51 protein-coding genes (2 of these 51 only partly in view) are annotated in these 56,292 nt (G+C 72.1%); 17 read left to right on the top strand and 34 right to left on the bottom strand.

What is annotated here, in order from left to right; all coding sequences use genetic code 11:
- The 5 genes from LUM46_RS10735 to LUM46_RS10715 all read right to left on the bottom strand — a co-directional run.
- Positions 1–941, bottom strand: partial view of a Gfo/Idh/MocA family protein gene (locus LUM46_RS10735; RefSeq protein WP_274993867.1) — the 5' portion only. 133 nt of this gene lie to the left of the window's left edge; only the first 941 of its 1,074 coding nucleotides appear in the window; its start codon is at positions 939–941; the stop codon falls past the left edge of the window.
- An 82-nt stretch (positions 942–1,023) separates the two neighbouring features.
- Entirely contained in the window at positions 1,024–2,190 is a 1,167-nt protein-coding gene (locus LUM46_RS10730; protein WP_274993866.1) for a Gfo/Idh/MocA family protein, read from the bottom strand.
- Positions 2,191–2,201: 11 nt separating this feature from the next.
- On the bottom strand, positions 2,202–3,518 hold the full coding sequence (locus tag LUM46_RS10725) for an ABC transporter substrate-binding protein (protein ID WP_274993865.1): 1,317 nt from the start codon (positions 3,516–3,518) through the stop codon (positions 2,202–2,204).
- Positions 3,519–3,544: 26 nt separating this feature from the next.
- Positions 3,545–4,294, bottom strand: a complete 750-nt coding sequence (locus LUM46_RS10720) for a carbohydrate ABC transporter permease (RefSeq protein WP_274993947.1) — start codon at positions 4,292–4,294, stop codon at positions 3,545–3,547.
- A gap of 208 nt (positions 4,295–4,502) precedes the next feature.
- On the bottom strand, positions 4,503–5,438 hold the full coding sequence (locus LUM46_RS10715; protein ID WP_274993864.1) for a carbohydrate ABC transporter permease: 936 nt from the start codon (positions 5,436–5,438) through the stop codon (positions 4,503–4,505).
- Between the two features lie 132 nt (positions 5,439–5,570).
- On the opposite strand from LUM46_RS10715, the gene LUM46_RS10710 reads away from it, so the two are divergent.
- Positions 5,571–6,578, top strand: coding sequence for a LacI family DNA-binding transcriptional regulator (locus LUM46_RS10710; RefSeq protein ID WP_274993863.1), 1,008 nt, complete (start codon positions 5,571–5,573; stop codon positions 6,576–6,578).
- Between the two features lie 224 nt (positions 6,579–6,802).
- The gene (locus LUM46_RS10705; protein ID WP_274993862.1) at positions 6,803–8,002 is read left to right on the top strand and encodes an MFS transporter; all 1,200 of its coding nucleotides are present in this window, start codon (positions 6,803–6,805) and stop codon (positions 8,000–8,002) included.
- A gap of 51 nt (positions 8,003–8,053) precedes the next feature.
- On the opposite strand, the gene LUM46_RS10700 is transcribed toward LUM46_RS10705, so the two are convergent.
- Positions 8,054–8,716: a GntR family transcriptional regulator gene (locus LUM46_RS10700; protein WP_274993861.1), complete on the bottom strand. Its 663-nt coding sequence runs from the start codon at positions 8,714–8,716 to the stop codon at positions 8,054–8,056.
- 55 nt (positions 8,717–8,771) lie between these two features.
- Between LUM46_RS10700 and LUM46_RS10695 the strand changes: the two genes are divergently transcribed.
- The 3 genes from LUM46_RS10695 (at position 8,772) to LUM46_RS10685 (ending at position 12,356) form a co-directional block, all read left to right on the top strand.
- Positions 8,772–10,019 (top strand): amidohydrolase, encoded by a 1,248-nt coding sequence (locus tag LUM46_RS10695; protein ID WP_274993860.1) that lies wholly within the window; start codon positions 8,772–8,774, stop codon positions 10,017–10,019.
- Between the two features lie 299 nt (positions 10,020–10,318).
- Positions 10,319–11,674, top strand: a complete 1,356-nt coding sequence (locus LUM46_RS10690) for an enolase C-terminal domain-like protein (protein ID WP_274993859.1) — start codon at positions 10,319–10,321, stop codon at positions 11,672–11,674.
- Complete coding sequence (locus LUM46_RS10685; protein ID WP_274993858.1) at positions 11,661–12,356, top strand: FadR/GntR family transcriptional regulator; 696 nt, start codon at positions 11,661–11,663, stop codon at positions 12,354–12,356. Before LUM46_RS10690 ends, LUM46_RS10685 begins: the two co-directional genes overlap by 14 nt.
- A 25-nt stretch (positions 12,357–12,381) precedes the next feature.
- Here the strand turns inward: LUM46_RS10685 and LUM46_RS10680 are convergent, their stop codons facing one another.
- The 4 genes from LUM46_RS10680 to LUM46_RS10665 form a co-directional block, all read right to left on the bottom strand.
- Entirely contained in the window at positions 12,382–13,371 is a 990-nt protein-coding gene (locus LUM46_RS10680; protein ID WP_274993857.1) for an aldo/keto reductase, read from the bottom strand.
- Positions 13,372–13,428: 57 nt separating this feature from the next.
- Entirely contained in the window at positions 13,429–14,253 is an 825-nt protein-coding gene (locus LUM46_RS10675; protein WP_274993856.1) for an SDR family NAD(P)-dependent oxidoreductase, read from the bottom strand.
- Positions 14,250–15,158, bottom strand: a complete 909-nt coding sequence (locus LUM46_RS10670) for an amidohydrolase family protein (RefSeq protein ID WP_274993855.1) — start codon at positions 15,156–15,158, stop codon at positions 14,250–14,252. The genes LUM46_RS10675 and LUM46_RS10670 overlap by 4 nt, the downstream gene beginning before the upstream one ends.
- 76 nt (positions 15,159–15,234) lie before the next feature.
- On the bottom strand, positions 15,235–16,245 hold the full coding sequence (locus LUM46_RS10665) for a TerC family protein (RefSeq protein ID WP_274993853.1): 1,011 nt from the start codon (positions 16,243–16,245) through the stop codon (positions 15,235–15,237).
- 91 nt (positions 16,246–16,336) lie between these two features.
- Between LUM46_RS10665 and ilvD the strand changes: the two genes are divergently transcribed.
- Positions 16,337–18,043, top strand: a complete 1,707-nt coding sequence (ilvD, locus tag LUM46_RS10660; RefSeq protein ID WP_274993852.1) for a dihydroxy-acid dehydratase — start codon at positions 16,337–16,339, stop codon at positions 18,041–18,043.
- A gap of 35 nt (positions 18,044–18,078) precedes the next feature.
- On the opposite strand, the gene LUM46_RS10655 is transcribed toward ilvD, so the two are convergent.
- A complete protein-coding gene (locus LUM46_RS10655) occupies positions 18,079–18,750 on the bottom strand; it encodes a GAP family protein (protein ID WP_274993851.1) in 672 nt (223 codons plus the stop codon).
- 248 nt (positions 18,751–18,998) lie between these two features.
- On the opposite strand from LUM46_RS10655, the gene LUM46_RS10650 reads away from it, so the two are divergent.
- Both LUM46_RS10650 and LUM46_RS10645 read left to right on the top strand, forming a co-directional pair.
- Entirely contained in the window at positions 18,999–20,879 is a 1,881-nt protein-coding gene (locus tag LUM46_RS10650; RefSeq protein WP_274993850.1) for a SulP family inorganic anion transporter, read from the top strand.
- Positions 20,879–21,427 (top strand): ABC-2 transporter permease, encoded by a 549-nt coding sequence (locus tag LUM46_RS10645; protein WP_274993849.1) that lies wholly within the window; start codon positions 20,879–20,881, stop codon positions 21,425–21,427. Before LUM46_RS10650 ends, LUM46_RS10645 begins: the two co-directional genes overlap by 1 nt.
- Before the next feature lie 29 nt (positions 21,428–21,456).
- On the opposite strand, the gene LUM46_RS10640 is transcribed toward LUM46_RS10645, so the two are convergent.
- Positions 21,457–22,146: a GAP family protein gene (locus LUM46_RS10640; protein ID WP_274993848.1), complete on the bottom strand. Its 690-nt coding sequence runs from the start codon at positions 22,144–22,146 to the stop codon at positions 21,457–21,459.
- A gap of 133 nt (positions 22,147–22,279) precedes the next feature.
- Here LUM46_RS10640 and LUM46_RS10635 point away from each other — a divergent pair, with 133 nt between their 5' ends.
- The 4 genes from LUM46_RS10635 to LUM46_RS10620 all read left to right on the top strand — a co-directional run bounded on the left by LUM46_RS10635 (position 22,280) and on the right by LUM46_RS10620 (position 29,096).
- On the top strand, positions 22,280–23,977 hold the full coding sequence (locus tag LUM46_RS10635; RefSeq protein WP_274993847.1) for a SulP family inorganic anion transporter: 1,698 nt from the start codon (positions 22,280–22,282) through the stop codon (positions 23,975–23,977).
- Positions 23,978–24,072: 95 nt separating this feature from the next.
- Positions 24,073–24,570: a DUF1269 domain-containing protein gene (locus LUM46_RS10630; RefSeq protein ID WP_274993845.1), complete on the top strand. Its 498-nt coding sequence runs from the start codon at positions 24,073–24,075 to the stop codon at positions 24,568–24,570.
- Between the two features lie 346 nt (positions 24,571–24,916).
- The gene (locus LUM46_RS10625; RefSeq protein ID WP_274993844.1) at positions 24,917–27,784 is read left to right on the top strand and encodes a LuxR C-terminal-related transcriptional regulator; all 2,868 of its coding nucleotides are present in this window, start codon (positions 24,917–24,919) and stop codon (positions 27,782–27,784) included.
- 154 nt (positions 27,785–27,938) lie between these two features.
- A complete protein-coding gene (locus tag LUM46_RS10620; protein ID WP_274993843.1) occupies positions 27,939–29,096 on the top strand; it encodes an AI-2E family transporter in 1,158 nt (385 codons plus the stop codon).
- A gap of 12 nt (positions 29,097–29,108) precedes the next feature.
- Here the strand turns inward: LUM46_RS10620 and LUM46_RS10615 are convergent, their stop codons facing one another.
- The 10 genes from LUM46_RS10615 to LUM46_RS10570 form a co-directional block, all read right to left on the bottom strand.
- Complete coding sequence (locus LUM46_RS10615; protein ID WP_274993842.1) at positions 29,109–29,795, bottom strand: hypothetical protein; 687 nt, start codon at positions 29,793–29,795, stop codon at positions 29,109–29,111.
- 25 nt (positions 29,796–29,820) lie between these two features.
- The gene (locus LUM46_RS10610; protein ID WP_274993838.1) at positions 29,821–30,225 is read right to left on the bottom strand and encodes a hypothetical protein; all 405 of its coding nucleotides are present in this window, start codon (positions 30,223–30,225) and stop codon (positions 29,821–29,823) included.
- A gap of 132 nt (positions 30,226–30,357) precedes the next feature.
- On the bottom strand, positions 30,358–30,705 hold the full coding sequence (locus LUM46_RS10605; RefSeq protein WP_274993837.1) for an SHOCT domain-containing protein: 348 nt from the start codon (positions 30,703–30,705) through the stop codon (positions 30,358–30,360).
- 75 nt (positions 30,706–30,780) lie between these two features.
- Positions 30,781–31,242: a DUF6325 family protein gene (locus LUM46_RS10600; RefSeq protein ID WP_274993836.1), complete on the bottom strand. Its 462-nt coding sequence runs from the start codon at positions 31,240–31,242 to the stop codon at positions 30,781–30,783.
- 37 nt (positions 31,243–31,279) lie between these two features.
- Positions 31,280–38,596, bottom strand: a complete 7,317-nt coding sequence (locus tag LUM46_RS10595) for a DUF5979 domain-containing protein (protein ID WP_274993835.1) — start codon at positions 38,594–38,596, stop codon at positions 31,280–31,282.
- A gap of 12 nt (positions 38,597–38,608) precedes the next feature.
- Positions 38,609–39,082, bottom strand: coding sequence for a DUF6069 family protein (locus LUM46_RS10590; protein ID WP_274993834.1), 474 nt, complete (start codon positions 39,080–39,082; stop codon positions 38,609–38,611).
- A gap of 109 nt (positions 39,083–39,191) precedes the next feature.
- Complete coding sequence (locus LUM46_RS10585) at positions 39,192–40,142, bottom strand: HAD family hydrolase (RefSeq protein ID WP_274993832.1); 951 nt, start codon at positions 40,140–40,142, stop codon at positions 39,192–39,194.
- Entirely contained in the window at positions 40,139–41,176 is a 1,038-nt protein-coding gene (locus LUM46_RS10580) for a formylglycine-generating enzyme family protein (RefSeq protein WP_274993831.1), read from the bottom strand. The genes LUM46_RS10585 and LUM46_RS10580 overlap by 4 nt, the downstream gene beginning before the upstream one ends.
- A complete protein-coding gene (locus LUM46_RS10575) occupies positions 41,173–42,672 on the bottom strand; it encodes an arylsulfatase (protein ID WP_274993828.1) in 1,500 nt (499 codons plus the stop codon). Before LUM46_RS10575 ends, LUM46_RS10580 begins: the two co-directional genes overlap by 4 nt.
- A gap of 38 nt (positions 42,673–42,710) precedes the next feature.
- Complete coding sequence (locus LUM46_RS10570) at positions 42,711–44,123, bottom strand: hypothetical protein (RefSeq protein ID WP_274993827.1); 1,413 nt, start codon at positions 44,121–44,123, stop codon at positions 42,711–42,713.
- Positions 44,124–44,378: 255 nt separating this feature from the next.
- Between LUM46_RS10570 and putP the strand changes: the two genes are divergently transcribed.
- Complete coding sequence (gene putP, locus LUM46_RS10565) at positions 44,379–45,881, top strand: sodium/proline symporter PutP (RefSeq protein ID WP_274993826.1); 1,503 nt, start codon at positions 44,379–44,381, stop codon at positions 45,879–45,881.
- 40 nt (positions 45,882–45,921) lie between these two features.
- On the opposite strand, the gene LUM46_RS10560 is transcribed toward putP, so the two are convergent.
- The 10 genes from LUM46_RS10560 to LUM46_RS10515 form a co-directional block, all read right to left on the bottom strand.
- Positions 45,922–46,302 carry a hypothetical protein gene (locus tag LUM46_RS10560; RefSeq protein ID WP_274993824.1) on the bottom strand — a complete coding sequence of 127 codons (381 nt, stop codon included), beginning with the start codon at positions 46,300–46,302 and terminating at the stop codon, positions 45,922–45,924.
- A 17-nt stretch (positions 46,303–46,319) separates the two neighbouring features.
- Positions 46,320–46,925 carry an Asp23/Gls24 family envelope stress response protein gene (locus LUM46_RS10555; RefSeq protein ID WP_274993823.1) on the bottom strand — a complete coding sequence of 202 codons (606 nt, stop codon included), beginning with the start codon at positions 46,923–46,925 and terminating at the stop codon, positions 46,320–46,322.
- The gene (locus LUM46_RS10550; protein ID WP_274993822.1) at positions 46,922–47,518 is read right to left on the bottom strand and encodes an RNA polymerase sigma factor; all 597 of its coding nucleotides are present in this window, start codon (positions 47,516–47,518) and stop codon (positions 46,922–46,924) included. The genes LUM46_RS10555 and LUM46_RS10550 overlap by 4 nt, the downstream gene beginning before the upstream one ends.
- 96 nt (positions 47,519–47,614) lie before the next feature.
- Positions 47,615–47,788 carry a CsbD family protein gene (locus LUM46_RS10545; RefSeq protein ID WP_274993821.1) on the bottom strand — a complete coding sequence of 58 codons (174 nt, stop codon included), beginning with the start codon at positions 47,786–47,788 and terminating at the stop codon, positions 47,615–47,617.
- Positions 47,789–47,981: 193 nt separating this feature from the next.
- Positions 47,982–48,605, bottom strand: coding sequence for a hypothetical protein (locus LUM46_RS10540; protein WP_274993819.1), 624 nt, complete (start codon positions 48,603–48,605; stop codon positions 47,982–47,984).
- A complete protein-coding gene (locus LUM46_RS10535; protein WP_274993818.1) occupies positions 48,602–49,168 on the bottom strand; it encodes a hypothetical protein in 567 nt (188 codons plus the stop codon). Before LUM46_RS10535 ends, LUM46_RS10540 begins: the two co-directional genes overlap by 4 nt.
- Positions 49,165–49,527 carry a hypothetical protein gene (locus tag LUM46_RS10530; protein ID WP_274993816.1) on the bottom strand — a complete coding sequence of 121 codons (363 nt, stop codon included), beginning with the start codon at positions 49,525–49,527 and terminating at the stop codon, positions 49,165–49,167. Before LUM46_RS10530 ends, LUM46_RS10535 begins: the two co-directional genes overlap by 4 nt.
- The gene (locus tag LUM46_RS10525) at positions 49,524–49,715 is read right to left on the bottom strand and encodes a DUF2273 domain-containing protein (RefSeq protein WP_274993814.1); all 192 of its coding nucleotides are present in this window, start codon (positions 49,713–49,715) and stop codon (positions 49,524–49,526) included. Before LUM46_RS10525 ends, LUM46_RS10530 begins: the two co-directional genes overlap by 4 nt.
- Entirely contained in the window at positions 49,712–50,158 is a 447-nt protein-coding gene (locus LUM46_RS10520) for an Asp23/Gls24 family envelope stress response protein (RefSeq protein WP_274993813.1), read from the bottom strand. The genes LUM46_RS10525 and LUM46_RS10520 overlap by 4 nt, the downstream gene beginning before the upstream one ends.
- A 156-nt stretch (positions 50,159–50,314) precedes the next feature.
- The gene (locus LUM46_RS10515) at positions 50,315–51,199 is read right to left on the bottom strand and encodes an aminoglycoside phosphotransferase family protein (protein WP_274993810.1); all 885 of its coding nucleotides are present in this window, start codon (positions 51,197–51,199) and stop codon (positions 50,315–50,317) included.
- Between the two features lie 118 nt (positions 51,200–51,317).
- Between LUM46_RS10515 and LUM46_RS10510 the strand changes: the two genes are divergently transcribed.
- A complete protein-coding gene (locus LUM46_RS10510; RefSeq protein ID WP_274993809.1) occupies positions 51,318–52,163 on the top strand; it encodes a DUF1684 domain-containing protein in 846 nt (281 codons plus the stop codon).
- On the top strand, positions 52,160–52,528 hold the full coding sequence (locus LUM46_RS10505) for a nuclear transport factor 2 family protein (RefSeq protein ID WP_274993808.1): 369 nt from the start codon (positions 52,160–52,162) through the stop codon (positions 52,526–52,528). The genes LUM46_RS10510 and LUM46_RS10505 overlap by 4 nt, the downstream gene beginning before the upstream one ends.
- Here LUM46_RS10505 and LUM46_RS10500 read toward each other — a convergent pair.
- A complete protein-coding gene (locus LUM46_RS10500) occupies positions 52,479–52,673 on the bottom strand; it encodes a P-loop NTPase family protein (protein ID WP_274993806.1) in 195 nt (64 codons plus the stop codon). The two genes, LUM46_RS10505 and LUM46_RS10500, sit on opposite strands and share 50 nt — an antisense overlap.
- Positions 52,674–52,859: 186 nt before the next feature.
- On the opposite strand from LUM46_RS10500, the gene LUM46_RS10495 reads away from it, so the two are divergent.
- A complete protein-coding gene (locus LUM46_RS10495; RefSeq protein WP_274993805.1) occupies positions 52,860–54,164 on the top strand; it encodes a glycoside hydrolase family 6 protein in 1,305 nt (434 codons plus the stop codon).
- 66 nt (positions 54,165–54,230) lie between these two features.
- Here LUM46_RS10495 and LUM46_RS10490 read toward each other — a convergent pair whose 3' ends face one another.
- Positions 54,231–55,322 carry a LacI family DNA-binding transcriptional regulator gene (locus LUM46_RS10490; RefSeq protein WP_274993804.1) on the bottom strand — a complete coding sequence of 364 codons (1,092 nt, stop codon included), beginning with the start codon at positions 55,320–55,322 and terminating at the stop codon, positions 54,231–54,233.
- A 237-nt stretch (positions 55,323–55,559) separates the two neighbouring features.
- Between LUM46_RS10490 and LUM46_RS10485 the strand changes: the two genes are divergently transcribed.
- On the top strand, positions 55,560–56,292 hold the 5' portion of the coding sequence (locus LUM46_RS10485) for an ABC transporter ATP-binding protein (RefSeq protein WP_274993803.1). 212 nt of this gene lie beyond the right edge of the window; 733 of the gene's 945 nt are visible here — the first part of the coding sequence; the start codon lies at positions 55,560–55,562; its stop codon lies beyond the right edge, outside the window.

Genomic DNA, 56,292 nt, shown 5'->3' with positions numbered 1-56,292 from the left:
CCCACGTTCCCGTCCGCGACGAGGTGGTGCTCGCCCTTGCCGTCGACGAGGAACACGTGGCCGGGGCCCTCGTCCGTGCCGACGTTGGCGTACTTGCGCAGCTCGATGTAGCCGTCGGTGCCGAGCACGAACGTGCGCCCGTCGCCCCACGTGCTCAGGCCGTCGGGGGTGAACCAGTCGACCCGGCAGTAGCCGCTGGCGCCGTTGTCCATGACGATCGTCGCCTCGCCGAAGTCGTCGAGCCCCGGGTGCTCGGGGTGGTGGTAGTTCGCGATCGCCGAGTAGCCGACCTCGGCGTCCTTGGCGCCGGCGAAGTACAGCATCTGCTCGAAGTTGTGGCTGCCGATGTCACAGAGGATCCCGCCGTACTTCTCCTTCTCGAAGAACCAGTCCGGGCGCCCGGTGCCCAGACGGTGCGGCCCGAGGCCCATGACCTGCAGCACCCGGCCGATCGCGCCCTGGTCGATGAGCTGGCCGGCCAGGACCGCCGCCTCGACGTGGATCCGCTCGGAGTAGTAGACGGCGTACTTGCGCCCCGTCCGGGCGGTAGCCTCCCGCGCCGCCGTGAGCTGGTCGAGGGTGGTCAGCGGAGCCTTGTCCGTGAAGTAGTCCTTGCCCGCCTCGAGGGCCCGCAGACCGAGCGCACAGCGCTCCGAGGTGACCGCCGCTCCGGCGACGAGGCGGACCTCGTCGTCGTCCAGGACCTCGTCCTCGCTCCGCGCGACCCGCACGTCCGGGAACCTGTCGCGGAACGCCGCGACCTTCGCCGGGTCCGGGTCGTACACCCACTTGAGCGTCGCTCCGGCGCTGATCAGTCCTTCACACATGCCGTAGATGTGCCCGTGGTCCAGGCGCACCGCCGCGATGGGGAAGTCGCCGGCGCTCACCACGGCATCGGGGATCGGTTCAGGCGCGTAGGCGGCGCCGCTGGTCGTCGTCATGACGTCTCTGGTCCTGTTCTCTGGTGGCGTATCTCTGGTGGCAGTCTGTCGGGACGTCCGCTCGAGACGTACCCAGGTCGAGTCAGCGGCCGGCGGCCGCGCTGCTGCCCACGGTGATCTCGCCGGGCAGGTCGGTCCTCGACTCCGCCTTCTCGAAGAAGTGCGGGGCGCGCTCCAGGAGCGTGCCCGCGCGATAGTACGGGTCGTCCGGCGCCAGCGGCAGGTCGACGGTACGTCGTTCGATCCCCGCCGCGTAGATCGCGGTGACGAGCTCGATCGCCCGGCGTCCGTCCGCGCCGTCCACGGCCGGGCGACGCCGGTCGCGCACCGCCCCGAGCATGTCGCCGATCTGCCCGGGGTGGCCCTCGTGCTCCAACGGGGTGTGCGACGCCGCGAGCGCCTCGATCTCGGCGACGCGACCGGGGTCGCCACCGGGAGCCGGGAACCCGTTCTCCTGAGCCGCGTCGGAGACGACCTTCCACGGCTGGGACACGCGGGCGTGGCGGCCCTGCACGACGATCGCCTGCTCCTCCCCGTGGTGCACCACCGAGCTGGTCACCTCGACCAGCGCCCGGTCGTACTGCAGCACTGCCACCGAGAGGTCCTCGACCTCCGAGTTCTCGTGCGCGGCGTTGCTCAGCACCGCGGTGACGGCGCTCGGCGCACCGAACATCCACGAGGTGAGGTCGAGGTGATGGATGGCGTGGTTGAGGGTGCACCCGCCGCCCTCCTTCTCCCAGGTGCCGCGCCACCACAGGTCGTAGTAGGCGGTGCCGCGCCACCAGGCAGAGGAGACCTGCGCGTGGGAGACCGGCCCGGTCAGGCCGGAGTCGAGCACCTCCTTGAGCGTGGCCATGTCGTCGCGGAAGCGGTTCTGCGCCACGACGGACAGGAGCTGGCCGTTCTCGGCGGCGGCCGCGAGCATCGCGTCGCACTCCTCGAGCGACGGCGCCATGGGCTTCTCGACGAGCACGTCGACGCCGGCCCGCAGCGCGGCGATGGTGAGCTCGGCGTGGCTGGACGGCGGTGTCGCGATGCTGACAAGGTCCAGCCTCTCGGCCGCGAGCAGGTCCTCGGCGCTGTCGTACGCCCGCGCGCCGGCGAGGCCGAGCTCCGCGCCGACGGCCGCGGCCTTGCCCGGCGTGATGTCGCAGAGCGCGACGATCTCGCACTCGGCGGGGAAGCGTTGGTACCCGTCGATGTGTGCACGGGCGATCCCGCCGGTCCCGATGATCCCGATCTTGAGCACTGTTCCTCCGGTCAGTTGGCGGCGTTGGTGGAGCTGCGGACCTCGGCGATCAATGCGTTCGCCGCGTCCTCGGGTGTCTGTCGTTCGAACATGACGTCCTGGAGGTAGCGGGACAGGATCGTCTCGATGTCGGAGGCGCCGTTCGGCACGATCGCCGGTGCCTCGCCCAGATGGGAAGCGCGCTGCTCGGCGAAGTCGGCGGCCTTGCGCTCCTCGGGCGTGAGGTCGTCACCGAGCGCCTCAAGGGTCGCGGCGTTGGCCGGGATGCCGCGCTCGGTCCCGATGATCTTGGCCGCCTCGGCGTCGTTGACCATGAAGTCCACGAGCAGCGCCGCCTCTGCGGGGTGCTCCGATTTGGCCGACACGGACCAGTACATCCCAGGCTTGTAGTAGTCGTACTTCGTGGTGTCCTCGTCGGGGGTCGGCAGCGGCACGAGCTCCAGCTCGGCACCGCCCATGGCCGCCGAGTACGCGGTGATCATGGTCGAGGGCGTGAAGATCGCCGCGGTCTTGCCGGTTGCGAAGAAACCCTGGTCGAGCGGCAGCGTGAGCGTCTCGGCGGTGATGGAGGCCGACGGTGCGGCGCCGTCCTTGGTCCAGTCGAGGGCGAGCTGGAAGTAGTCGGCCAGCGTCTCGGGCTCGATCACTATGTCGTCCTCGGAGAACAGCTGGTCGCCCTGCTGGCGGGCGAACAGCTGCAGAGAGAACTCGTTGTAGATGACGCTCGTACCGTACGTGCCGTCCGGCGACTTCTCGGAGAACTGCTGGGCCCACGCCTCGAACTGGTCCCAGCTCCAGGTCGAGGTGTCGGGCAGGGAGACACCGATCTCCTCGACGAGGTCCGTGTTCACCAGCAGGCCGGTCGAGGTGGTCGAGACCGGCATCGCGTAGAGGGCGTCCTTCCACTTGCCCATCTCCAGCACGGACGGCTCGAGGCCGGACGTGTCGAGCTGCGGCATGGTGCTGAGGTCGACGAGGCTGCCGCGCGAGGCGTAGGAAGCGAGGTAGACCTGGTCCATCTGGATGACGTCGGGCGCGTTGCCGCCCGCCGTGGCGGTGGCGAGCTTCTCCCAGTAGCCGCTCCAGTCGGAGAACTCCGGCTCGATGGTGATGTTGGGGTGCTCCTCCTCGAACAGGTCGAACACCTCCTGGGTGCGGGCATGACGGGTGTCTCCGCCCCACCACGTGACACGCAGGGTGACGGGCTCGTCGGCGAGCTCGGTCGAGGCCTGGGGCTGGGCGACGCCGCAGGCGGCGAGCGTCAGGGTCACGGCCACCGCGACAGTGCTGGCGACGGTGCCGGCGGCGGTACGACGGATGCGCTTCATGGCTGGTTTCCTTCTTGTCCGAGGGATCACTTGAGCCCGGTGGTGGCGATGCCCTGCACCAGGTACTTCTGGCCGAGGGCAAAGGCGAGGACGAGGGGCACGATGGCGACGACGCTCATCGCGAACATCCCGCCGAACGAGGAGCTCGACTGCGCGTCGATGAACGAGCGCAACGCGATCGGGACGGTGTACTGCTCCGGGTCCGTGAGATAGATCAGCTGGGAGAAGAAGTCGTTCCACGTCCAGATGAACGTGAAGATCGCTGTGGTGGCCAGCGCCGGCTTCATCAGCGGCAGGATGATCTGGAAGAAGATCCGGGCGTGCCCGGCCCCGTCGATGCGGGCCGCCTCGTCCAGCTCCTTGGGCAACCCGCGGATGAACTGGATCATGAGGAAGATGAAGAACGCGTCGGTGGCCAGCAGCTTGGGCACGATGAGCGGCCAGAAGGAGTTCACCAGCCCCGCCTGCGCCCACAGGATGTACTGCGGCACGATCACGACGTGCACGGGAAGCATGATCGAGACGAGCATGTAGGCGAACGCCGGGCGCTGGAACCGGAAGCGGAGCCGGGCGAACGCATAGGCCGCCATCGAGCAGCTCACGAGGTTGCCGATGATCGAGCCGATCACGACGAGGGCCGAGTTGAACAGGTAGACGCTGAACGGCCTGCCCAGCGCGGTCCAGCCGTAGGCGTAGTTCTCGGTGTGGAAGGTCGTCAGCAGCAGCGACGGGTTGCCGAAGATCTGGCCGTCCGGCCGCAGCGAGCTCACCAGCATCCACAGCACCGGGTACAGCGTGGTGACGACGCCGAGGATCAGCAGCGCGTGCTTGCCTGCTCGGCGCAGCGTGAGCCTGACCTGTCGGCCGTCCGCACGCCCCGGGGTGGCACTTGGCGACGAGGTGCCGGCGGTCGCTGCCGAGCGGTACCGCACGGGGCGGCTCGTGGACTCGGTTCCCGAGTCAGTTCTCGAGTCAGTTCTCGAATCAGTTCTCATAGTGCACCCAGTACTTCGAGAGCCAGAAGTTGATGGCGGTGAAGACGCCGATGATGAGGACCAGGAGCCAGGCGAGCGCCGACGCGTAGCCCATGCGGAAGGACGAGAAGCCCTCCTGGTACAGATAGAGCGTGTAGAAGAGCAGCGAGTCGGACGGCCCGCCCGTCCCACCCGAGACGATGAACGCCTGGGTGAAGGACGAGAACGAGTTGATCGTCGCGAGCACGAGGTTGAAGAAGATGATCGGGGTCAGCAGCGGCAGCGTGATGGCCAGGAACCGGCGCCACGGTCCCGCGCCGTCGGTCGCGGCGGCCTCGTAGAGCTCGACCGGGATCTGCCGGAGCCCGGCGAGGAAGATCACCATCGGCGACCCGAACGTCCAGATGTGCAGCAGGATGATCGTTCCCAGTGCGGTGTCGGGACTGCCGATCCAGCTGGTGGTTGTGTGGATGCCCACCAGGCCGAGCATCGCGTTGACGAGCCCGGTTCCCCCGAACACCAGGCGCCAGAGCACCGCAATCGCCACCGACGCGCCCAGCAGGCTGGGCAGGTAGAAGGCCGACCGGTAGAGCGCCCGGCCGCGCAGCCCGCGGTCGAGCAGCAGGGCGAGCCCGAGAGCCACGGCGAGCTGGCCCGGCACACCGACCAGCACGTAGGTGAACGTGACGACGAGCGACTGGTGCAGCCGCGTGTCGGTGAGCATCCGCTCGAAGTTGGCCAGGCCCACCCAGTTCGCGTTCTGCAGCAGGTTGTAGTCGGTGAACGCCAGGTAGAGCGACGCGAGGATCGGGCCGAGCGTCAGCACCAGCGCGCCGAGGACCCAGGGGCCGAGGAACGCGAGAGCGGCTTTGTTGTCCGGCGTGGCCTGTGGCGTACGGACCCGACCGGAACGTCTCGTCAGCCGTTGCAGCTCGGCGACAGACATGGACACCTCCTCCTTGAGGGTCACGGCCCGTGTGCGGGGCCAGCATGTGAAACGACCAGTTATACGTGTCACTACTGATACGTGTCACTATGGTTGTGGTGAGATGAGCCTCTGTCAAGGGACTGGAGAGACGTGAACGCTGCACCGCCCCCCACCAGCCGCGACGTCGCGCGCCTTGCGGGCGTGTCACAGGCCACGGTGTCGTACGTGCTCACCGGGAAGGGGTCGATCTCCCCCGCCACACGCGAGCGCGTCCTCGAGGCCGCCGGCTCGATCGGCTACCGCCCGAACCTCGCCGCCCGGTCGATGCGCACCCGCCGGTCGGGTCGCCTCGCCGTGATCACGGGGGTCAGCGCGGCCGACCACCAGATGCGAATGATCGTCGGGGCGAGCCAGGTGGCCAACGACTCCGGATACGTCATGGAGACCAGCAGCGTCGACGGCACGGTCAAGGACCGCACCGAGCGGGTGATCGACCTGGCCGCGGGCGGCCAGTACGAGGGCATCCTGACTCTCGTCCCGGTGCTCCCCGAGGCCTTGTCGGACGTCGACGGCCGGTCTCCGGTCATGGCCGCGACCGCGTTCGACGAGCAGATGCACAGCGCAGGCGAGCTGGCCGACGCCAGCTTGCTGGAGGTCTTCGTGCGGGCCCTCGTCGAGGCGGGCCACCGCCGGTTCATGCACATCGGAGGGCCGGAGGAATACTCCTCGGCCCGTGCCCGCCGCGCCACCTACCTCGCCTGCGTCGAGCAGCTCGGGGTCGAGTCCCTCGGCGTGCTCGGCGGAGAATGGGCCGCGGAGCCAGCCCGTCAGGCTGTGCTCGCGCTGCCCGACCACGCTCGCCCGGTCGCTGTCATCGCGGCCAACGATCTGCTGGCGGTCGGTGCCCTGCGGGGGGCCGCCGAACGCGGCTGGTCGGTACCCGACGACCTGGTCGTCACCGGCTGGGACAACTCCGCCTTCGGCGCCTACACCATGCCGTCGCTCACGACCGTCGACCTCGACTTCCAGGCGGCGGGCCGCCACGCCATGCAGCTGCTCGTCGCCGCGCTGCGCGGGGAGGAGCCGCCGGCCCGCGGCTCCGCCCTCCAGCGCATCGTCTGGCGGGAGTCGACGGGCGGCGCCGCGCCGCCCGCCTGACGGATCTCCACCGGCTCACCCCTTGGCCGGAGACGTGTCGCGGCGGAGCGTGAGAAGTGACGGCAGCCCTGTCCGGACGCTGCTGACGAGCACCGGGAGTCCGCCATGTACATCCGTCGAGGAGATGGAGGTCGCGTTCGCCCACCTCCACGTACCCGAGATGGCCTGACGGCGCCGACAACCACAGGTCGTTGCCGCGGCTAACCATCTGACAGGATGCTCGGGTGACGAGCACGGGCGATCCAGGGGACGATCCGGACTTCAGGTTCCGCGACATCGCCGTCGTCGCGTACCTCCCGTCGGTCGTCAGCTCGATCGGTCACGGCGCCGTGCTGCCGGTGCTGGCGATCCACGCGGGGGACCTCGGGGCGACCACCGCCGTGGCGGCGTTCGTGGTCGCGCTCCTGGGGATCGGGCAGCTGGCCAACTCCCTGCCGTCGGGCGCGCTGGTGGCCCGCCTCGGCGAACGCCGCACCCTCGTGATCGCCGGGCTCGTCGACGCGGCGGCGATGGTCGTCGCCTTCCTGGCGCCCTCGGTCTGGCTGCTGTGCCTGTGCGTCTTCGTCAGCGGCATGAGCTGGACGGCGTTCCTGCTGGCCCGGCAGGGATTCCTGATCGACGCGGTGCCGGTCAGCCACCGGGCGCGCGGGATGGCGCTGCTGGGCGGATCGATGCGCCTGGGCGTGCTGGTCGGCCCGCTGCTGGGGGCGCTCCTGATCCACCTGCTCGGGGTGCGCTCGGTGTTCGTGCTCGCGGCGTGCGCGTCGCTCGCCTCGGCGCTCATCGTGACCCGCATGCCGGACTTCGGGCGCGTGGCGCGCAGCGCCACCCCGCTGCCCGTGCACTCGGTGCTGTGGGAGCACCGCCGCACGCTCCTGACCCTCGGCGTGGCGGTCATCATCATCGGCGCCTCACGCTCGGTCCGCACGGGACTGCTGCCCCTGTGGGCCGACCACGTGCACATCTCCGCGGCGGTGGTCTCCCTGCTCTTCGCGGTGGCGGCGACCATCGACATCGCGCTGACCCTGCCGGGCGGCTGGCTGCTCGACACCCGCGGCCGGCAGGTGGTGGCGGTGCCGGTGGTCCTCGCCGTCGGCGTCGGCTGCCTGCTGCTGCCGCTCACCGACTCCGCGCTCGGCGTCGGCCTGGTGATGGCGGTCATCGCGCTCGGCAACGGGCTCGGCTCGGGAATCGTGATGACCCTGGGCGCCGACGCCGCGCCGCTGGCTGGCCGCGCGCAGTTCCTCGGCGGCTGGCGGCTGTGCGGGGACATCGGCAACACGGGCGGGCCGCTGCTCGTCTCGCTGGTGGCCGCCGTCGCCCCGCTCGCCGCCGCGCCGGTGCTCATCGGCGTGCTGTCGCTGCTCGGCGCGATCTGGGTCGGCCACTGGACGGGCAAGGCCGACCGCAAGCGCCGCGGGTAGCGTTCACCTTCTTCTCTCGCAACGGCTGACGTAGCGCGCACGCTCGCCGTTTCACCGGCGTTCCGCGGCCGCCGCCCGACTCGTGCGCAGGTGTGCGCGGGCGAGCCGGGCGGCGGTCTGCGGGTCCCCGTCGCGGACGGCGTCGAGCAGCGCCCGGTGCTCGTCGGCGATGCCCGCGAGGTCGTCGTGCTGGGCCAGCAGCCACCGCACCCGGCTGGCCGTGACGGCGTGCAGCTCCGCGAGCACGGGGTTGCCGGCGGCGCTCACCACCGCCTCGTGGAAGTCCGCCGCCGCGCGCCGCGCCCGCGGCCCGTCGCCCTCGGTCGCCGCGGCAGCCTCGCGCTCCCACGCCTCCGTCATCGCCGCGAGCTGCTCCGGCGTCCGGCGCTCAGCGGCGAGCCGGAAGTGCAGCGGGTCGGTGGCCTCGCGCACCTCCTGCAGGTGCGCGACGTCGGCGTCGGTGAACTCCCGCACGACCGCCCAGCTGCGCGGCCGTGGGGTCACCAGCCCTTCCCCGACGAGCGCGCGCAGCGCGTCCCGCACCGGGATGCGGCTCACGCCGAGCTCCGCGGCGAGGTCCCGCTCGACGAGCTTGCTGCCGGGCTCGCGCGTACCGTCGACGATCTGTTCCCGCACGACACGCGCGACGCGGGCCGACTCGGGCTCGAAGCCGCTCGCCGGCCCGAGGGCGGCTTCGGCTGACGGCATGGTCATGGCGTCATCCTGCCAGGGCAGCTCCCGCCAGCGCATTTGGGATACCATTTCGCCCATGCACTCCCCCACCTCCGCCGGCCACCCCGTCACCGTGCTGCGCGACGTGCGCCCCTGGGGCGGCGAGCGCAGCGACCTGCACGTCGCGGACGGCGTGATCACGGCGATCACCCCGCACGACCCGGCCGGGGCCGCGGCCGGCGCCGGAAGCACCGTCGGCGCCGAGCGCACGGCCGGCGTCGTCGAGGGCGGCGGCCTGCTCGCGCTGCCCGGGCTGGTCAACGCGCACGCCCACGTGGACAAGTCGTGGTGGGGCAAGCCGTGGGTGAGCTACGGCGGTGCCGGCGGCGTACAGGGCCGCATCGCGCACGAGCGAGCACACCGTGACGAGCTCGGCATCCCCGGGGTCGACGTGACGCTCGCCGTGCTGCGCGAGTCGGTCCGCACGGGCACCACCGCCGTGCGCACCCACGTCGACGTGGACCTGGGCGTCGGCCTGCGCGGCATCGAGGTCGTGCGCGAGGCGGTCGCGGCGCTGGGTGGCGCCGTGACGGCTCAGATCGTGGCGTTCCCGCAGGACGGCGTCCTGCGGCGGCCGGGCGTCCTGGAGCTGCTCGACGCCGCTGCTGCCGCCGGCGCCGAGCACGTGGGCGGCCTCGACCCGGCAACCATCGACCGTGACCCGGTGGGGCAGCTCGACGGGCTGTTCGCCATCGCGGAGAGGCACGGTGTCGGGATCGACGTCCACCTGCACGACGGCGGCGACCTGGGCGCCTTCCAGATCGAGCTGATGATCGACCGGACGTTGCGCGCCGGGCTCCAGGGCAAGGTGAACGTGGCGCACGGCTTCGCCGTCGGCCAGCTGCCTGCCGCGCGCCAGGCCGAGCTGGTCGCCGCGATGGGCGAGGCGGGGATCACCATGACCACCGTCGCGCCGATCGGCGCGGCTCCCCTGCCGCTGCACGCGCTGCGCGAGGCCGGGGTCGCCGTCGGCCTCGGCACGGACGGCATCCGGGACCTGTGGTCCCCCTACGGAACCGGTGACCTGCTCACGCTGACCACGCAGCTCGCGCGGCTGTCCGGCTTCCGGTACGACGAGGACCTGGTCGCCGCGGCGCGGATCGCCTCGGCCGACGCCGGCCGCTTCGTGGGGCGCGCCGTGCACGACCTCGTGGTGGGCGCACCGGCCGACGTCGTGCTCGTCGACGCCGAGAACGTGCCGGACGCCGTCGTCCGCGCCCCGCGCCGGGCACTCGTGGTGGCTGGCGGGCGGGTCGTCGCCCGCGACGGCGAGGTGCTGGTCTGACGGGTCGCCGCCGACCCGGTTGCTGCCCCGAGTGCCCCTGACTTCGGTCGGCTGCTCCCGGATCTGCATCACTTCGGTCGGTTGCCATGAGATCGGTCAGTTGACTGACCGATCTCATGGCAACCGACCGAAGTCATCCACGCGGCGATGCAAGGGACCGAACTCGTAGGCCCGCCCGACCCCAGCACCCCAGCACATTGATCAAACCAATCCCCCCTGTCGCACCCTCCCACCTTGACCCTTGACGCGGCGATCCGTAGATTGCTGGCATTTCATCAGATGTTTGCGAGGGGGCGGGCATGGCCACGATCACAGGCGTCCGGGTTGAGGACGTACGGTTTCCGACGTCGGTCACCGCTGACGGCTCCGACGCGATGAACAAGGACGCCGACTACTCGGCGGCCTACGTCGTGCTCGAGACGGACGCGCCCGACCCGGACGATCCCGGCGGCGCACCGCTCGGCGGCTACGGACTGACGTTCACCATCGGCCGGGGCAACGACATCGTCGCCGAGGCCGCGCGCCAGCAGGCGGTGGCTCTGATCGGCCGGAACGTCGACGAGCTGGCCGCCGACATGGGCGCCGTCCACCGCGACCTGACGTCCGACAGCCAGCTGCGCTGGCTCGGTCCCGAGAAGGGCGTGGTGCACCTGTCGCTGGCCGCGGTGCTCAACGCGGCCTGGGACCTGGTCGCGCGCCGGGCGGGCAAGCCGCTCTGGCGCGTGCTCGTCGACATGACGCCCGAGGAGCTGGTCGACGTCGCCGACCTGCACTACCTCTCCGACGCGCTGACGCGCGACGAGGCGCTGGACCTCCTCCGCGCCCGCGCGGACACCAAGCAGGACCGCATCGCCGCCCTGGAACGGACCGGATACCCGGTGTACACGACGTCGGCCGGGTGGCTCGGCTACAGCGACGACAAGCTCCGGCGCCTGTGCCAGGAGGCCGTCGACGCCGGCTACCAGCACGTGAAGCTCAAGGTCGGCGCGGACCTCGGCGAGGACGTCCGCCGGCTGACCATCGCGCGCGAGGTGCTGGGCCCCGACCGCGCGCTGATGATCGACGCCAACCAGGTCTGGGACGTGCCGCAGGCGATCGAGTGGATGAGCGTGCTGGCCCGGTTCGAGCCGCTGTGGATCGAGGAGCCGACGTCGCCCGACGACATCCTGGGGCACGCCGCGGTACGCCGCGCCGTCGCGCCGATCGGGGTGGCGACGGGCGAGCACTGCCACAACCGCGTCATGTTCAAGCAGCTCTTCCAGGCGGGCGCCATCGACTACTGCCAGCTCGACACCGGGCGGCTCGCGAGCATCAACGAGATCGTCGCCGTCCTCCTGCTCGCCGCGAAGTTCGGCGTCCCGGTGTGCCCGCACGCGGGCGGCGTCGGCCTGTGCGAGATGGTGCAGCACGTCTCGGTGCTCGACTACGTGGCGATCGGCGCCGACCTCGACGGCCGCGTGACCGAGTACGTGGACCATCTGCACGAGCACTTCACCGACCCGTGCCGCGTCGCCGACCGCGGCGCGGGCACCGCCTACGTGCTACCCACCCTGCCCGGCTACTCCACGCGCATGTACGAGAGCTCCCTGGACCGGTTCAGGTTCCCGCACGGGACGTACTGGGTGCGCGATACTTCCGACCATGTCCCGCACTGACGAGGTCGTCGACGGCATCCGCAGGATGATCCTCGACGGACGACTGCGCCCCGGCGACCGGCTGCCCGTCGAGAAGGACCTGGCCGACACGCTCCAGGTCTCCCGCGGCTCGCTGCGGGAGGGCGTCCGCGCCCTGTCCATCCTCGGCGTCGTGCACACCCGCCAGGGTGACGGCACGTACGTCACCAGCCTCGACCCGGCCCGCCTGCTCTCCCCCATGGCGCTGGTCCTGGACCTCCAGGACGACGGCGCCATGCCCGCCTTCCACAGCGTGCGCCGCGTGCTGGAGACGGAGGCCGCCGGCCTGGCGGCGAGCCGGATGTCCGACGCCGCGGTCGCCGAGGCGCGGGCGATCCTGGACCAGGTCACCGACGTGCTGCGCGGCTCGCCGGTGGACCACGACACGTTCATCGAGATCGACATCGCGTTCCACCGCGTCATCGCCGCGCACACGGGCAACCCCGTGCTGGAGGCGCTCATCGAGTCGTTCGCCGGCCGCACCGTCCGCGCGCGCCTGTGGCGCGTCCTGCACACCGAGGGCATCGAGGAGCGCACGCACGACGAGCACGAGGCCATCTGGCGCGCGCTCGCCGCGCGGGACCCCGAGGCGGCCCGCATCCGGATGGCGAGCCACCTGCTCGGCGTCGAGGACTCGCTCCCCCGCCGGAACGACCTCCCCTAGCCCCGGGTCCCTGTGCCTTCGCGGGTCAGGGGGCGGGTAGGGCGGCCTCGGCGAGCAGGCCGACGTCGGCCAGGGCCGGCCACAGGGCCGCCGGCACGCGCACCGCGGCGCGCTCCCCTGCCTGTCGCGCCTGCTCCGGCGTCCCGAGCCCGACGACCGTGCTCGCGACCGCCGGGTGGGTGCGCACGTACGCGAGCGCGGCCTGCGGGAGCGTGACGCCGTGCTCCGCGCAGACGGCGGCGATCCGCCGGGCCCGGTCGAGCAGCTCCGCGGAGGCCGGCGCGTAGTCGTACGTCGCGCCCGACGGCGGGGCGTCGTGCGCGAGGATGCCCGAGTTGTAGGCGGCAGCGGCCACCACCGCCACGCCCCGCTCGGCCGCCGCGGGCAGCAGGTCGGCCAGCGCGGGCTGCTCCAGGAGCGTGAACCGCCCGGCACACATGACGACGTCGACGTCGGTCTCCCGGACGAACCGGCTGAGCATCGCCGACTGGTTCATCCCGGCGCCGACCGCGCCGACGACCCCCTGGTCCCGCAGCTCGACGAGCGCGGGCAGCGCCTCCTGCACCGCCTGCTCCCCGTGGTCGTCCGGGTCGTGCAGGTAGACCACGTCCACCCGGTCCAGACCCGTGCGCTCCAGGCTGGCCTCGAGCGACCGCAGCACGCCGTCGCGCGAGAAGTCCCAGACCCGGCGGGCGGACGCGGGCACCTCGAACACGTCGGGGTCGGTGCGGTGCGCGGTCTCCGGCGACGGGACGAGCAGCCGCCCCACCTTCGTGGACACCACCACCTCGTCCCGCGGCCGCGTGCGCAGGAACGTGCCGAGCCGGCGCTCGGACAGGCCGAGACCGTAGTGCGGCGCGGTGTCGAAATATCGGATCCCGGCGGCCCAGGCGGCCTCGAACGTCGCGTGCGCCTCCTCGTCGGTGGTCGCGCGGTACAGGTTGCCCGCGGGCGCGGCACCGAGACCGAGCGTGGTCAGCCGGACCCCGGTGGCGCGTACCGCCGTCGTCTCCATCCTGTGCCGTTCCCTTCCTGTTTCCGGTCCTGTTCCCGTCCCCGTTCCCGGCCCTGGCTAGCCCTGTCCGGGGGCGCGGGTGCGCAGCGCGTGCGATCCGCCGTCCACGGCGAGCATCGCGCCGGTGGTGGCTGCCGCCAGCGGGCTCGCCAGGTAGCAGACGGCGTGCGCGATCTCGTCGGCGCTGACGAGCCGGCCCGAGGGCTGGCGCGCCTCCAGCGCCGCCCGCTCGGCGGCCGGATCGTCGGCGGCGTCGAGCAGCCGGCTCACCCACGGGGTGTCGGCGGTGCCCGGGTTGACGCAGTTGACGCGGATGCCCTCACGGACGTGGTCGGTGGCCATGGCGAGGGTGAGCGCCTGGACCGCGCCCTTGGACGCCGAGTACAGGGCCCGGTTCGGCAGGCCGGTCCACGCGGCGATCGAGCACGTGTTCACGACGGCGGCGTGCGGCGACTCACGCAGGTACGGCAGCGCGGCGCGGGTCACGCGGACGATCCCGAGCACGTTCACGTCCAGCACCCGCAGCCACTCCGCGTCGTCGTTGTCGGCGACGGTGCCCTGCGCGCCGATCCCCGCGTTGTTGGCGACGACGTCGATGCCGCCCATCGTCTCCGCAGCGGCCGACACGGCAGCGCGCACCGCCGCGTCGTCGGTCACGTCGGCCACCTGGGCCCCGGCGCCCGCGGGGACGCCGTCCGCGACCCGGTCGATGGAGGTCACCTGCGCGCCACGCGCAAGCATGGCGCGCACGATCGCCGCACCGATGCCTGACGCGCCGCCGGTGACGACGGCCCGCACGCCGACGAGCTCGCCCGCGCCCGCTCCTGCTGTGGACTCAGATGTGGACTCGGATGTGGCCTCGGATGTGGCCTCGGATGTCATGCGTGACTCTCCTCCAGTTGGTAGACTCGCCGCGCGGTCCCGGCCCACACGGCTGCGGACTCGTCCTCGCTCAGCCCGGCGAGCAGGTCGCCGAGCGTCGTCATCCAGCCGCCGTAGTCGCTCGCGAGCAGGCACACGGGCCAGTCGGAACCGAACATGAGCCGGTCCGGGCCGAACACCTCGAGCGCCCGGTCGACAGCGGGCCGCAGATCGTCGGGCCGCCACGCGTCCCACCTCGCCTCGGTGACCAGGCCGGACAGCTTGGCGGTCACGTTGGGGCGGACCGCCAGGTCGGCGAGGTCCCGCTCCCAGGCGGCGAGGCGGACGGCGTTGCCGGCACCCCCACCGGAGTCGAGGCGGGGCTTGCCCAGGTGGTCCAGGACGAAGGAGACCTCGGGCAGCGCCGCAGCGAGCCGCGCGCACGCCGGCAGCTGTTCGGCACGCACCACCAGGTCGAACACGAGGCCGCCGGGGCGTACCGCGCCGGCCGTGCAGGCAGCGGCGATCCCGCGGCGTACGTCCGCACGGTCCAGGTAGGCCGGGTCGGCCTCCGCCTGCACCTGCGTGCGGAGGCCGACGAGGGCTGCGCCGCCGGGACCCGACCGCAGGGCGCCGACGCGGTCGGCCACCCCGGGGTCCAGGAGGTCCACCCAGGCGACGACGCCGCCGATGCGGGCCGCGCGTCCGGCGTCGGACGCCGCGATCGCCAGGAGCTCGCGGCCCTCCGACCACAGGTTCGCGGACTGGACGACGATCGTCGTGCTCACCCCGTGGGCCGCCGCCGGCAGGTCGGCAGGCGTGAAGTCGGCGTCGAGAGCCGCCATCACGACCGGATCGATCCAGCCCTGGGGCGTGCGCGAGCGCACCCACAGGTGATGGTGCGCGTCCACCACGTCGAGCTGCACCGTTGCCCTCCCTGGCGTCGTCGCCCAGAAACATCAGATGTATAGCACGACGCCGGCCAGCAGCAACACCCCGGTCCTACTCCCGCGGCTCGTCCTTCGCCGTGGTCTTGGTAGCCGTGAGCGAGCCCGCGTGCGCCTTCTCGTCCGACAGGCCGCGCGTCTTGACGAGGCTCGCGACAGTCGCCACGGCCAGCACACCGAGGACGACGCCGAGGCTCACCGGGGTCGAGATCTCGGGGATCGACTCGTTGATGTCGACGTGGCCCCAGTGCAGGATCAGCTTGACGCCGATGAACGCCAGGATGATCGCCAGGCCGGCCGAGAGGTAGACGAGCCGGTCGAGCAGGCCCTTGACGAGGAAGAACAGGGCACGCAGGCCCAGCAGCGCGAAGGCGTTGGCGGTGAAGACGATGTACGGCTCCTCCGTGACACCGAACACGGCGGGGATCGAGTCGAGGGCGAACAGCAGGTCGACGCTGCCGATGGCGATGAGCACGATGAACAGCGGGGTGACGACCCGGCGACCGTCCTCCTTCGCGAAGAGCCTGCCGCCGATGTAGCCCTCGCTGACGGGAAGGAACCGGCGCGCGCCGCGCACCATCACGTTGCTCTCGATGTCCGGGTCCTCGTTCCGGTGCCGGAACAGCTGCACCGCCGTGTAGAGCAGCAGCAGCCCGAACAGCAGGAACGTGAACGAGAACAGGCTGATGAGGGACGCGCCCAGCGCGATGAAGGCGGCACGCATGATCAGCGCGAGCACGATGCCGAAGACGAGGACCTTGTGCTGGTGCTTGTCCGGGACCGCGAAGGTGCTCATGATGATCACGAACACGAACAGGTTGTCGACGGACAGGCTCTTCTCGATGATGTAGCCCGCGAAGTACTCGGTGCCCGCCGTGTTGCCGTACTGCAGCCCGAACCAGACGCCGAACCCGATGGCCACCGCGATGTAGAACACCGACCAGGCGGTAGCCTCCTTGAACCCGACGTGGTGCGGGCGCGCCGCCGCCAGCACCAGGTCTACTGCCAGCAGCAGGATGATGAAGCCGATGGTCACGCCCCACGTGAGCGGACTGATGTCGAACAAGAGGTTCCTCCGTCGGGTGGCCGGCACCGGAACTGCGGACTGATGCTGCAGGACAGCCATTATTGAATATCTTTTGTTTCGAGGAGATCTCATGATCGATGCCGAGAGCCCTGTCGACGTCAAGCCCCGTTCCCGCACGGTGACCGATGGCCTGGAGGCCACCGCGTCCCGCGGGATGCTCCGGGCAGTAGGGCTGGGTGACGAGGACTTCGCCAAGCCACAGATCGGCGTCGCGAGCTCCTGGAACGAGATCACCCCGTGCAACCTCTCGCTCGACCGGCTGGCGCAGGCCACCAAGCAGGGCGTGCACGCGGCGGGCGGCTACCCGCTGGAGTTCGGCACCATCTCGGTCTCCGACGGCATCTCCATGGGCCACGAGGGCATGCACTTCTCGCTCGTGTCCCGCGACGTGATCGCCGACTCCGTGGAGACCGTCATGCAGGCCGAGCGCCTGGACGGCTCGGTGCTGCTGGCCGGCTGCGACAAGTCGCTGCCCGGCATGCTGATGGCGGCCGCGCGCCTGGACCTCTCGAGCGTGTTCCTCTACGCCGGCTCGATCATGCCCGGCTGGGTCAAGCTCGAGGACGGCACCGAGAAGCAGGTCACGATCATCGACGCCTTCGAGGCCGTCGGAGCGTGCTCCCGGGGGCTCATGAGCCAGGGTGACGTCGACCGGATCGAGCGCGCGATCTGCCCCGGCGAGGGCGCGTGCGGTGGCATGTACACCGCCAACACGATGGCGTCGGCGGCCGAGGCGCTCGGTATGTCGCTGCCCGGCTCGGCGGCACCGCCGTCGGCCGACCGGCGGCGCGACGTCTGGGCGCACCGCTCGGGCGAGGCGGTGGTGAACCTGCTGCGCCGGGGCATCACCGCGCGCGACATCCTGACCAAGGAGGCGTTCGAGAACGCGATCGCCGTGGTCATGGCGTTCGGCGGGTCGACGAACGCCGTCCTGCACCTGCTCGCCATCGCGTACGAGGCAGAGGTCGAGCTCACCCTCGACGACTTCTCGCGCGTCGCCGACCGCGTGCCGCACCTGGGCGACCTCAAGCCGTTCGGGCAGTACGTGATGAACGACGTCGACCGGATCGGCGGCGTGCCGGTGGTGATGAAGGCGCTGCTGGACGCCGGGCTGCTGCACGGGGACGTCATGACGGTCACCGGCCGCACCATGGCGGAGAACCTCGCCGAGATCGCCCCGCCGGACCCGGACGGCAAGATCCTGCGCGCCATGGACGACCCGATCCACAAGACCGGCGGCATCACCATCCTCAACGGGTCGCTCGCCCCGGAGGGCGCCGTCGTGAAGTCGGCGGGCTTCGACTCCGACGTGTTCGAGGGCACCGCCCGCGTGTTCGAGCGCGAGCGCAGCGCGCTCGATGCCCTGGAGGACGGGACGATCCAGGCGGGCGACGTCGTCGTCATCCGCTACGAGGGTCCGAAGGGCGGGCCGGGGATGCGCGAGATGCTCGCCATCACGGGTGCCATCAAGGGCGCGGGCCTGGGCAAGGACGTGCTGCTCATCACCGACGGCCGGTTCTCCGGCGGGACGACGGGCCTGTGCGTCGGGCACATCGCGCCCGAGGCCGTCGACGCCGGTCCCATCGCGTTCGTACGTGACGGCGACCGCATCCGCCTGGACGTGGCGTCCAAGACGCTGGACATCCTGGTCGAGCCGGCCGAGCTGGAGCTGCGCAAGGCGGGCTGGGCGCCGCTGCCCCACTCGTACACGCGCGGTGTGCTGGCCAAGTACTCCAAGCTGGTCCAGTCGGCCTCGACGGGTGCCGTGCTGGCGTAGCGCACAGGACGGCTCAGCGCACAGGACGGAGATGCTCACAGGACGGAGATGCCGTCCCCGAGCATCTTCGTCGCGAGCACCAGCAGCAGGACGGCCATGATCGCCGCGTTGTTGCGGACCATCCACGACCTCAGCTCGTCGAGGACCCCGGCGGCCCGGTCGCCCGTCGCGAAGTAGAGAACGACCGGCGCGACGACGCCGGCGCTGGCCACCAGGGCGAACACGAGCGCGGCGAGCGCCGTCGCGCCGGTGTCACCGGGATCCGCAGCCGCGATCGCGGTGCCGCCGGACACGACCAGGAGCAGGTTCTTCGGGTTGACGGCGCCCAGCAGGACGCCGAGTCCTGCGGACCTCGGCGGCGTGAACCGGTCGATCGCCGCCATCCACCTCGGCGGGGGCGGTTCGGTGGCACCCCGTGGCCGGGCCCGCCACTGGCGCACGGCGAGGAGCAGCAGCAGAACGCCGAGGACCAGCTTGAGCCAGCCCGTCCAGGCGGCCGGCCCGTCGTCGTCGGACACGGCGGAGCCGGCGACCAGGGCGACGACGCCGACCACGGCGAGGACAGCCAGGAACCAGCCGGCCACGAAGGCGAGCGCGTTGGACCGGGCCCGCTCGCTGACGAGCATGAGCACCACCGCGACGATCGGCAGCGGGCTCACGAGCACGCCCACCGCCAGCGGCAGCGACTGACCGATCGCGGCGCCCACGGTCCTCACCTCCGTCAGGAAAGGTCTGACGACCCGTCCCGCCGACTCTAGGACCGGGCCGTGCCGGGAGGCGTCACCCGAACAGGGTGACCCGTCCGGACGTGCGGCTGCCGACGATGGGGCGGGATCCCCTGTGCCCTCGACGAGAAGGAGCTTGACCATGAGACGAGCGATCACGAGGGCCCCGCACCTCGGCCTCACCGCTCTCGTCGAGATCACCTGATCACGCCGGAGACGAGTGCACCGCGATGACGGCCAACGGATCGAAGGGTGACGGGCCGGGCAGCGGCCTGGGGGCGTTGTTCGGTGCGCAGATACGTCAGACGGCGCAGCGTGCCGGACGACGGCTGAAGCTGGGGACCGCCGACGTGCTGCCCCGCCGGCGACATCTGCGCCAGGACATCGTCGCCGGGCTGCCGGGTGCGATCTCGAGCGTGCCGGACGGCATGGCGGCGAGCGTCCTCGCCGGCGTCAATCCTGCGCACGGGCTCTACGCGTCGTTCGTCGGGCCGGTGGCGGGCGGCTTCATGAGCTCGACGAGGCTCATGGTGGTCACGACCACGAGTGCCGCAGCCCTGGCGGCCGGCTCCGCGCTCGCGACCTACGAGGAGGCCGAGCGGTCCGACGCGATGGTGCTCCTGACCCTGCTGGCGGGCGGGCTGATGATCGTCGCTGCGCTCCTGCGCCTGAGCAGGTACATCCGGTTCGTCTCCTACTCGGTCATGCTCGGCTTCCTCTCCGGCGTCGCGGTCAACATGGTGCTCGGCCAGCTGCCCGTCCTTTTCGGCGTGGACGCGGAGGGCTCCCTGTCCGTCGCCAAGGCCTGGTACGTGGTCAGCCACCTGGGCGCCGTCGACGTCGCGTCCGCGATCTGCGGCGGTACTGCCCTGGCGACCCTGGTGCTGCTCGGCCTGACGCGCTGGTCGATCGTGAGCTCGCTGGTCGCGCTGCTGGTACCGACCGTCGGTGTGGTGGTCCTGGGGGCCACGACCGTGGCGTCCGTCGACGACACCGGCACGGTGCCCCGGGGACTGCCGGGCCTCGCGCTCCCGGACCTGAGCTTGTTCAGCACCGAGCTGGTCGGCGGTGCGGCGGCGGTGGCCGCCATCCTGCTGATCCAGGGCGCCGGAGTCGCCGAGGCCGTCCCGAACACGGACGGCTCCCGGTCGTCGACCAGCCGGGACTTCACCGCGCAGGGCGTCGCCAACGTGGCCGCCGGGCTGTTCGGCGGCCAGCCCGTCGGTGGGTCCGTGGGGCAGACGGCGCTGAACCTGGCGGCCGGCGCGGCGAGCCGCTGGGCGGCCATCTGGTCCGGCCTGTGGATGGGGGTCATCCTCCTCGCGTTCTCCGGCGTGGTGGGCATGGTCGCGATGCCGACGCTCGCCGCGGTGCTCATCTACGCGGGCGTCGGCGCGCTCAAGCCCCGGGAGCTCCTGGCCGTGGCCCGTGCGGGCCGGATCTCCGTCCTGGCGATGGGGTCCACCTTCGCGGCGGTCCTCGTGCTCCCCGTCGCCCAGGCCGTCGGCGTGGGCGTCATCGCCTCCCTCATCATGCAGCTGAACCAGGAGGCCCTCGACCTGCGCGTGGTGCGCCTGAAGCCCGACGCCGCGGGCGGGTTCGTCGAGACCCGCCCGCCGCAGACCGTGACCGCCGGCCAGACCGTCGTCCTGGACGCGTACGGCTCGCTGTTCTACGCGGGCACCCGGACGCTGCAGCGCCACCTCCCGGCGCCGGCCGGCGCGGAGAACGGTTCCGCGTCCGCCGGACAGAACGGTCGGGTGGACGGCCCGGTGGTGGTCCTGCGCCTGCGCGGCCGCACCACCCTCGGCGCGACGTTCCTCAAGGTCGTCGGCGACTACGCCCACCTCCTCGACGAGGCGAACGGCACGCTCTACCTCACCGGGGTCGACCCCGCACTGGCCGCCGGCTGGGAGCGCGACGGAACGGTCCAGCGGCTCGCGGGCGTCCGGGTGGTGCCCGCGACGCCGAGGCTCGGCGAGTCCACCCGGGCCGCGCTCACGGCCACCGCCGGCCGGGACGGTCACGGCCCCGTGCACCACGTACGGCCCGCCGGCGACATCCCGTCGCCCGACCCTGACCCTGACCTTGACCCTGACGGAGGGACCTGATGTCCGCACTCGCCGCAATCGTCGTCGGCCTGGTGCTGTGCCTGGCCGGCTCGCTCTCCGTCCGGCTCGCGGTCCTGACCGCGGGCTTCGGCGTCGCGTGGACGCTCGCCGAGGCCCTCGACGCCGACACCGGCACGGCGCTGCTGATCGGTCTCGGCGGGGCCGTCCTGGCCTTCACGCTGACGCTGCTGATGGCGCGGTTCCTGTTCTTCGTCGGCGGCCTGTGCGTCGGTGCGGTGATCGGGGCCAAGCTGTACGTGCTCGTCCAGGGCGGCAGCGCCGACGTGCTCCTCGTCCTCATCGTGGTCCCCGCCGTGGCGATCCTCTGCGCGTTCCTGGCTCGCCGGTTCGAGCGCCCGTTCCTCGTCTGGGGCACGGCGTTCGGCGGCGCGGCGCTGGTGCTCTCCGGCGTCGGGCGCCTCTGGGCCGACGTCGCCGGGGACCTGTGGCGGCCTGCGTCGACCGCCGGCGTCGTCCTGGTCCTGGTGGTCTGGGCGCTGCTCGCCGGCGTCGGGTACGCCGTCCAGCGGCGCGGCCGCCACACCTGACCCTTCATGGTTGGGCCAACCCAGGGAGGTCAGGTGAGGAGCTGGGTCAGGCCGCGGATCGTGAACATCGCGCCGAAGACGAGGAGCACGGCGGCGCCGATCGCCCGGTCGTGCCGGAGCAGCCAGTCGCGCACCGCGTGCAGCTGGCGGCGGCCGGGCAGGCCGGTGACGGCGTAGAACACCGTGGGCAGCACGTAGTCCAGCACGCTGGCGAGCACGAGCACGAGGACCCCGACGGCCTGCTGGCCCAGCGGGAGGTCGGCGGTGACCACGGAGCCCACCCCGGAGACGAAGATCGCCACGTTGGGGTTCAGGAGCGCCAGCACCGTCGCGACACCGGCGAGGGTGAGCGGCGTCGGGGAGGCCAGCCGGCGCGCCCACGCCGGCAGCTGGTCCTCCGCCCCCTGGGCACCCTCCGCCGGCGGCGGCCGCCGGACGACCGCCACGGCACCGCCGACCAGGAACAGCACGCCGACGACCAGCCCGATCCAGCCCCGGACCGTCGCGGGGTCATCGGTGTCGTGGGCACCCGCGCCCCGGCCGACGGCCAGGGCCGCCGCACCCAGCGCCCCGTAGACCACCAGCACCGTGCCGCCGAACACCGTGACGTTGCGGTACGGACGGTGCGACCCCAGCAGCAGGAGGCACGCCACGATCGCCGCGGGTGTCGCGGCGAGCCCGAGGATCTCGGGCACCAGCTGGACCAGCAGCTCCGCCATAGGCGGACTGTCGCCCACGGCGGCGCCGTCCGCGTCACCCCTTCCGGGTGACCTGCGCCCCGAGGCCGCGCGCCTACGGTCGGCGCTGACCAGCCCTACCCCTCGGACCGCCGACCCCCGGAGAGGAAACCTCGTGGCCAGCTTCCTCGCCCCGTCCTTCTCGGGGTACCAGCGCACGTCGGTGCGCCCCGACATCATCGCCGGCCTCGCGGTCTGGGCCGTCCTCGTCCCCGAGTCGCTCGCCTACGCCACCATCGCCGGGGTCCCGCCCGTCGTCGGCCTCTACGCGGCGGTCCCCGCCCTCGCGCTCTACGCGATCGCGGGCACGTCCCGCCAGCTCGTCGTGTCGCCCATGTCGGCGACGGCCGCGCTCTCGGCCGGCATCGTCGCGAGCGTCGCCGGGGCCGACGGCGACCCGGTCGCCCTCACCACCGCGCTCGCCCTCGCCACGGGGATCGTCGCGATCATCGCGGGCCTGCTCCGCCTGGGCTTCCTCGCCGCCTTCATCTCCGAGCCGGTGCTCAAGGGCTTCATCATCGGCCTCGCGCTGACCATCATGATCGGCCAGGTGCCCGACCTGATCGGCGTCGAGGGCGGTCGCGGCAGCTTCTTCGAGAAGTCCTGGGCCCTGCTGGGCCAGCTCGGCGACATCGACCCGCTCACCCTCGTGGTCGGCCTGGCGAGCCTGGTCGCCCTGGTCGTCGTGCGCCGCACCATGCCGTTCCTGCCGGGTTCGCTCGTCGTGGTGCTCCTGGCGATCGGCGCCGCCCTCCTGTTCGGCCTGGGCGACCGCGGGCTCGCCGTCGTCGGCCACATCGACGCCGGCCTGCCGCGGGTCGGGCTGCCCGACGTGACGGGCCCGCAGTTCACGGAGCTCCTGGGCGGCGCGGTGGGCCTCATGCTCGTCGGCTTCGCCGAGGGCCTCGGCGCCGCCAAGACCTACGCGGCGACCCGCGGCTACGACGTCGACCCGAACCGGGAGCTGGTCGGCCTCGGGATCTCCAACCTCGGGTCCGGGGTCCTCTCCGGGATGGTCGTCAACGGCAGCCTGTCCAAGACCGCGGTGAACGCGAGCGCCGGCGCCCGCTCCCAGGTCTCGGCGCTGACCGCCGCGGCCCTGACGATCCTCACCCTGCTGTTCCTGACCGGGGTCTTCGAGCAGCTGCCGCTGGCGACGCTGGCCGCCGTGGTCGTGGTCGCCGTGGTCGAGCTGGTCGACGTCCGGTCGCTGCGCCGCCTGTGGCGGGTCCGGACGGGCCGGCTGGTGCACGTCTACCAGGTCACCGCCCGCGCCGACTTCATGGCCGCGGGTGCCGCCCTGCTGGGGGTGCTGATCTTCGACACCCTCCCCGGGCTCGTCATCGGCATCGCCGTCTCGCTGATCCTGCTGCTGGCGCGGAGCTCCCGTCCGCGCATCACCGTCCTGGCGCCCGTCGGCGACGAGCCCGGCCGCCCCTGGGTGGACGCGGAACGCAACCCCGGCTACCCGACGGTGCCCGGTGTGCTCGCGGTCCGCGTCGAGGGACCGCTGATCTTCGCGAACGCCGAGTACGTGCGTGCCCGCCTCCGGGAGCTCGCCGCGCAGGAACCCGGACTGCGGCTCGTGGTCCTGGACGGCCGCGCGACACCGTCGGTCGACGTGACCGCCGCCGCGATGCTGGTCCAGCTGCGCGGTGACCTCCGACGCGACGGCGGCGACCTGGCGCTCGCCGAGGGAATCGGGCAGGTACGTGACGTCCTGGCCCGGGTCGGTGCGGAGGGCGAGCCACCGCTGTTCACCACGCTCGACGAGGCCGTCCGGGCCGGTCACGACAGCGACGAGACCGCCTGAGGAGGTTCACCGGGAACGGGTGAGGCGCCGAACGCGCCCACGGGCTGGAGTAGCAGCGTCAAGCCACTCCCGAACGTGAACCGAAGGAGCCACTCATGTCTCAGGCAACACTGACCGTGTGGAAGTTCAAGAGCGCGGACGGCGCGGAGACGGCGTCGAAGACCATCCAGCAGCTCTCGAGGGAGAACCTGGTCACCATCCATGACGCGGCGACGGTGCGGTGGGAGGAAGGTGCCAAGAAGCCGAAGACCCGCCAGCTCACCTCGACCGCCGGCGCGGGAGCCCTCGGTGGCTCGTTCTGGGGGATGCTCTTCGGTCTGCTCTTCTTCGTCCCGCTGCTCGGCGCCGCCATCGGTGCGGCGACCGGTGCGCTCAGCGGCGCCCTCACCGACGTCGGGATCGACGACGGCTTCATCAACCGGGTCAGGGACGAGATCACGCCGGGGACCTCTGCGCTGTTCATCATGTCGTCGGACGCGGTGGTGGACAAGATCCACGACGCCTTCGCCGGCCAGGAGGCACCCGAGCTGATCTTCACCAACCTCAACACCGAGCAGGAGGCCGCGCTGCGCGAGGTCTTCGGCGAGGACTGACCCGCGTGGGGGCGGTGGCGCTCACGCCGGGAATCGGTGTCCTCGCTGGCCAATCATGGGCGCATTTGGTTGGAATTGTACTGGCGACGCTCTCTGGGCACTTTGCACACTTATTGCCCAGGAAGATCCGGCGTGAACCACGAGAGAAGGGGTGAATTCCACCGGCAGTAATGGGCGACACCCGGCTCTCGGCGGCCTGACCGACGAGCGCACGACCGATTCTTGATGCAAAGTTGTTGAGGACCGCGTAATACACGGTAATCAGCAATGTGAGATTTATCCGGTCATGCATCGGCGATCAGGGGGCGGTCGCCACTTCACCCATTCGAGTGGAGGACGCCGCGGTATGAATCCCGAACCGATACCAGTCGCACGGCGCGGGACGACCCTCGCGCCCAGAGCTCCCCGGCTCGCGGTCGCGCCGGACCCGGCGGACAGCACACACCCGCTGGCCGCCGCCGACCTCGCGCCACGCCTGCCGCGCGTCTACGTACCGCGCCCCCGCCTGTGGCAACGGCTGGACGAGGCGGCCGAGGGTTCCGTCACCCTGGTCGTGGCCCCGGCGGGGGCCGGTAAGACGCTGGGTGTGGCCGGATGGCTGCGCTGCACGGCGTCGGCCAGGGCGACGGGTGCCGTGTGGGTGCGGGCCGACGACACCTGGACGCCCGAGCAGCTCGGTTCCGTCCTCGACGCCCGGGTGCCGGCCACGGTCCCGGACCGGCCGCCCACCACCGTGTCATCCACCGTGTCATCCACCCTGTCGCCCACCCTGGTGGTGATCGACGACGCCCACCTGCTCCCGGCCGCGACGCTGCGGCACATCGACGACCGGCTCAACGCCGCACCCGACAGCATGCGCGTCCTCCTGCTGAGCCGCTGGGCCCTGCCGCTGACCCGGCTGGTCCCCGAGCTCCTCGGCAACTTCACCTTCCTGCGCGGAGACCTCCTCCGGCTGAGCGACGCCGAGTGCGCGTCGCTCGTGGCGGACCACGCCGGGACCGACGACCCCGACGTGGTCGCCGCCATCACCCGGCACGCCGACGGCTGGTGCGCCGCCGCGGTCCTCGCGGCCCGTGGCCTCCGCGGCACGCCGTACCCCGCTGCCGCGGCCCGCCTGCTCGCCGCCGACGCCGAGCCGATCGCCAACCGGGTGGCGGGCGAGGTCTTCAGCACGCTCACCCCGCGACAACGGCACCTGCTGCTGTGCATCGCCGGCGAGGACGCGGTGAGCGTCCCGACGGCAGCACACCTGTCGCACGACGTCCACGCGGGCGAGATCCTCACGGAGCTCGAGGACACCGGCCTGCTCGTGCTTCGCACCGGCGACGCTTACCACCTGGAGGCGCGCACCGCCGAGCTCCCGGTCGTCCCGGCGGACGACCGTTCGCCGGACCCACCTGCGTCGTCCGCCGCACCCGCCTCGCCCGACGCACCCGGACCGGACGGCTTCCGGGTGCACCCCCTCCTGGTGGAGGTGGTCCGGCAGCGCCTCGCCGCAGGGGGCGTCGACGCCGCCCGCGCCCGCGCCACCGTGATCCGGGCAGTAGGCCTCGACGTGGCACGCGGGAACCTGTCCAGGTCGTTCGCCCGGCTCGTCCGGGTCGGCGCTCCTGTCGAGGCCGCCGACATCCTCGCGCGGGACGGCGTGCGCATGGTGCTGAACCAGTGCGGGCCCGACGCGGTGGCCGAGTTCGTCCGGGCGGAGCCCGAGGTCGTCGAGAGCCGGCCCGACGTCTGGTTCGCCATCGCGCTCGGCTGCTGGCTGCGGGACGACGTCGAAGGGGCGCGCCACTGGGGCGACCGGATCCTGGACGCTCGGCGCCGCTGGTCGCACGCCTGGCTCCCCGGGGGCATGGACGGCCTCGACGGCACGGTCGCCTGCGTCCGGCTGTGGCGCGTGGCGCTGGGGCTCGAGCCCGCCTACGCCGCCGTCGGCCACGCGAAGCGGGTGCTCGTCGCGTCGCAGACGCGCCCGGCCGTGCGCGAGGCGAACGCCGAGGTGCTGCCCGTGCTCGCCCACGAGCTGGGGGCGGCGCAGAACTGGCTGGGCGAGCTCACCGACGCCGAGGCGAGCCTCACGCTCGCGGTCAGCCTCTCGCGCAGCCAAGGGCTCGCCCCGCTGGGCACCTGCGCCCTGAGCCACCTCGCCTTCACGCAGTTCATGCGGGGGCGGGAGAGCGCGTGCGTCGAGCTGGCCGGCGAGGTCCTCGTCGCGGCCCGCGCCCCCGGCGCCACGAACGTGCGGTTCGTCGCGGCACGGGCCAACCTCGCCCGGCTGCTCGCCCGGCTGCTCGACGTGCCCGCGCCCACCGAGCTCACCGTGGACCCGTTCCCCGGCGTCCGGTACCACAGCGGTGACCTGTGCACCCGCTTCTGGTTCCGGGTCTGGGACTCCCGGCAGGAGATGCTCGCCGGCAACGTGGTCGAGGCACAGCGCATCCTCTCCGGCCCCGGCGAGTGCCTGCGGCTGACCGACGAGCAGCTCCCGGAGCACCTGCGGGTCGCGCTGCTCGTCGAGCGGGCGTTCGTCGCCACGCTGGCGAGCGACCGTGACACGCTCAAGTCCCTGCACGACACCCTCGACCGGCTCGGTGCCGTGGGCGAGTCGGCGCTCGTCCAGGGGCTGCGTGCCGACCGGGACGGCGACCGGCGCGGCGCCGTCGCCGCGTTCGAGGCGGCCTCCGCGGACGCCACCTACTCGCAGCCGCCCACCCGCGCGCTCGCCCTGGCCTGCGAGGCGCAGCTGCTCGACGCCCTGGGCGACCCGGCCCGCTCGCACGAGCGCCTGATCGAGGCGATCGCGGTCACCGAGTCCCGCCGGAACGCCGCGCCGTTCTTCGGCTGGGCCCGCCAGGGCACGCCCATCGAGACCCTGCTGCAGCGGCTGACCAAGCGACCCGCCACCAGATGGCTGCACGAGCTCGCCGCCACGAGGGCCGGGCAACCGGACGTCACGGCGGTCTACGCGTCGATGACCGCCACGCCCAGCGAGCTGGACGAGGTCAGCCAGGCCCTCGCCCCGCCGGCCCTCAGCCCGCGCGAACGAGAGGTCCTCAACGAGCTGGCCCGGGGCGCCACCTACGCGGACATCGCCGCCGCCCTGTTCGTCTCGGAGAACACCGTCAAGACGCACGTGTCGAGCCTCTACACCAAGCTCGCCGCATCCCGCCGCAGCGAGGCCCTGAAGATCGCCCGCAGCTTCCACCTGCTCTGATCCGGGGCCGTCTCGTCCCGGGTCTCGTCCGGGGGATCTGGTCCGGCCCTTCACCCGAAGCAGGTGAGCATGCCAGGGCTCCCCCGGGCTTGGCTGACCGGTGTGGCGGGGTGGCCCGACCGCCGCCCCCTGCCGACACGAGGGAGGCGAGGGCATGACAGCTCCACACGACACGTCGACTACCGCGCCGGCACGAGGCGAGCCCACGTCGCGCCGTCCGCCACGGTGGCTCCCCCGGGCGCTCTTCATGGCGGCGGTGGCGGTCTATCTCGGCGCGTTCGGCTGGTACGCGATCGACACCCTCCAGGGCCTCGCCGTCAACCTGCTCATCGCCTTCTTCCTCACGCTGGCGCTCGACCCCGTGGTCGTCTGGTGCGTGCGCCGGGGCTGGAACCGCCGCCTCGCCGCGGCCACCGCCCTCGGCGGCTCCCTCGGCGCCATCACGCTGGTACTGGCACTGTTCGGCAACCTCTTCGTCCAGCAGCTCGTGCAGCTCCTGGAGAACGTGCCCGTCATCTACGCGGACGTGCAGAACCTGGCCGCCGAGCGGTTCGGCGTCGTCATCCCGGACTCCGGCGACCTGGTGCGCGACATCCTGACGACGTTCGGCAACGACGTCGCCAGCGGCGCCCTGGTCTTCGGGACCACCGTGATCGGCGGCCTCTTCGCGCTCCTGACCATCCTGCTGGTCACCTACTACCTGCTCGCGGCCGGCCCGCGCTTCCGGGCGGCGGTGTGCCGCTGGCTGACCCCCGAGCGCCAGCAGGAGGTCCTGACCCTCTGGGAGATCACCCAGGTCAAGGTCTCGGACTTCATCAACTCCCGCATCGTCCTGGCGGCGCTCTCCAGCGCCTTCACCCTCGTCTTCCTGCTCGTCCTGCGCACCCCGTACGCGCTGCCGCTCGCCGTGTTCGTCGGCGTGGTGTCGCAGTTCGTCCCGACGATCGGAACGTACCTGGGCGGCGCGCTCCCCATCGTGGTCGCGCTGACGTCCCAGGGCCTGCCCCAGGCGCTCGGTGTCCTCGCCTTCGTGATCGCCTACCAACAGCTGGAGAACCTGTACTTCTCCCCCAAGGTCTCTGCACGTGCCCTGGAGATGAACCCGGCCGTGAGCTTCGTCGCCGTGCTGGGCTTCGGCGCCCTCTTCGGCGCGCTGGGCGCGTTCCTCGCGCTGCCGGTCGCCGCCACGATCCAGGCGACCGCCAACACCTACCTGCGCCGGCACACGCTCATCGAGTCCCACATGCTGCAGGACCCGGTCCGACGGCGGCGCGACGCCGCGCGCGAGACCGGCACCACCAGCGCGCCGTGACGGCCTCCGGCGTCAGATGATCTTCGGGAATGCGATGAGGAAGCCCGTGCCGACCAGCAGCAGGACGACCGCCCCGGCCAGGATCAGCCAGGACTTGCGCGGGGACCCGAACCGGTTGGAGAGCGCCCCGAAGAACAGGACCAGCGCGAAGAGCACCGTCAGCAGGGTGTAGTTGTCCCCGCGCCGGTTGTCGGCCAGCGCGTCGGCGAAGTACTCGTCGGCGCGGGCGTCCGCCTGGGCCGCCTCGACCTCGCCCGGCGGGACGTAGCTGTCCAGGGCGAACGGGCTGCGCGGCGCGTCCGGGTTCCGGAGCGGACGCGCCTCGAGCCATTCGTCGAACGCCGGCGCGAAGTGGTCGGTGAAGCGCTCGCGGGCGAACTCCTCCAGCGGGCGGTTGTTCTCCGCCGTCGCCTCGAGCCAGATGCCGAACACCTGCAGGTCCACCGCGCGCGCCGCCTCGGCCCTCGTCGCCTCACGGGTGGCCTCGATGCGCTGGGTCGACGCCCTGGAGAACGAGATCGACATCTCCCCGCTCCACTTGCTCGCCTCGAACCCGCTCCACGCGGTGAGCACGGCGGTGATCGCCAGCAGCGCGACGGCGATGTTCTCCACCAGCGCCGACCGCCCGTCGCTCTCCCGCTTCTCGGCCGGCTGTCCCTCGGCCGACCGTCTTTCCTCCGACCGTCCGTCGTCCGACATGGCTCCGCCCCCCGCTGTCGATCGCTCAGCAGCCGAGGTCGTCCGCCAGGGCGTCGCGCGCCTGCTGGACCTCCACGGCGTCGTCCCGGAGGGAATCTGCGGCGTCCTTGATGGTCGCGTCCCCGTTGACGTCCTCGACGGACTGCTCGAAGTCCTCCCACGCCTCGTCGAGCGCCTCACCGCGGTCCTGGGCGACGTCGTCCGCCGCGGCGTCCAGCTCCTGCCACGCCTCGCGGACGGTGTCCCGGGCGTCCCGGACCTCGTCCACCGTGGCGCCCGGCGACAGCGTCATGTCGAAGTTGTCCAGCGCGACGGTGAGCTGTTCGGCCGCGCTGCACGCCTCCTGCGTGTTCTCCTCCGGTGTCTCGCCGGAGCACCCGGCCGTCGCCACGATCATCAGCCCGACCAGGACACCTGTTGTCCGTCTCATGTCCACGCCTCTCTGCCCTCGATGCTGGTCGCCCCGTGGGGCCCTGTCTGCACGGTCCCCCGGGCGCCGCCGTCCGGCCTCACCCACCTCGGGTGAGTTGTGGGCCCGACGGCGGCAGCACCGCGGCGTCGGTCAGCCCAGCAGCTTCGCCTTGGCCGCGGCGAACTCGGCGTCGGTGAGCACGCCCTGCCCGTGCAGGTCGCCGAGCTGGGTCAGCTGGGCGAGCAGCTCGTCGTTCGAGTGGGCCGCGGGACCGGGCGCCGGCTGCTGCGGCGCGGGCGGCGCGACGGGCGGCGGGGCCTGCTGCGCAGCCCCGTACCGCTGGGCCTCGTACTGCTGGGCCTCGTACTGCTGCTGGGAGCGGTTGGCCTGGCGGCGGCCGACCGCTCCGGCCGTGGCCTGGGCGGTCCCGGCGATGACGGCGGTACGTGCGGCGGTGCCGAGAAGGCCTGGCCTGCCGAAGCGTCGGAGGGGAGACATGTGGGGCTCCGTTCGATGGGTGGTCGGTGGCGGTGGATGGCGGTGAGTTGCCGGTGGGATGGCGGTGGGAAGAGGTCAGGCCGGGGACCCGGCGGTCTCGGCCTGGTCAGCGATCTCGTTGACGGTCGCGGCGGGTACCCGCTCGTGCAGGATCACGTCGGCGTCCGCGTCGGCCGCCGCCGACACGAGCTGACGGGACCAGGTGTGCTCGATCGCGAGGACGAGCACCGACGTGCCGGGACTGACCGCCTCGGCGATCCCCCGGAGGTCCTCGTCGCCGGTGAGGCCGGACGCCGGCAGCTCGATCTCCACGAGGTCCACCTCGTCGCCGAGGTCCTGGGCCTCGAGGATCACGAGCTCTCCGTCGTCACCCCGGCGCACGACGGCGAGGTCCAGCAGGGTGACCGCGCCGGTCCCGGCCACCTCGAGCACCGCTCGGGCGACCGGCGGCGGGATCCGGGGCGCGTCGAAGGCGAGTGCGACGAGCTCGACGGGACCGAACGACGATGACAGGGAAGATGACAGGGAAGATGACATAGGAACCTCCAGGGCGAGATGGGTGGACGGACTGGCTTCAGCGGGCACGAGATCCGCCCCGCATCCGACGGCTCACCGTGACTGCCGTGCCGCCGGCGATGAGGAAGAGCAGAGCGAGCAGGGCGGTGACGAGCGCATCGGCGCCGGTCCGCGGCAGGGTGCCCGGTCCGGGATCGGTCGCCGGACCGTCCGGCCCGCCGGCACCGGGCCCGTCACCGGGGCCTGGCCCGGGTGCCGGGTCGGGCCCGTCGCCCGGGTCCGACCCGTCGCCCCGGTCGCGGCACTCGTCGGGGAGCGCGCTGCGGTCCGCGCCCGCCGTCTGGCCCAGGCCCGCCAGTCCGCCGAGGCCGTTGCTCGCGGTGGTGGTGGCGTCGGTAGAGGCGAACCAGGTGTTGGTCACGTCCACCGGGCGGCAGATGTCGTCACCCACCGGAAGGTCGAACTCCGCCGACCAGGGGTCGCCGTCGGCCGGGTCCGTCTCGGTGGTCGTCCCGTCGACGACGATCGTCACGCTGTCGGCGCTGCCCGCGTCGGTCTCGGTGACCTGGCACGTCGCCCCCTGCGGCAGGTCCGCGTACACGGCGACCCAGTCGTCGTCGGCGGACAGCGTCCGCGCCGGGCCACCCGGGATCTCGACGTCCCGCTCCACGCCGTCGACGTCCTGCGTGCAGGCCAGCTCGACGGTGAAGACGTCGCCCTCGTGGTCGGCGGCGTCCGGGCCGGATAGGGTCTTGACGACCCGGACCTCTCCCACGTCGAACGTGTTGGTGACGGCTATCGCCGCCGGGTCGCCGGCCGGGACCACCACTGCACCCGGCTCGCCGTCGTCACCCGCGCCGTCATCACCCGTGCCGCCGTCGCCCACGGCCGAGACGGTCGTCGAGGTGGCGCCGCCGGTCGCGGTCTCGGTGGCGACGCACTCGGCCCCCACGGGCAGCCCGTCGTAGACGACCGGCTCCCCCGGCACGAGCTCCCGGGCCGCGCCGCCGGGGACGGACACCGGCTCGCCGTCGAACGTGCAGGCGAGGGTCACCTCGAACGGCCCCGAGCCGTAGAGCTCGGCGCCCTCCCCGGCCAGCACCTTGTCGACGGTGACCGCTCCGACGTCGAACGTGTTGGTCACGGTGACCTCGACGACGTCGTCCGAGCCGACGGTGACCTGCTCCGGCGAGATCGTCGTGGAGGTGGCGCCCGCGTCGTCGGGCTCCGTCACCGTGCAGACCGCGCCGGTCGGCAGGTCGGGGACCTGCGCCGTCAGTGGTCCGGCGGCGCCGAGCGTGACCGTGCCGTCGTACACGGCACGTGCCTCGCCGGCTCCCTCGCCGTCCTCGTCCAGGGTGCACTGCACCGCGAGCGTGAAGGGCCCGTCGCCGTACATCTCCGCGCCCTCGCCGTCGACGACCTTGGCCAGCTCGATCGCGCCCACGTCGAACTGGTTGGTGAAGGCGACCTCCGTCGTGCTCTCGCCGGACGCGTCGGGCGTGACCTCGGTGGTGGCCTCCGGGCCCTCCGTCACGACCGGTTCCTCGCCGTCGTGCGTCACCGTGACCTCCACCGACGCCGCTCCGCCCGTCCCGGTCTCGGTGGCGGTGCACCCGGCGCCGGCCGGCAGGCCCTCCAGGACCGTCACGTCGCCGTCCTCGAGGGTGACCACCATCGGCTGGTCCGGCCCGTAGCCCGCCGCGTACACCGGGTCACCGAGGAACGTGCAGTCCACGGTGACCTCGAACGGCCCGTAGGGCACCGGCTCACCGTCCTGGTCCACGGCGTCGGTGACGACCTCCTTGGCGAGCTCGAGGCTGGCCAGGTCGTACCGGTTCACCGCGGTGAGCGTGGTGATCTCCGGCTCCTGGCCGATCGTCACGGACCCGACCACGAGCTCGGTCTGCCCGCCGTCCGGATCCTCGGTCACCGTGCACTCCGCCCCGTAGGGCAGGTTGGTCACCGTCGCCGGCTCGTCGGGCGAGACGGTGATCGGGACCGGTTCGAGCTGCGTCTCGACCCAGCTGCCGATCGCCGACGTGCACTCCACCTCCATGTCGAAGGTGTCGGGCGCGTACCCGGCACCCTCGCCGGTGACCTGCTTGACGACCTCGAGCGACCCGGTCGCCGCGGCGACGCCGACCTTGGTGCCCTCGGTCGGCAGCATGTTGCGGGGCCCCTCGGGAGCCTGCACCACGCCGGAGGCGGCCGCGGAGTTGTAGGCGATCGACTCGTTCCCTGCCTCCGGTGCGACGGCAGGCGTGGTCGTCGTGCCCTCGAAGGCGACGAACTCGCCGGGCTGCAGCGGGTTCTCCTCCGTCAGGGTGACCACGGCCTTCAGCGCGGTGATCGTCTCGTACAGGTCCTCGCTCTCGGACCCGGTGAGCTCCACCCAGCCACTGGCCGGATCGTCCGTCGGGCACACCGGCTCGGCGCGGGGATCATCGATGTCGTCCATGCAGTAGTCGGTGGCGGTCGTGTAGGAGAACGTCGCCTCGGCGCCCGGGGGCGCGTGGACGAGCTCCGGCGGCGAGTCGTTCGTCAGGATCGGCTGCCACTGGGAGCCACGCTCGGAGTCCGCGTAGGACCCCGTGTCGCCCGGGACCGGCAGCCGGTCGTAGCTGACGACCTTCGTGATGGGCAGGTTGCCCCTGTTGTCGATCCGCACCTGCCACGTCTCGTCGTGTCCCGGCGCGATGACGGGCGTGCACGGGTAGGCGTAGTACCCGTCCGCGTCCGGCAGGCACTCGGTGTCCGGATCCGCCGCCGGGTCGACGATCACGTCGAGCTCGTCGTCGTTCGTCGCCTTGACGACCTTGGACTGGGCCAGCACACCGGCCGGGACGCTGGTGACGTCGGCGTCCGCCTCGCAGGCACCGGTCTCCTCGTCCAGGCGGCTGACGCACTCGTCCCACGGCCGGTCGCCCGTGACACCCGCGGTGTTCTCGACGACGGTCTCCGCGGGGAGGTCCACCCGGAACTGGACCTGGACGGTGATCGTGTAGGTCTGCCGGACCTCGAGCACCGAACCCTCGGGGAAGGTGAACTCCAGGTTCTCGAGGTCACCGGTCCGGTCGACGGTCACCTCGGCGGGATCGGTCGGCAGGGCCGGGCCGCTCGCCGGGTCGGGGGCGGCACCGGTCAGCGCGTACGAGTACGGCGCGTCGACGTCGGCCAGGCGAAGCTGGCTGCCGCCGGCGTCCGTCGGCATCGGATCGGTGACCACCGGGTCGACGATCGGCCGGTTGCCCGTGTTGGTGATCGTGATGTTCATCGGGAAGACCGCGTTCGGCGCCTCGGTGCCGTCGGACACCGTGCCGTCGAAGTCCTTGACGATCTCGACGCCGTTCTCGGCGTGCACGTAGGTGACCTGAGCCTCGGCGGAGCCGGCGGCGCTCACCGGCACCAGCTCCCCCGTCTCCGGGTCGACCACGAGGTCCGCGCCCGTCGTGGTGCCGTCCACCTCGTTGGTCGCGACCCCGGGCTCGGCCTCGCCGGGGGCCGGCGGGTTCGCGGCGAGGTCCGGCAGCACCGGCCCGCCGGTGCGCAGCTCGTCGCGCCGCTCGACGTCCATCGGCACGCTCTGCGTCGGGCTCGCCGGGTTCTCCCAGATCGACCCGTCGGTCCTGGTGAACGTGAAGCGCAGGCCCTGCACGTCCTCGGGTGCCACCCCGTCCGGCAGGGCGAACGTGGCGGACGACGTCCCGGTCACCCAGTCGCCTCCCGTCACCGTCACGCCGTCGCCGTCCCCGTTCCCGTCATCCGTGAAGATGCCGCCGGTGAACGCATCGACCTGCACCTGCTGGATCGGCTCGGCGAGCGTCGGGTCCGCGAAGCCCACGAAGTCGTACTGGTTCCAGAACCGCGGCTCGTCGTCGGTCAGGACCATCTCGACGGTCCGGGACGGGCCCTCGGGTGTGCCGGAGAGCGTCATCCGCACCGGCCCGGTCCCCGGCTCGACCACCTGGGCGGGGTCGAACGACTTGGAGACCTCCACGCCGATCCCCGGCTGCTGCAGCGCCATCTCCGCGTCGTCCCACGCGAGCGGGGAGTCGTCGACCGTCCCGCCCGGGTCGGTCACCTGGGCCGCGGCGGTGTCGGGCACCGGTGAGTGGTCGGCGACCGTCACGGGCTCGCCCGTGTACCGGTCCAGCTCGCGCAGCTGGAGCGTCAGGTCCGTCGTGCCCGTCGCGTCGGCGGCGATGCGCCCGTCGAACGCGACCTCCACGCCGACGACGTCGGCGAGGTCGCCGGCCGCCAGCGCCTCGGCCTCCGCCTCGGAGAGCTCCGCCGTCGACCCGTCGTCGGAGGTCAGCGTGACTGTCGTCGTCTCGGTGCCCCCCGGTGGCGTGATGGTGATCCCTCGCAGGGTGAAGGCGTCGAACGGTTCGGTGCCGTCCTCGACCTGTACCTCACCGCTGCCCTCGAGCCCGGGCTCGACGAGCCGCAGCTGGTCGACCCGGGCGAGCGACTCGTTGGTGCCCCGGATCGTGACCGTCGTCGAGGGGTAGAACCGCGCGGGGGTGTCGGCGGGCGGCACGGACACGGGCCCACCGGTCCACTCCTTGTCGACGATCACGTTGATCGGGCGGTCGATGATCAGGACGTCCGCGCCGTCGCGGTCGGTGAAGGTCTCGTCCTCGAAGGTCGCGGCCGCCTCCACGGTGTTGTTCACGAGACCGGGGTCCGCCGTGTTGTAGACGGTGCCGTTCGTCGAACCCAGCACGGGCTCGCCGGTGCTGCGCCGGTCGTCCCGCACCTGGAACGTCAGCTGCAGGTGGCGGCCGTCGCCGAGCGTCGACCGGGCGACGCCGTCGCCGGGCTGCGGCGTGGTCGGGTCCCCGCCCCCCGTGCGCGACGGCGACTCGACGTACGTGAGCCGTACCGACGTCGCCGAGGCGCGCTCCTCGGCGCTGAGCGTGTAGCCGGGGAACGTGCCGTCGCAGGCCTCAGGACAGGGGTCACCCGCTGCCTCGACCCAGGCGCCGTCGACGAAGAGCTCGACGCTCTCCACCTGGTCGTACCGGATCAGCGGGTCGACGGAGTCGTCCACGGGCTCGACCCGCACGAGGTCGAACGCGTCGTAGAACGAGTCGGCGACGTCGGTGCCCGCCGGGTCCGCGATGTCGGTGAGCACCATCGGGTCCACGCCGGCGAAGCCGTCGGTCGACCACGCGATCTGCGCCGTGACCTGGTCCTCCGACCGGGCGAGGACCGTGGGCGGGTCGCCACCGAGGAACGACTTCTCGACGATGTCGAGGTCGCCGGTGCCGTCCACGGGGAACGGGTCGACGGTGTCGCAGCCCTCCGCCGGGGCCGTCGGGTCGACGGTCCCGGACGACGCGCTCGACGCGGCGCAGTTGGCGATCGGGTCGTCGCGGTCGGTCGGCCCGTCGTACGCGGCAGTGATGTTGGGCTGGAACGACGTGCCCGGCGGGAACCCGTCCTCGGACTCGTAGACGAACTGGACGCCGTCAGCGCCCTCGGGCAGGTCACAGCTCACGGTCTGCGGGCCGGTGAACGGGCCGCAGCCCGGCGCGGGGACCCACGCGGTACCGTCCCAGTAGCTCACGGTGAGCGTCGCGCCGTCCGGCACGTCGGTGGTCCGCACGGAGGTCGCGTCGAAGTTCGCCCAGAACTCGCCCGGGTCCGCCGGATCCGTCGGGTCCTGGATCACCACCTGGTTCGCCGACGTCGTCGAGCCGTCCGGCCCGAAGGGCAGCAGCTGGGTGGGCAGCTCGACCACCACGCTCTGACCGGGGACGGCGGGGACGGTCGACGGCGAGATGATCTTGTCGGTCTGCGTCGCCAGGCGGTCGTCCAGGGTCACCAGGTCGGCCGTGGCGGTGTCCGCCGCGTGGGGGATCTCCGCGGTGATCTGGTTGGTGTGCGTGACGTCCTCGACCGTCTGGTCCGGGTCGGTGTCCGCGGTGAACGGGACGGACGCCGCACCGCCGGTGACGATCGCGCCCGTGAACTCGATGGAGAACCCGACCACGACGCAGCCCGCCGGCGGGCCCGGCAGCGTGCCCACCGTCGTCGTGCCCTGGCTGGGTGTCGTGCCGTCCGCGCACGTGAAGGTGACCGTCGCGGAGTCGGCGTCCGCGGGCCACTGGATGCCCGTACCGTCGCCGGACGGCCCGAACCCGGTGAAGGTGAGCGGGTCGTCGCCCTCGAACGGGCTGGGCGTGCCCGGCGAGGGTTCGGTGATGGTCAGGGACGTCGTCGGGTCCCCGGTGCTGGTGGCGGCCAGGGTGACCGTGGTCGAGGCACCCGCGCTCACGGTCGCCGGGTCGAACGACTTGCTCGCGGTGACGCTGTTGTCCGGCGGCGTGATGACGTAGGTGTCCTCGGCGGTCACCGGCTCGGACTCGTCGTCGCCGTGCACGACGTACGAGGAGACGTCGTTGGTCACGGTGGTGGCCTCGGTGAGCTCGGTGACCGTCTCGCGCTGCTCCACCTCGACGGGGATCGTGGCGGTCGCGCCCGGCTGGATGTCGCCGCTGAACGTGTAGCGCACGCCCTGCACCGCTGCGGGGTCGACGGCGTCGTCGAGCGGCAGCCACTGCGTGCCGTCCCAGTACTCCTGCGTCACCGTGTCCGCGTTCGGCGGGAGGGTGACGTCGCCGGTCCCGGTGTAGGCCAGGTACGTGAAAGGGCTTGGCTCGGCCGTCGGGTCGGCCGTCGGGTCGGCAGGGTCCTGCACGACGAGCTCGTCCACCGGGTCGTTCGACGTGTTCGTCGCGGAGAGCGTCATGGTCGCGGCAGTACCCGGCCCCGCGATCGCGCCCTCCGGCGCGATGGACTTGGTCGTCTCCGACGCGAGCAGGAGCGGCACCACCGGCGTCACCGTGGCGTCGGAGGAGGCCGCCGGGGCGTTGTCGGCGGACACCGTGGCCGTGTTCGTGATCGGCACGCCGTCCTGGCTGTACGGCAGGTCCGGGTCGACCTGGGCCGTGACGAAGACCTGGCCCTGGCCGCCGTTCGGCATGCTCGGCCACGTCGCCGTCACCGTGTCCGCCTCGGTGTCGACGTCGATCTGGCCGCCGGCGGGTCCGCTCTGGATCGAGGCACTGACCAGCTCCAGGCCGTCCGGCAGCCCATCGGTGAGCACCGCGTTCGCACACGGCACGGCGTTCGGGTCCGAGCACGAGACGGTGATGACGAACTGCACCTCGTCACCGGGCTGGTACGGCCCCGAGCTGACCTCCTCCTTGCTGATGCCCCACTGCGCGGCGGCCGCCGGCGGCGCGGTCATCAGCGCGAGCGGCAGCAGCACCGCGGTCGCTCCGAGGGCGGCGAGCCCTCGCCTCAGTCGTCGTACCGGCCCTCGCCGACCGTGTGCCGCTCCACCCACGACGCGTTCTGCCATCGACTGTCCCTCTCACACGTTTCGTACGGCGCGGGCGACGGCGCTCCGCGCGACTCCGGAGACCAGGCCAAGGATCGCGAAGCCGATGATCACGTTGATCAGCGCGCTCGCCAGCTTGCTGGCGAGCGCGGCATCGGTGACGAACGGCGCCACACCCGCCACGACGGTGGCCAGGCCGACGATCCAGCTGAAGAACGACAGGGCGCGCGGTGTGCCGAGCAGCAGCAGGTGCACCAGCGCCACCGCGAGCAGCGCGGCGAGCGCTGCGACCGCCATGAACCAGACGGTGGACACGTCGCCCCAGACGCCCTCGCCCTCCGGCGCCAGGATCGGGATCCCGAACACCCCGCGGAAGACGACCACGCCCACGAGCGCGATGAGGGCGACGACCAGGGCGGTCGCCGCTCCGCCGGACCACAGGACCCGTGCGTCGACACCGTCCGGCCGACCTGCGGCACCTTGCGGTTGCTGGCCGTAGACAGCCATGAGCTCGCCTCCCGTTCCTGGTGGGGACCTGCCGTTCTCCGCGACTGTGCGTCGTGCGCAGGCGCGGGTACTCACCCGTTGCGGGTGAAGGTCGTGGTGACGGTGCGCGTCAGCCGCCGGCGCCCTCCGTGCTCTGGTGCCGGCTCTCGTGCGCGAAGACGGACGCCCAGTCGTTCTTCATGCTGACGGTCGTCCAGCCGAGCCGCCGCGCCGTCTCCGTGATGGGCTCGCCGGCCGCGAACGACTGGGCCTCGCTGGCGTAGGCGAACTCCCGGTCGGGGTCGTCGTGGTCCACCAGCAGCGAGAGGTGCGGACCGTCTGCCGCCGCTGCCCACTCGAGGAGCTCGGTGTCGCCGGCGGAGTTTCCCGCGGCGAGCACCGGGGGCCTGCCGAGCTGGGTCTGGATGTTGGTGACCTTGGCGGCACCCTCGTTGACGTCGCCCAGCACTCGGCCGGTGCGCCGCAGGGCCGGCCGGCCCTTGTCGTCCTGCTCCAGCGCGTAGGCGATCATCGTGCCGACCACCCGTTCGGGCGGCACGCCGTACAGCTCCTGGCTGATCGAGCGGACGAACTCGGTGCCGCCACCAGTCACGACACCGATGGTGAAGTCCAGCTCCCGGAGCGCGGCGACGAGCTCCAGCATCGGGCCGTAGCGGATGTCGCTCAGGGGATGGCCGAGGGTCGGGTGGGTGCCCGACCGGAGGAACGCCCGTACCTCGCGGGTGAACGCGCCGGGGTCGATGCCCTGGAAGAGGCCGGCCAGCGCCAGCGCCACGCGTTCGAGCCCGATCTCGCCGACCGCCGAGACGTCGCCCGCGAGGACCGCCCGGAACTCCGCCTCCTCCGCGAGCGCCGGATCGTCCCGTACCCGCCGTCGCAGGGCGTCGAGGAAGAACTCGTACTGGACGTACGTCGGCCGCTCGCACCAGAGCGTGCCGTCGTTGTCGAAGTAGGCGACCCGGTCCTCCGGCGCGATCGAGGGCGCTTGGGCGAGGAACCCGAGCACGGCGTCCCGGGTGGGCCCGGGACGCCAGGAGGGCAGCCGGTCCTCGTTGGTCATGACGCCATACCCAGGAGCGTGGCGCCCGGCGGTACGGCGAGCGCCGTGTCGTTGTGGACGCACCGGAAGCCCACGTGGCTCATGCCGGTGTCGATCGCCTGCGGCCGGCGCGCCGCGGGGCGGTAGCGCAGGCAGTAGGTGTCCGCGCAGAGGAAGGACCCGCCCTTGATGACCTTGCGCGGGACCGCGAACTGCGGCTGGCGGGGGTCCCGGCTGGAGTCGGCGTCGCCGCCGCGCGGGTTCACCGGCGCGCAGCACGGTTCGAGCGCGGCGTCGGGGTGCCGGTCGGTCCACCAGTCCCCTGTCCATTCCCAGACGTTCCCGGCCATGTCGTACAGGCCGAACCCGTTGGGGGCGAACGACCCGACCGGTGCCGTGCGCAGCCAGCCCGACTCGCCGGTGGACCGCCACGGGAAGTCGGGGCCGTCCCAGGTGTTCGCCAGGACGCGGCCGCCGGGCCGGGGCTCGTCGCCCCAGGTGAACGCCGCTCCCTCGACGCCGCCCCGGGCGGCGTACTCCCACTGGGCCTCGGTCGGCAGGTCGGCGCCCGCCCACGCGGCGTAGGCCGCCGCGTCCTCGTGGGCGACGTGGACGACGGGGTGGTCGCCGCGCTCGTCGATCCCGGAGCCGGGGCCCTCGGGCCGGCGCCAGGAGGCGCCCGGGACCCAGGCCCACCACTGGCTGAGGTGGCGCAGGTCCACGGGTCCTGGGGTCGGTGTGAACACCATCGACCCGGGCGCCAGGTTCTCCGGGGGCGCGCCCGGGTAGAGCGCGGGGTCGAGCGGCCGCTCGGCGACCGTCTCGTACCCCGTCGCCGTGACGAACGCGTCGAACTGCGCGTTCGTCACGGCGAACCGGTCGATCCGGAACCCGTCGACCCGCACGGGGTGTGCGGGCGCCTCCTCCGGGTAGTGGACGTCGGAGCCCATGGTGAACGTCCCGCCGTCGAGCCGGACAGCGTCCTCGGTCCGGGCGCCCTGGGCGTGGCTCCGGACCTGGACGTGGCTCTGGGCGTGGTCGGTGCGCGCCGTCATGCGCTCGTGACGCCCGACTGGAGCTTGGCCAGCACCTGGTCGATGCTGAAGGTCGACGGCTCCTGCCGTGCCGGGAACTCCTGGAGCGTGGCCAGCATCTTGCCCACGTACGCCTGGGCGGGTATGAGCAGCCACACGTGGTCGAGCATCCAGTCGAAGTAGGAGTTCGACGTGATGTCGGCCCGTTCGAACGGGTCGGTACGCAGGTTGAAGATCTTGGGCGCACGGAGCTCGACGTACGGCTCGAGCCAGATGCTGAGCGTGCCGGCCGCGCGCTGCTCCAGGAACACGATCTTCCAGTTGTCGAAGCGCAGCGCGGTGAGGTCGCCGTCGTCCGACACGTAGAAGTAGTGCTTGCGCGGTGACTCGTCGGTCTCCCCCGTGAGGTACTCGAGCTGGTTGTGCCCGTCCAGGTGAACCTTGTACCGGGTACCGGCCAGCTCCGTACCCTCGCGCAGCTTCTCCGCGACGGCGGGCTCCCCGGCCGCCGCCAGCAGGGTCACGAACCAGTCGTTGTGGCTGAAGAGCCCGTTCAGGACGGTGCCCTCCGGGATCTTGCCCGGCCAGCGCACCATCGCGGGGACCCGGTAAGCACCCTCCCAGTTGGAGTTCTTCTCGTTGCGGAACGGCGTCATCCCGGCGTCCGGCCAGCTGTTCATGTGCGGGCCGTTGTCGGTGGAGTAGACGACTATCGTGTTGTCCGCGATGCCGAGCGCGTCGAGGTGGTCCAGCAGCGAGCCGACGACGTCGTCGTGGTCGAGCATCGTGTCGTGGTACTCGGACTGCCACCGGCCGGCCCGGCCCTTGCTCTCGGGCTTGCCGTGGGTGCGGAAGTGCATGTGCGTCGAGTTGAACCAGAGGAAGAACGGCTCGTCGTCCCCCGCCTTCGTGCTCATGAAGTCGAGCGCCGCGTCCCGGAACTCCTCGTCGACCGTCTCCATGCGCTTTCTGGTCAGCGGACCGGTGTCCTCGATGCGCTGCGTGCCGTCGCCGTTCGCCCACGAGTGGATCACCCCGCGCGGGCCGAACCGCTTCCGGAAGTCGGGGAACTCCTCCTGCGTCGGGTAGTCGTCCAGCTCCGGCTCCTCCTCGGCGTTCAGGTGGTAGAGGTTGCCGAAGAACTCGTCGAAGCCGTGCACGGTCGGCAGGTGCTCGTCCCGGTCCCCGAGGTGGTTCTTGCCGAACTGGCCGGTCGCGTACCCCTGCTCCTTGAGCGCGGTGGCGATCGTCGGGTCCTCGGCCTGCAGCCCCAGCTCGGCGCCGGGCATGCCGACCTTCGTCAGCCCGGTCCGGTACGGGTTCTGCCCGGTGATGAACGCTGCGCGTCCCGCCGTACAGCTCTGCTCCCCGTAGTAGTCGGTGAAGCGAGCGCCCTCGGCGGCGATCCGGTCGATGTTCTCGGTCCGGTAGCCCATCACTCCGTCGGAGTAGGCACTGATGTTGCTGATCCCGATGTCGTCACCCCAGATGACGAGGATGTTCGGCTTCTCGGCCACGATGTCTCCTTCGAGTCGGCGGATCTCGTGCGACCGCGTCAGGACGGGTCGTCCCGGGCGGTGGACTGGGTAGCGGGCTGGGTAGCGGGCTGGGCAGTGGACTGGGCAGCGGACCGAGGTCGGGCCAGCAGCTCGACCAGCGCGATGAGCAGGCCGGCGCCGACGGCGGTCCCGACGACCAGGCCAGGGGTCGGGTTCGACGCCAGCAGGAGGACCAGGACGGCGAGCGCGACGACCGCCGCGCGTGCGACGCCGCGGTAGCGGGCGAGCCACACGCCGGCCGGGCCGGAGGACACGCCTCGGCCCTCGGCCCAGGCGCGGGCGCTCCCGAAGCTCCTGCCGAGGCCGGCCCGCAGGCTGCGCGCCGACGGGCTGGACCCGCCCAGGTAGGCCGCGAGCGCCACGACGAGGCCGAGCACCCCGACGGTGCGGAGCGTGGCGCGCAGGAACATGACGAGCTGGTCGAAGAGGACCTCTGCGGCGTCCAGCCGCAGCACGACGCCGCTGAGCGCGTCGAGGTAGAGGCCGCGGGCGACCGCGAGGCCGAGGGCGAGCACGAGCATGCCGGCGGCCAGCGCGATCCCGGCGGCGACGAGGGCGCGCAGGTGGCGTGCCGCGAGGAGGACGCCGGCCCCCAGCAGGAGGAGCACCATCCACGGGAGCCAGGTGCCCAGGGCGACGATCTGGGCGTACCTGTTGCGGACCTCGACGAGCTGGGTGGTCTGCATGACCGTGAACGTCGCGTCGATGGTGGGCAGGTTGGCGGCGAGCCCGAACCCTCGCTCGGCGAGCCGCGCCTTGAGCAGGTCGATCATTCCCGACAGCTGGATGGTGAGCTGGCCGTCCTGGCCCACCTGGACGAGGTTGCCGCCCTCGCCCCGCATGACCGTCACGAGCTGCTCGTGCGCCACCCGGTTGGCCTGGTCCCACGCGGAGGAGAACTCGTCGCTCGTCACGACGCTGTCGGCGGTGCTGCGGACGAAGGACTCGACCCCGCTGCTCAGCGGCGCCTCCAGCAGCGGCAGCGCCTCGGCGGCCCGCGGCGCCAGGTCTCGCTCGCCGAGGCCCCCCGCGACGGAGTCGAGCAGCGAACCGACGTCGATCCGCGTCATCACGGCCTGGGTCATCCGGCCCGCGAGGGCGGCCTGCACGGTCGGGTCGTCCGCCAGGGGGGCGACGGTGGCGACGTAGCGGTCGGTGTCGGTCAGTGTGCGTTCGGCCCAGGCGGCGACGACGCCCACGGGCGCCAGCAGCGCCCCGACCACGATCAGGACGACGGCCGTGGCGCTCCGCGCGCGATGACGTGTCCGCGGGTCAGCCGGGTGGTCCGGCGGGTTCGCCGGCTCGCTGAGCCGACGTCGCAGGTCCGCGTTCTCCCGCTCGAGCGCGGCGAGCCGGGCGGCGACGTCGGGCGGTCCGACGCCGCTGTCCGCTCCGGCTGTCTCGCTCATGCTGTCGTTCTCCCCCCGGTGCCCACCGCGCGTCGGCGGTACCTGACGGGTTCGATGCTTGCTCCCGGGGTACCCGTGGGGCCTCACCCAGAACGGGTGATCGGTCGGAGACGTGGTCCGGGGAGTGATCAGGGAGGTGGTCGCGGACCTGGTCAGGGGATGAAAGTGAACTCCGGGCGGCACTTCGTGCCAGACTGCCGGGCTGAAGTACACCCGCACGCAAGAGTTTCCGCACCAAGTAACTGGAGCATCTCCATGACCCCCGAGGCCTGGAAGACGATCGCGATCGTCGCGTACCTGGCGCTGATGCTGGGTATCGGCTACGCGGCGTTCCGCCGCACGGAAGACAACCTCGACGGCTACATGCTGGGTGGCCGGCGGCTCAGCCCCGGTGTGGCGGCGCTCAGCGCCGGTGCATCCGACATGTCCGGCTGGCTCCTGATGGGCCTGCCCGGCGCCATCTACGTCAGCGGGCTCGTCGAGGCCTGGATCGCCATCGGCCTGACGATCGGCGCCTGGCTCAACTGGAAGTTCGTCGCGCCGCGCCTGCGCGCCTACACCGAGATCGCGCGGAACTCGATCACCATCCCGAGCTTCTTCGAGAACCGGCTGCACGACACGTCGCGCTTCCTGCGTGTCGCGTCGGGCGCGATCATCCTCGTGTTCTTCACCTTCTACGTCTCCTCCGGCATGGTGGCCGGCGGCACGTTCTTCGAGGGCTCGTTCGGGTTCGACTACACGACAGGCATCTGGGTGGTGGGCGGCGTGACGCTCGCCTACACGCTGTTCGGCGGGTTCCTCGGCGCCACCTGGACCGACGTCGCGCAGGGCATCCTGATGCTGCTCGCCCTGGTCGCGGTGCCCATCGTGGCCTTCGTCGAGCTGGGCGGCTGGGGCCCGATCCGGGAGGGCATCCTCGCCGCGGAGACCAGCGACGCGGCGAACCACCTCTCGCTCCTGGCGGGCGCCACCGTCACCGGCGTCATCTCGGCCGCCGCGTGGGGCCTCGGCTACTTCGGCCAGCCGCACATCATCGTGCGCTTCATGGCCATGCGTTCCCCGCAGGACGCCGTCGCGGGGCGCCGCATCGGCATCAGCTGGATGATCGTCACCGCGGTCGGCGCGATCATCACCGGCCTGATCGGCGTCGCCTACGTCAACATCAACGGCGAGACGCTGGAGAACCCGGAGACGGTGTTCCTGTTCCTGTCCCAGGCGCTGTTCCACCCGCTGATCGCCGGCCTGGTCCTGGCCGCCGTCCTCGCCGCGATCATGTCGACGATCTCGTCGCAGCTCATCGTCTCGTCCTCGGCACTGGTCGAGGACCTGGTCAAGATCACGGGCCGCGCGATGACCTCCCGCACCGAGGTGATGCTGGGCCGCGTCGGCGTCCTGCTCGTCGCCGTGGTCGCCGCGGTCATCGCGTTCGGCCGCACCGACACGATCCTGGACCTGGTCGGGTTCGCCTGGGCGGGATTCGGCGCCGCGTTCGGCCCGATCGTGCTCCTGAGCCTGTACTGGCGCCGACTGACGAGCTGGGGTGCGCTGTCCGGCATGGTGGTCGGCGCCGTCGTCGCGTTCGCCTGGGGCCGGTCGCCGCTCGCGGACACGCTCTACGAGCTGGTCCCCGGCTTCGTGCTCGGCGGGCTCGTCGCGATCGTCGTCAGCCTGCTCACGCCGGCGCCGTCGGAGGCGGTCCGCGCGGAGTTCGCCGAGGCGACACGCCTCGCGTCGGCGAAGAAGGCCGACGTCTCCTGACGGGCCGGCGCGTTCTCGCCGCGGTGAGAACGCGCCGCCGTCAGGTCGCGCCGTGGGCCGGGCTCGGGGAGTCGTCGACGTGGACCACCGTCAGGACGATGTGCGCGTCGCGCAGCTCGTGTCCGGTCAGCAGGTCACGGACCGCGCGGTGCGCCGCGAGCATCGTCGCGGTGGCGCCCGACGAGATGTGGACCCCCATGGCGGCGTCGACCCGCAACCCGGCCCCGGCGTCCTGGACCAGGACCAGCGGCGTGTCGTCGTCGCGCAGACCCAGGCGACGCGCGCCCGCGTCGGCCACGTTCGCGACTAACGACCCGGACCGGTAGAGATCGCAGACGCCGGGGACCGAACGGAGGGCATCCTCGATCTCGGCAGCGATCGCCACGCCTCGTACCGCCCCCGCGCTGTGTGCCGTGTTCATCGGTGAGCCTCCTCGATTCATGAGCCGTACGGCCGCACGTCACGGACCGTGATGTCGACGGCGGTGACGTTCAGCTCCGTGTGCAGCGCGAGTCGCCCGGCGATCTCGCCGCGCAGCTGCTCGACCAGGGGCGGGATCGGCCGACCGTAGGGAACGCTCACGTCGACCAGGACCGTGACGGGCGCGCCGGGCCGCGTCACGTCGCCGTCGAACCGGCACCGTCCGACCACCAGGCCGGGCACCGCGTTCTCGGCAGCACGCACGAGGCCGCGGACCGCACCTTCCGTGATGCCCAGGTCGGCGTGCGGCACCGACGTCGGCACGGGGATGCGTCGTCCCGCGTGCGCGTCGAGCGCGATACCGCCGAGGACACGGCGTACCCAGCCGTCGTCGGCCTCCGGCTCCGCAGCCGTGTCGGCGGCGATCAGGTCGGGGGTGAGCCCATGCAGCCGTTCGAGCGCGTCGAGCGCGAGCCGGCAGGCCGGCGAACCATCGATCGAGGGATCGGCCGGGACCCGTCCCGCCTCCAGGTAGTCCGTGAGCTCGTCGATGGTGTGCCCATCGAGGTGCTCAGGATCGAGCTCGAGCGGACGAGGGTCTGGTCTGTCGTCCCCGGATGTCATCGCCACTCCTCCATCCGTACGATGATGTGCTTGCGCGCACGCGCCAGCAGTCCTCTGACGGTGCTCACCGAGACGTCCATCTCCTCGGCGATCTCGTGGTAGGAGTATCCGCCCAGCTCACGAAGCACCCAGCATTCCCGCTCGGGGTCGGCGAGCCGCTGGAGAGCGTCGCTGAGGGCGTCGACCCTGGCGCGCGTCTCGGTCACCCGGGGCGGTGAAGCGTGCTCGGGGGCAGGGTGCTCGATGTGGTCGACGCTGACCTGCGGCCTGCTCGCGCGGATGCGGTCCACCGCCTTACGGCTGGCGACCCGCATCAACCAGCTCTTCACCTTGCCCGGGTCCGCCAGCTCGGGGAGCCGCTGCCAGGCGGTCACGAACGCCTCCTGCACGATGTCGTCGACGTCGGTGCTCGAGTTCAGGATCCGTCGGGTGTACGCGCGCATCATCGGTGTGTACCGGCGGACGAGCACCGCGAACGCTGCGACGTCGCCGTCTGCCGCGCGACCGGCGACGATGTGGTCGTCCGCCTGGTCGAGGTCCGCCTGGTCGAGATCGGCCTGGTCGAGAGAAGCGTGAAGGTCGTCAGCACCCATCCTCAGCCCCCTTCACGTGTTCCTGTGTCGCCGAGAGCCGCCGCGAGGTTCCGAGGCCGGGGCGAGGCCACGATCGCGGCCTCGCCCCGGGACCGGTCACTTCTTGAAGGCGTCCTTGACGTTCTCGGCCGCGCCCTTCAGGTCGGCCTTCGACTGGTCGGTCTTGCCCTCGGCGGCGAGCTGCTCGTCGTCGGTGACCTTGCCGACGGCCTCCTTCACCTTGCCGACCGCCTTGTCCGCCGCGTTCCTGATCTTGTCCTCTGCACCCATGAGCTCTTCCTTTCCCGTACTTCTCCCCGGTCCCCGAGCTGGGTGACCGAAACCATCCGTATTTCTCGCTCTCGGTTCGTGCTCTTCGTCGCGCGCCCTCTCAGCCTCCCCTCAGTCCGAAACTTTCGCCCCTCAGTCGCCCGTTCTGCGTCGGATTCTTCCCACCGGGACTCTTCGCGCCCGGATCCACGGATCACCGCACCCGGTCGGACGCGCGGAGCCCGTCCGACCAGCTCCGGTCGGACAACCGGACCACCACGGGGACCCGGACACCGGCGAGCGCGTCCCAGGCGTCCACCGCCTCCTCCGCCGCGGCCAGCACCCGGGCGAGGTCCGCGCCCCGGCGCACCGTCACCGCCAGGTCGATCGTCTCGGTCCCCCGCACCCGGTACACCCGGGTACGGGCCGAGAGCACGTCGGGTCGCTTCTCGAGCTCCCCGGAGAGCAGCGCTTCGGCCACGTTCCGGTCGACGGCGGTGCGTCCGCCGTCGGCCTCCAGACGAAGCACCGTCGTCGTCCCGCCGCGGTGCCGGGTGCAGACGAACCAGACCAGGAGCGAGGCCAGCAGGGCGGCCAGGCCCAGCCCGACGAGCACCCCGCCGGGCACACCCCCGACCGACGGCAGCGTCGCCACCGTCTCTCTGGCCCGGGACAGCCCGCTCCCGACGAGGTCCGGAGTCGACCACGAGCCCGCCCGCCACGACTCCGCCCACGACGACGGAGTGCCGGCGAGGACCGCCGCCGTGCCGGCAGCCGCGAGGAGCAGCCCGCACAGCAGGAGCAGCCCTCGGTTCAGGACTCTGCTGTTCGGTCTCACGAGACCACCCCCTGTCGTGCGACGGTCAGCTCGGGTGTGGTGGAGAACCCGAGGGCGGCGACGGCGGACGCGGCGGAGTCCGCCGCCGCGTCCCGGTCGACCGGGACGCCGCTGATCGGCGTCACGCGTACTGCGGTGCGCCGCCGTCCGACCGTGGCCGAGACCTGCCGCGGGTCGACACCGCAGCGTGCCGCCACGGCGTCGGCGACCGCGTCGGCGAGGACCCCGTCGTCGACGAGCAGCGCCACGCGGTCGGTGCTGCGCGCCCGGCGTGGGAGCCGACCGGGCAGCAGCGCGAGCGCCAGCAGCAGCACGGCGAGGCCCAGCGCGACGACCCCGGCAGCCGTGCGGATCCCGGGGTCGTCGGCCGACGCCGACGCCGAGGCGAACCAGCCGTCGAGAGTGTCCCGGTCCCCCGGCACAGCGAGCCACCACACCCCCGCCGCGACCACTCCGGCCAGCAGCACGATCACGACCGACGCGGTGACCACCGCGGCGCTCGTGCGCGACGCGTGCGTCTCGCGCCGCAGGACCCTGCGGTAGACGGCTTGCTCGTTCTTCACCGCACCCTCCTTCCCACGACCCGCCGCACTCCCGAATAGCGCAGGTCGACGACGTCGACCCGCCTCCCCGCGAGATCACGCATGCCCTCGACCAGGCGACGGCGGACACGTTCCCCACGGTCCGGGATCGACCCCGCGGCGCCGCCGCCGAGGGCGACCGGCACGGTCACCGACAGCCTCAGCGCGCCGCCGGCGTCCGCGAGCCGCACGGAGATCTCCCGGTGGGCGACCTGTGCCGCGTCTCCGACCAGACGGACCGCGAGATGCTCCAGGGCGCGGGCGCTGATCCGTGTCCTGCCGGGCACCGTCGCTTCTGGGACCGCCTGCCCCGCCACCCCAGCGCGGTCGGCGGTGGTCATGACGACGAACGCCGGCCTCGGACGGCATCCGCGAGCGCCCGGACGTCCATCCTGCCGTCGGCCGCGCGGCCCACCGTGGCACCGATCAGCATCGCCACCGCCACGAGGACGAACGCCCCGAAGCCGAGCACGATCCAGGTCAGCGCGAGCACCGCGCCGGCCGCCGCGCCGGTCACCGTGGCGCTCACCGGACCCGTCCCTCCTGCTGCTCACCCTCCTGGTCGTCGTCCGAGGGCAGGTGCACGTCGTTGACGGTGACGTTCACCTCGGCGACCTCCATGCCGACCAGGTCGTGCATCGCCTGGTACACCGCCGTGCGCACCTCGTCCGAGACCTTCTGCAGCGCGACCGGGTACTCCGCGACGATCGTCACGTCGACGGCGACCTGCTTCTCGCCCACCTCGACGGCGATCCCCTGCGTGAGGTCCGTCGAGTTCAGCGCGTCGCGGATCGAGCCGACCATGCGCGCGGCACCTCCACCCAGCGCGTACACACCGCTGACCTCCCGTGCGGCGATACCAGCGATCTTCGCGACGACGCCGTCCCCGATGGTCGTCGTACCGTCGAGCCCAGACGTCCGTGCCGACTCCCCCTGCGCGTTCGGCCCCGGCGTACCAGTGACGTTTGCCATGATGTGTTCCTTCCGCTCTGCTCGCGTCGCGCCCCCTGGGCGCGAGCCGCTAGGACCAGCGACACCTCTGAGACGGAAGCTGCCCCGAGTTCGTCACAAACTCGTCGGACGCGGTGTCGGGTTCGGTGCGCGGAGCGGTGTTCCGATGCCGCCCGGTCAAGACCGGGACACGGCCTCGGCGATGGCGGTCGCCACGGCCCCGAACCCGGTGTCGCCGACCCGGTCGGCATAGTCCGCGTCCCGCAGCGCCCGGTAGCGGGCGAACAGGTAGGCCCGGCCAGGGTCCGACCCGGTGGCGGCGATCAGGGAGTCGAGGCGGTCCCGTATCCCGGCCGGCTGCCGCGGACCGCGCGGGAGCTCGTCGAAGCGATTCCTCAGGAGCGGCAGCAGGTCCCACTCGCCCGGGCCGTGGGTCGGCTTGGGATCGATGGCCTTCCAGGTAGCGCCCCGCCGGAGCACGTTCTCGTAGTGGAAGTCACCGTGGAGCAGCACATGGGGCGCGCTTCGGAAGGCGTGCTCGACGTCGGCACGCAGCTCGCGGAGACGCTCACGATACTTCTCCCCGGGCGCCGTCATCCTCGACTCCAGCTCCAGCGCCTCGTCGAAGCCCGACCACTCCGGGACGTGCAGGACGCGCAGGAGCTCGGCCGCGGCGGTGATCGCGACGCTCATCGGGGCGGCGGACAAGCTCGTCCCCGCATCGAGGCGTTCCATCAGCAGGGCACCCGCGTCGCCGGACGCCTGGATGAGCCGCACCGCGCCCCGCCCGTCCCACCGGCGCAGGGCCTCCGCCTCGTTCCTCGTCTCCGCGTCGCGCCAGCTCACCTTCAGCACGGCCGGGGTCCCGTCCGCACGCCGCACCTCCCACACCAGGCCGACGTTGCCGGCGACCGGCGGGCCGACGAGCGTCAGTCCCCACTCGCACAGGAGCTGCTCGGCCAGCTGCGGAAGCTGGTCGATCCAGGCCTGCCCCGCGTCCTGCTCCCGTTCGACGGTCCGGGCCGCGAACAGCTCCGGAACGGTGAGGTGGTTCGATGCCATGCCAGCTCCTTGTTCACCTTGCGGTTCTCCCTTGCGCGCCCGGCAACCTCCCGTCGGGCGCCTTGCCTTTACCGCAAGGAGTGCTGCCCGTGACGCAACCCGTCCGTACGTTCGGGCCATGACCACAGAACAGTGTGTACCGCAGCAGAAGGGGCAGGGCGCCGCCGTGCCGCCGGCGTACGAGGCGTGGCGCCGGGCACGATGGGACGAGGTCGCCGGTCCCGACGGCAAGGCCAAGGTCGTCGCCAGGGGCATGGTCAGCGGCAGCAATGCCCAGGTCGTGCCGGGCGTGCCCGGCCGGTGGAGCACCACCGGAGCGGGCGCCCTGACGGTGACCGTCACCGCGGCGGACGGCGTGCGGGTGGACGGCGAGATCGCGGTGGGCACCGTCGAGGTGCCGGCCGGCAGCCCTGTCGAGCTCCCCGAGGGCCGCGTGGTCCTCGCCGGTGGGTCGGACGGTGCCTACGGTCTGGTCGTCACCGACCCCGGCGCGCTCGAACGGTCGGGCCTCATCGGCATCGACACCTACCCGTACGACCCGGCCTGGGTCGTCGAGGGCGAGTACCGCGCGGCCCCGGAAGGCCGGCGCATCGAGTTGGGCCGCCTGACGGTTCCCCGCAGCACCGACGCCATCGCCGCGCCCGTCGACCTCGCGGTCTCCGTCGGCGGCACCGAGCACGTCCTGACCGTGCTCGAAGAGAGGCCCGGGCAGCGACTGGTCATCTTCACCGACGAGACCAGCGGCACGGAGACACCCGGGATCGGCCGCTGGCTCGTGCTCCCGCTGCTCGATCCCGGCAGTGCGCTGACGGTCGACCTCAACCGGGCGACCCTCTCCCACCATCACCTGGCGCCGACCGTCTTCACCTGCCCGCTCTCCCCGCCGGGCAACCATCTGCCCCTGCGGATCGAGGCGGGCGAACGCGCCCTGGTGCACCACGAGCGAAAGGAAGCGACAGCATGAGCAAGGATCTCGAGGACAAGGCGATCACCTACCTCCGCCACCTGGAGCGGACGGACTGGGCCGCGGCCCGCGCCATGTGCTCCGCGACGGCGACCGTCTGGCACGACGACGGCGAGGGTGACTCGACGATCGAGGAGAACATCGCCGGGATGGAGCGCCAGATCGGTGCCATCGCGTCGATGCGCTACGCCGTCACCCGGCAGCTCTCCAGCGCCGACGAGGTCATCCAGCAGCACGTCGTCCACGTGGCCATGAAGGACGGCGCGCGGTTCCAGGTCCACGCAGCCGTCTACTTCGGCTTTGCCGACGGCCTGATCACGCGCATCGAGGAGTACGCGGGCCGGCCCACCAGCCCGGACGCCTGACACCCCGGTCACCCGGCTGGAACCAGCCGACCATCTGCTCGACGGAGTCGACCATGCCGATGATGCGCCCGTCCGGCGTGCCCTTCTCCCACATCAGCACCCGTCGCACGTGGTCCTGCTCCACCAGGGCGGTCCCACGCCCCATCCGACGCCGCAGCGTACGGGCGACCGTCGACGAGAAACCTTGACACAGCCGCTGGGCGACCCCGAGGATGGACCGACTGGGAGCGCTCCCACAATCTTCCAGTCGGTGCTCTCGCCCCATGCTCGCCCTTGCTCACCGCAGCGAACAGCAACGATGCGTTCGCAGAGACCCTGGGAGATCCCCCACATGACACGACCGAACTCTCGGCGCCGGCTCCTGGCCGCGCTGGCCGTATGCGCCCTCGGCGCGACCCTGCTCGGCGCCGGCCCCGCCCAGGCGAGCAACGACGTCCTGTCCCCCGGGACGCAGATCTACAACGACCCCCACAGCTCCACCAAGGACGCGGCCCGCACCCTGCGCGGGCAGGCCAAGCGGGACGCGCTCCGGCTCAGCAGGATCCCCAGCTCGACGTGGTTCACCGACGGCACGCCGGCCGAGGTCGAGCGAGAGGTCCGCAAGCTGGTCAAGCACACGGGCAAGAAGGTGCCGGTCCTGGTCCCCTACAACATCCCGTTCCGGGACTGCGCGCTCTACTCGGCGGGTGGCGCCCTCGGCGTGGACGAGTACAAGGCGTGGATCGACGGCTTCGCGGCCGGGATCGGGCGGGAGGAGGTCGCCGTCGTGCTGGAGCCCGACGGGCTCGGCGTCATCCCCTGGTACACCACGCTGGACGGGCAGCTCGAGCGGTGCCAGCCGCCGGAGTACGACCCCGAGACCACGGGTCGGGACGCCGCCGCCGAGCGCTTCGAGATGCTCAGCTACGCGGTCGACCGCTTGAAGCAGCAGCCGAACACCGTCGTGTACCTCGACGGCACGAACACGTCCTGGCTCAACGTGGGCGAGGCCGCCGACCGCCTCGTCAAGGCGGGCGTCGAGCGCGCGGACGGGTTCTTCCTGAACGTGTCCAACTACGAGTTCACCGAGAACAGCGTCGCCTACGGCACCTGGGTCTCCCAGTGCATCGCCTACGCCACTCAGGTGGTGCCCGGCGACTACGCGAGCTGCGGCAACCAGTACTGGAGCGGCGGCCCGGCGAACGACTGGACCGGCGTGACGCTGTCCAACCAGGGCATCTGGAGCCCGACGGCGGCCGACCCGGCACTGAACACCGCCGGCATCGACTCGCGCTACGACGCCGCGCTCGGCGACGTCGAACCCACCACGCACTTCGTCATCGACACCTCTCGCAACGGTCGGGGCGCCTGGGCCGCACCGGCCGGCGTCTACCCCGACGCCGAGACGTGGTGCAACCCGCCGGACCGTGGCCTGGGGCTGCGGCCGACGACCAACACCGGCAACGAGCTCGTCGACGCCCTGCTGTGGATCAAGATCCCTGGCGAGTCCGACGGCCAGTGCTTCCGCGGCCTCGGCGGACCCGAGGACCCGGAGCGCGGCATGGTCGGCCCGGCCGCCGGCCAGTGGTTCCCCGAGCAGGCACGTGAGCTGATCGAGCTCGCTCAGCCACCGCTCGGCGGCGGGCCGAGGAGCTAGGCGACCCGTCCGAGCCTCGAGAATGCCCGGCGGGAGGGTGACGCGCCGACCCCTCCCGCCGGTGCCTCAGTCGGTACCAGCTGCCCCACCGGGTGCCGAACCCCGCACCACCAGGCGCGTGGGCAGGATGACCGGGGTCGGCGTCTCGCCGTCGATCAGGCGCACCAGCATCGTGGCCATCTCCTGGCCGAGGCCACGGATCGGCTGGCTGACCGTGGTCAGCGCCGGCTCCGTACGGCGCGCGATCTCCAGGTCGTCGAAACCCACCACCGCGACGTCCTCGGGGACGCGCCGTCCGGCCTCCTTGAGAACACGCAGGGCGCCCGCGGCCATGGTGTCCGACGCCGCGAAGACGCCGTCGAGGTCGGGGTGCGCGTCGAGGAGCCGCGCCATCGCCCGGGCGCCGTCCTCGAAGCTGAAGTCGGCGTGCTCCACCCGGTCGGCGGGCTGCCCGCCCACCGCCATGGCGTCCGCGAACCCCTGGTACCGGGCGACCGCCGCCTGCAGGTCCGTGGGACCCGTGATCGTGGCGATCCGCCGGCATCCGGAGCTCAGGAGGTGCTCCGTGGCCGAGCGGGCGCCGCCGCGGTTGTCCACGTCGACGTACCAGCGGGCCTCGCCGTGCAGCGGCCGGCCACCGACCACCACCGGCAGCTCGGTCGCCGCCGCGAGCCGGTTCAGCGGGTCGTCGCCCCGCAGGGCCATGAGCATCACACCGTCGGAACGACGGGACCGCAGGAGGCGCTCGAGCCGGGCCTGGCCGCGTTCCGAGGACGCCAGCATGAGCGTGAGATCGAGCTCCGACCGGTCCAGCGCCGCCGCCACCCCGACGAGGACCTGCGAGAAGAACGGGTCCCCGAACAGCGCAGGGTCGTCGTTGGAGATCGCGAGGACCACCGACCCTCCGGTGCTCGTCGCCAGGGCACGGGCCGTCGCGTTGGGGACGTAGCCGAGCTCGCTCGCCGCACGGGCGACCGCCTCACGCTTCGCCGGGCTCACGTTGCGCGCGTTGTTCATCGCGCGGGACGCCACGGAACGCGAGACCCCTGCCCGACGGGCGACCTCGTCCAGCGTGGGCACCTTCGGTGCTCCGATCCGGCCGTCACCGAGCGTTCTCTCGCGACGGTCCACCGGACCAGCCGTCATGGGGTCTGGCATGCGGTCAAGCCTAGTGCCAGGCCCCTCCAGCGGCTGTCCCGTCGCTCGGCTCGCGCAAGCCAGCGCCACCGGCAGACCCTCGGGTTTCCTGTGAGCCGCCAGGGTGAGCTGCCAGGTGAGCTGGGGGGTGAGCCGCCGGGGTGAGCCGCGGGGCGCCGGCCTGCGGCCGGGTTCACCGGAATCTCACAGAGGTCCTCCGAACCCGGCCAGCACGGCACGGCACGGCAGTCTCGCCGCATGAACCTCCTGAGCAGCGGCCCTGTCCGCACCCACCGGATCGACGTCCGAGGACTGACCAAGAAGTACGGGCCCGCCACCGTGGTGGACAACCTGTCGTTCACCGTCGAGCCCGGACACGTGACCGGGTTCCTCGGCCCGAACGGCGCCGGCAAGTCCACGACCATGAAGATGATCCTGGGCCTGGCCGCGCCGACCCAGGGGTCGGCCACCATCGGCGGTCTCCACTACCACGACCTGCCCGTCCCGCTGGTCCACGTGGGCGCGCTGCTCGACGCCGGGGCCGTCCACGGCAGCCGGACCGCCCACGACCACCTGCTGGCGCTCGCGGCGAGCAACGGCCTGCCGGCGGGCCGGGTCGGCGCGGTGCTCGAGCGGACGGGTCTCACGAGTGTCGCCCGCAAGCACGCCGGCGAGTTCTCGCTCGGCATGCGGCAGCGGCTCGGGATCGCGGCGGCCCTGCTCGGCGACCCGGGGGTGCTCATCTTCGACGAGCCGGTGAACGGGCTCGACCCCGAGGGGATCCGGTGGATCCGGGGCTTCATGCGCTCCCTGGCACGCGAGGGCCGCGCGGTGCTCGTCTCCAGCCACCTGATGAGCGAGATGGCACAGACCGCCGACCACCTGGTCGTCATCGGCCGCGGCAGGCTCATCGCGGACACCAGCATGACCGACTTCATGGCTGCCAACAGCGAGGGCACGTCACTCGTCCGCTGCTCGGAGCCGGCGGTCT

The sequence above is a fragment of the Promicromonospora iranensis genome (assembly GCF_028994805.1).
GTDB lineage: Bacteria > Actinomycetota > Actinomycetes > Actinomycetales > Cellulomonadaceae > Promicromonospora > Promicromonospora iranensis.
The sequence above is the reverse complement of the archived record's forward strand: the minus strand, read 5'-3'. Positions and strand labels throughout refer to the sequence as shown.

Excerpts from the sequence above, each read along its gene's own strand:
- LUM46_RS10725 (WP_274993865.1), bottom strand. The coding sequence starts at position 3,518 with ATGAAGCGCATCCGTCGTACCGCCGCCGGCACCGTCGCCAGCACTGTC.
- LUM46_RS10720 (WP_274993947.1), bottom strand. The coding sequence starts at position 4,294 with ATGCTGGTGAGCTCGCTGCGGCCGGACGGCCAGATCTTCGGCAACCCG.
- LUM46_RS10715 (WP_274993864.1), bottom strand. The coding sequence starts at position 5,438 with ATGTCTGTCGCCGAGCTGCAACGGCTGACGAGACGTTCCGGTCGGGTC.
- LUM46_RS10700 (WP_274993861.1), bottom strand. The coding sequence starts at position 8,716 with ATGACCATGCCGTCAGCCGAAGCCGCCCTCGGGCCGGCGAGCGGCTTC.
- LUM46_RS10695 (WP_274993860.1), top strand. The coding sequence starts at position 8,772 with ATGCACTCCCCCACCTCCGCCGGCCACCCCGTCACCGTGCTGCGCGAC.
- LUM46_RS10690 (WP_274993859.1), top strand. The coding sequence starts at position 10,319 with ATGGCCACGATCACAGGCGTCCGGGTTGAGGACGTACGGTTTCCGACG.
- LUM46_RS10685 (WP_274993858.1), top strand. The coding sequence starts at position 11,661 with ATGTCCCGCACTGACGAGGTCGTCGACGGCATCCGCAGGATGATCCTC.
- LUM46_RS10680 (WP_274993857.1), bottom strand. The coding sequence starts at position 13,371 with ATGGAGACGACGGCGGTACGCGCCACCGGGGTCCGGCTGACCACGCTC.
- LUM46_RS10675 (WP_274993856.1), bottom strand. The coding sequence starts at position 14,253 with ATGACATCCGAGGCCACATCCGAGGCCACATCCGAGTCCACATCTGAG.
- ilvD (WP_274993852.1), top strand. The coding sequence starts at position 16,337 with ATGATCGATGCCGAGAGCCCTGTCGACGTCAAGCCCCGTTCCCGCACG.
- LUM46_RS10650 (WP_274993850.1), top strand. The coding sequence starts at position 18,999 with ATGACGGCCAACGGATCGAAGGGTGACGGGCCGGGCAGCGGCCTGGGG.
- LUM46_RS10645 (WP_274993849.1), top strand. The coding sequence starts at position 20,879 with ATGTCCGCACTCGCCGCAATCGTCGTCGGCCTGGTGCTGTGCCTGGCC.
- LUM46_RS10640 (WP_274993848.1), bottom strand. The coding sequence starts at position 22,146 with ATGGCGGAGCTGCTGGTCCAGCTGGTGCCCGAGATCCTCGGGCTCGCC.
- LUM46_RS10630 (WP_274993845.1), top strand. The coding sequence starts at position 24,073 with ATGTCTCAGGCAACACTGACCGTGTGGAAGTTCAAGAGCGCGGACGGC.
- LUM46_RS10625 (WP_274993844.1), top strand. The coding sequence starts at position 24,917 with ATGAATCCCGAACCGATACCAGTCGCACGGCGCGGGACGACCCTCGCG.
- LUM46_RS10620 (WP_274993843.1), top strand. The coding sequence starts at position 27,939 with ATGACAGCTCCACACGACACGTCGACTACCGCGCCGGCACGAGGCGAG.
- LUM46_RS10615 (WP_274993842.1), bottom strand. The coding sequence starts at position 29,795 with ATGTCGGACGACGGACGGTCGGAGGAAAGACGGTCGGCCGAGGGACAG.
- LUM46_RS10610 (WP_274993838.1), bottom strand. The coding sequence starts at position 30,225 with ATGAGACGGACAACAGGTGTCCTGGTCGGGCTGATGATCGTGGCGACG.
- LUM46_RS10605 (WP_274993837.1), bottom strand. The coding sequence starts at position 30,705 with ATGTCTCCCCTCCGACGCTTCGGCAGGCCAGGCCTTCTCGGCACCGCC.
- LUM46_RS10600 (WP_274993836.1), bottom strand. The coding sequence starts at position 31,242 with ATGTCATCTTCCCTGTCATCTTCCCTGTCATCGTCGTTCGGTCCCGTC.
- LUM46_RS10595 (WP_274993835.1), bottom strand. The coding sequence starts at position 38,596 with ATGGCAGAACGCGTCGTGGGTGGAGCGGCACACGGTCGGCGAGGGCCG.
- LUM46_RS10590 (WP_274993834.1), bottom strand. The coding sequence starts at position 39,082 with ATGGCTGTCTACGGCCAGCAACCGCAAGGTGCCGCAGGTCGGCCGGAC.
- LUM46_RS10585 (WP_274993832.1), bottom strand. The coding sequence starts at position 40,142 with ATGACCAACGAGGACCGGCTGCCCTCCTGGCGTCCCGGGCCCACCCGG.
- LUM46_RS10580 (WP_274993831.1), bottom strand. The coding sequence starts at position 41,176 with ATGACGGCGCGCACCGACCACGCCCAGAGCCACGTCCAGGTCCGGAGC.
- LUM46_RS10570 (WP_274993827.1), bottom strand. The coding sequence starts at position 44,123 with ATGAGCGAGACAGCCGGAGCGGACAGCGGCGTCGGACCGCCCGACGTC.
- putP (WP_274993826.1), top strand. The coding sequence starts at position 44,379 with ATGACCCCCGAGGCCTGGAAGACGATCGCGATCGTCGCGTACCTGGCG.
- LUM46_RS10560 (WP_274993824.1), bottom strand. The coding sequence starts at position 46,302 with ATGAACACGGCACACAGCGCGGGGGCGGTACGAGGCGTGGCGATCGCT.
- LUM46_RS10555 (WP_274993823.1), bottom strand. The coding sequence starts at position 46,925 with ATGACATCCGGGGACGACAGACCAGACCCTCGTCCGCTCGAGCTCGAT.
- LUM46_RS10550 (WP_274993822.1), bottom strand. The coding sequence starts at position 47,518 with ATGGGTGCTGACGACCTTCACGCTTCTCTCGACCAGGCCGATCTCGAC.
- LUM46_RS10545 (WP_274993821.1), bottom strand. The coding sequence starts at position 47,788 with ATGGGTGCAGAGGACAAGATCAGGAACGCGGCGGACAAGGCGGTCGGC.
- LUM46_RS10530 (WP_274993816.1), bottom strand. The coding sequence starts at position 49,527 with ATGACCACCGCCGACCGCGCTGGGGTGGCGGGGCAGGCGGTCCCAGAA.
- LUM46_RS10520 (WP_274993813.1), bottom strand. The coding sequence starts at position 50,158 with ATGGCAAACGTCACTGGTACGCCGGGGCCGAACGCGCAGGGGGAGTCG.
- LUM46_RS10515 (WP_274993810.1), bottom strand. The coding sequence starts at position 51,199 with ATGGCATCGAACCACCTCACCGTTCCGGAGCTGTTCGCGGCCCGGACC.
- LUM46_RS10510 (WP_274993809.1), top strand. The coding sequence starts at position 51,318 with ATGACCACAGAACAGTGTGTACCGCAGCAGAAGGGGCAGGGCGCCGCC.
- LUM46_RS10505 (WP_274993808.1), top strand. The coding sequence starts at position 52,160 with ATGAGCAAGGATCTCGAGGACAAGGCGATCACCTACCTCCGCCACCTG.
- LUM46_RS10500 (WP_274993806.1), bottom strand. The coding sequence starts at position 52,673 with ATGGGGCGTGGGACCGCCCTGGTGGAGCAGGACCACGTGCGACGGGTG.
- LUM46_RS10495 (WP_274993805.1), top strand. The coding sequence starts at position 52,860 with ATGACACGACCGAACTCTCGGCGCCGGCTCCTGGCCGCGCTGGCCGTA.
- LUM46_RS10490 (WP_274993804.1), bottom strand. The coding sequence starts at position 55,322 with ATGCCAGACCCCATGACGGCTGGTCCGGTGGACCGTCGCGAGAGAACG.